We start from the raw sequence: 57,671 nt of genomic DNA, 5'->3' as shown, positions 1-57,671 counted from the left end.
CTCCGTTAGACCACTGGTCATGCGGTTCCATTCCTCCACCTTGTAGTAGCTTGCCCCCTTGTGGCTGGCAGCCTTCTCGTAGCTCTTGCCGTCCCACTGGTAGTGCCCCAGCATCATGGCCTTGGCCTCGGGATTGCGGAAGGCATCGATAGAGCCTTCATCATTCACTGGATAGAGGCTATTTCAGTCCCTTTCCTTAATCATGGGAGGATGAACCAGGAAACGACACCGGGCGTCTTATCTGCACTAGCCGCCGTTTATGTCGGTACGGAAGTGGGATTTACTTTTCGCATTTTCCCTCAGCTGGCGGAATTTTTGGGCGGCTCGCTGGATGTCTTCCCTCAGGTAGTGCATCTCGTCGGTGCTCATGAGGTCTTGCGGGCTGAGCACCGGGGAATCCCTGTCCACATCCGCGGACTCAGAATGCGATCTTCTATCAGCACCGCCACCACTGACCCTGATGGGATTGTCCAGCAGCAGCACGGGGTGCGCCAGAACCTCCCCTTCGGGATCTAACACATAGCGACCATAGCGTGCCGCCGCGGGGCGGTAGCGCAGATCCTCGATAGCCTCCACGCTGAAGCTCACCTCCAGCTCACCCACCGGGCCCTTGCCCATTTCCTCCAGACCCTCGCGGATGAGCTGCTGCACTTCACCTGTTAGACCACTGCGTTCCGCCGCCTCGATATCCTGCGCAAAGTAGTAGAGGCGACCATGGTATCTGTTAGGACAATCTTTCCCGTCTCCCCAGATCCCTTCCAGAATAACTTCCTGCAGCCCCACCTCGCGGAACAAGTCCAGCACATCCACCTCCAGCTGCTCCAGTCCGCCATAGAGGGCCTCGCGTAGAATCTCCATCCTGTACATCACCTGCCTGTCCTCTTCCTCGGCATGAATGCCTGCGGGCGGGGTATACACCTCCCGCACCCGGGCTGGCGGGTTCTCCTGCTGATAGAGAGCCGGATGCTTGTCGCCCTCACCCTCCGCCACGAGGGTGTAGCGGCGGTAGGCGCCCTCGTAGCGCTTGAAGCACATGTGCTCCAGCGGCAGCTCTTCAAAGATCAGCCGGATCTCCTCCCGCTCTCCCTTGCCCAGCTTCTCCAGCCCCCGGTACACGCACTCCTTGATCGTGTAGGTCAGTCCGGAAAGCTCTGCCCTGCCGATGTCCTCCTGGAAATAATAAAGGCTGACCCGGTAGCTGTCCTGACAGGCCTCGCTCTCATCCAGCACCCCGTGAATGATGATCTCCTGCAGCCCGTCTCCAGAGAAACGTTTCAGCAGCTCCAGCTCCAGCTCCCGCGTGGCCCAGCACAGGTCCATGCGGCGGAACTTCTTCTCGTGCAGAGTATGCTTGCGCAGCCGCACGTTTTCCCAGCCCTCCTTCGGCACGAAGCGCTCTTTCACCCGCGGGTTACCGCTGTTGTCATAGACCCGCACCTCCTGGATATCCTCCTCATCGAAGGCCTGGTGATAGGCATGGAAGTCGCTCTTGTAATCGATGATGTACACTTCCTCCTCCAGCGGCTCACGGCCCACCTTGAATTGAAAGTTCAGCGTCTCCCAGGGGATGCCGCTGCACTCCTCCACTTGCTCGCAGTACAGCAGCTTGAGGTAATCGATCAGTCCGGACTTCAGCGCCTTCCGGCCGTCCCCCGGATAAAACATATAGGTCACTTCCGTGTACCAGGCACCATAGTCCGTACTCTCCTGCGTAGCAAGAGCGTCTTGTCCCCCTTCGGCCGCATAAAGGTCGTGGAGGTAACGGAATGCTCCTCTCAGACCTTCGCGCCATTCGTCAAGGAATTCCGACCACGCTTGCTGACGCTGTTTATCTTCCAGGTTATTCAACCTAAAAGAATCACGCCGGAAATAGACCGGCAGCAGATTCTCTTCGCTTCGCTGCCCGCTCCCATCTTGTTTCCCCTCTTCACGCATCACTACCAGATTGAATAGTCTTATCGTTAGTTCAATCTATTTGTGGGTCTCCCATGTCCATTCATTGAGCTTACGGAACTTTTTATACTTATGCTTTTTATCCAAATGCTTCAATTCCCTCGCATAAGCACTGTAATGCTTCGGATCCATCGGATCGTGCGTGAAGAAGATCTGTTTCCCGTTCGCTACACACCAGTCTATCACCGCCTTGTTCACCTCCCACATGTCCGCCTCTGATAGACCACTGGTCATGCGGTTCCAGTAATAGACTGCTCCCCTCTGGCGGGCAGCCTTCTCGTAGCTCTTACCGCCCCACTGGTAGTGCCCCAGCACCACAGCCTTGGCCTCGGGATTATGGATCACCTGCTTGACGAACTTCTTGAAATGCTTCTGCAGATTCTTGGGTAGCTCACGGTACACCAGCTCCAGATCGTCAACCGCACCACTGTCCTCCTGCTTGGTCTTCGGCTTCTCGGAGTGCGAAGCCCGGGGCGGAGTATGGCGCTCCCTCTCCTTGGCAAAGTCCACTTCCTTGATCCCCGTCGCCTTGTCCAGGTGCGTTTCTAACTCCTTGTCCAGCTTCCCGGCCTTTTTCAGCTTGATCAGGTTCTGCGCAGTCTCCCGCACATGGTTGAAGAACTCGCCAAAGTACTCAATGATCCGGCGCACATGCTTGTACTTGGCAAAGAGCGGGTGAGCCCTCTCCCCCTTGTTAGAAAGATGGGCGCGCGCCAGCTTGGCAAAGGCCATGTCCACATCCTGCTCGGAGATGTTTTCCAGATCTTTGAAAAGCACTTCGCCCGTATCCTTCTGGTAGTTCTTCAGCTGCTCCCTGAAATAATCGTAGCCAAGCCCGTTTTTTGCGATGAACTGCAGGTAACTCTTCGACATCATATCGAACATCTCACCTACATCCCCCCCCTTGTAGAGAGTTTGGATGCACCTTCTCCCGTCCTCCTCCCATTGGAGCGTACCATTTACGTACACGTTGTCGTGTGCCGCCGCATCCTTCGCCCCAGGGATGACAGACATCATCTTCGCTATCGCCTTGTCCATGCTGACGAGCCCCTTCTTCACGGCCTCATCCACGGTGAAATAAGCATCATCTAGCACCACCTTGGTACCGCGATGTCTATCCTCGATGTACTTCCCAATCTCTTCCTTGCGGTTTTTCTGTTCGTCACGATCTCCAAGCGGAATGTCGGAATAATTATCACGTATGAACCCGATCCGGTCGCCCCTCCGCTTCACCTTTCTTAACTCTTCCTCCCTCTCCCGCTGGGCTACCTTTTTCTTCCGCTTGGAAGGCTCTTTTCCGGCCTTCTCCTTGGAGCTATCCGCACTCCCCTTGGATTTGCCAGGTCCGATGGAGAAAGACGGATCATCGCTGATGATTCCCCCATCTCCAGTAGAGCTACTGGCATCCAGGCCACTTCCCTCATTACCTATGAAGTTACTGGATCTGTTAGCATCTAGTCCACCGCCCACATTAGAGTAGCTCCCTAAAAGGGCTTCATAGGTAGCCTGGTCTATTTTTCCTTCTTCTTGGGCTTGTCGGAGGATTGCGCGTCCTTGTTCTGCAAGCTCATTTTGCGCATGATATTTTTCTTGAGATTCTCTATGATCGCGTCGCCCGCTGTCGCGGGAGGAATCTTTTTGAATTTCCTTTCCATATATTTTTGTATACCTTTTATCGTTTAGTTCTTCAATACTCATCTTCTTAATCGCTTGAAGATCACCAAAGTCTCCGTCGTTGGATACAATCGTCATGTATCCTCCATTCTCTACTAGATCATCATAGATCTCGAAAAGCGTTTCCTGGGCACCAAGGTGTGCTTCCACGGCAACATCCAGTGGCACCATCCTTCCCTCTTCCAGATAACGTTCGACAATCCCCTCAAAGGCTTTCGCGAACGACCGGTGGACATAGATAACCTCCACCCTTCTCTTGTTATCCGGGTTATTTGCCTGATCCATTATCCTCTTGAAGCTAGTTGGCTTGGAGAGCGTCTCGCCCAACGCAACATCATCAATCTCAACGACCCCGTCTAACTTGTTAGACATGTTAGACGCGATGGAGAAAGACGGATCATCGCTGATGATTTCTCCATTTCCAATAGATCCACTGGAGCTATTCGCATCCAGTCCGATCCCCTCGTTTCCCGTGAAGTTACTGGATCTATTGGCACCACTGCCTCCATCCATCTTCGGTTCCTTCAAGATCTGAAGGTCGATAGGCACGATGTCTCCGTCCTTCGTCTTGATCAGGTTGCCTGTATGGGCATCGGCTACATCGGCACCTGTCTCTGGGTGCTTCCAGCGGTTGTAGCCCGCCTTTTCATAGCCCTGGGACTCAAACCACTCTGCTACCTCCGCCTCGGTAGGGCTGACGCCCTTCACGTAAGGCTGGGAAATGACAATAGAGGTACCGTCTATATCCAGTATGCCTTCCAGACGGATATTATCACCAAACAAGCGGTTAGCCGCCATCTGGTTCCTCACATAATCTAGCACCACGCCTCTCGCTCCGAAGTTCGGAGGGATGGTGGACTTTATAACACGTTCGCCATTAGGTAAAATATAGACTTCATGCTCGCTGGCACCTTCGAGTTCAGTCCATTCCTTGACATTTGCTACCCAGCTGTCTGGTCGGATGAGGAGCCCTTCTCCTCTCGCCCACGCAAGAAGCGATTCGGTCTCGGAATCGATCCGTTGCGCCGCATTTGCGCCACCTTCTCTTCCAGGGTCATCGACAAACCATCTCTCCAGCCTTTCAAGCGCTGTTCGCGCAGCACTTCCGGAGGTATCGGCATTTTCTTCTTCTCGGGTTCGTTCATGTTTTTCATCATATTCTAGATTTGTCGTTTTACCAATAGAGAATGAGGCGAGCTCAGAATCGCTCACTCCCGCATGGGCATCCGGGTTTAGAGCAGTTGCATCGTGATACAGCTTTAGACCTTTTTCGCGCAGCTCCTGACTCTGAGAAAGTGCATCTATCCCAAAATCATTAGTGTTGCTAATAATGTCGCCAAAGATGTGAGCTTCAATTTCATTGAGCCGCTCAGCCTCTGTGTATGGGTTGAGATGCAGAATATACTCCCAGAGTATTCTTCTTTCTCTATCAGAGGTATAGGTTTCAATAAGCTTGCGAAGATCTTCTGCAATAGCTGAATCCTTCTGTGCAACGTGCGTCCACTCGTGACCAATCAAATAAGCTAGGGAAGTGTTTGCCCTAGAGTTTATAAAGATGGTGTCAGGAAGAGATCGGGTGGTGAAGGCTGTGATTAGTTGTCCTTCTTCTGGCTGGAAGAACCTAATAGACGTTCCCGTAGCTGCTTCGAACTGTCTGAGGGAATCCCGTAAAACCTCCGGATAGACGGAGATTGCTCTTTCTTGTCCAAGGATTTCTTGGACTCGTTGGGGGATGTTGGCTTCTGGCTCATAGCTGTATTCTAATGGTGATTTATTTAAGTGTGAAATGTCAACGCTGAACGACGGAACAGCATTATAGTCAAAGGTTTCCTCGGCGAGAGAGCGCTCATTCGCTTCTACATCCAGGCTGTCTGCACGTTCATCCAGTTGGGAGGCGCGACCTATGGATAATGACACATCCTCACTTTGGAGTAGCTCCTTGACTTTCAGTCGTTCACGGATGACAGTAGATATGTCATCACTGGATAGGGGCGTTGGTTTGTTCAACTCTACCTCTGCCTCTTTTGGCGACACCTTTGTTTCCAGCAACTCGATGTCTTGAATGTTGTAAAGATTCCTTCCATTGTGGCTCTTCTGAACAGTAATCCAGGCCACATACGGGCTGCCGTTGATAGTCACAGGATGGGCCAAATGATGGTTAGTGTACTCCTGTAATCTTTGCTCTTCCTTCCGCTGATCTGGATCTGCGGCCACAAGCCACGTGGCCCCCTTGATCACCTGCTCGATCTCACCTAAGATGGCAATCCTGCGGTGACTTCCAGCATGGTCTTTCGTATGCTTGAATGACTTGTTGTTAGCAAACACCTCGATTCCGGCGTGCTCGTTCTTCACGCCTTTGAGAAGCACTTGCTTGGCCTTTTCGGCGGCTTCACTACGTAGCAGCTTTTTATCACCCCCAGTATCGATTGTTAGATGAATTGACGGAGTCTTAGCAGCGCGCTCTATACGATCTGGAAGTGTCTTCAGGTCCAAGGAGAATGTAGCCGCCCCCTCGGCCTTCGCGTCTAGCTGTTCAGCGCCTTTCCGATCCTGAGTTATTGGCCTCTGGATGTCAGCATGGAGGGGGCCTATATCTCCCTCACGCAGGAACTTGCTTAAGGACTGATCAGTCTTGGACACATGACCAAGTGAAAACGATGAGTCAGAAATATCACCATAGAATGAGGCGTCAGGGGCAACCTCACCAATAACAAGGTCAACAAGACGGATATTCCCCTTTGAATCCTTGACGAAATTGTGCGCAGCTAGATCAGAAACAAGATAGATCTGGTCGTCAAACTCTAGGCGATAGATGAGGCCATCCTGAGGAGTGATATTGAAAGGGAGACGTACTCCTTGCAGCTCTTCCTCAGTGACCGGGGTGAGACCTCTATCCTGAAGTATTACCGGCTGGCCGTCTATGTTAATAACTGAGGAGGGCATACCCCCAAGGAGATTGATAGACCGGGCCTTAAGTTCCCATACTTTGGGATCTGCCGAACGAGTTATTTTGCCGTCTCTGGAGTAGGCAAGTGCGCCGGAAGGTCGGGGTATTTTTAGGACGAGGTCTTGTCCGTATGCGAAGACTTTGGATTCAGTCCCTTCTCCAAGATACGTCGGTAGAGGGCGTCCGCCTGCCTCTGCTCTTGTGGCGAGAACTTGCTCTTCCTGGCTTGTGCGAGTTCCCTGTTGTGCTCCTCGCTCTTGAATGATTTGACGGTGTTTTTCATGAATTTGATTGGTATATAAATTATAAAATGGATTGGAGTCAATGGAGAACGGATTGTCTCCATCCACCATATCAGCCTCAGACTGTCCCTGCTCTGTGGTTCCCTGGATGGCTGCACGGAAGGCGTCGATATCAGCTTCACTGATGACACCGTCACGGATGCCTTTGCGAATCACGGCCACCCTTCTTAGAGCCAGCTCGTAGAACTCCCTCATGGCGTCCACAAAGGCTTTGAACTTGGCACCAGCTCCATTCATGCGGGCGATGGCTGAAAGGTTGCGAGAGATGGCAGCAGCAAGCGAATCAGGCTTACCCTTGCGCGTGCGCAAAACATCAACCTCGAAGAACTCCGCCACAGCTTCATCTAGCATCGTGTCAGTGATCTTACCTTCTGCGGGAAGGAATCGAAGTTCACCCCCCTTGTTCACGCCACGCTCGACATTCTTCCCGGCAAGCGCCTTGTCCAACATCTGGAAGAACTCTTTCACCTCATCCTTTGTGATGCGCCCGGTGGCCAATGCCTCACGATACCATCCGTGGGCATCCTCATGGAACACGGTGAGAATCGAAGCCCCGCCATTGATCTTGTTGATTGTCTTGCGCTGCTTGCCTTCAAACTCCGTGACGCTTTGGCCGAGAACCACACTCGTCATGTCAGAGTTGCCCCTTCCAAGCTTCTCCATGTATTGGAGCTGCTTCATCACCTGAGCCGCATCCTTGGCGTTTTCAAGCATCGCCTCCGCCTCAGTCACAAAGTTGTCCAGCCTCACCTGCACACCTGTTTCACGAGCTTCATTATCGTTCTCAAGCGTGTACTCAGCCCCCTCAATCAGGGAGCTATAGTAGTCGATGCGGTCTTTCGAGAGTTCCCCCTTCAAGTCCACATGGTCCAGCGCCATCTCTAGAGCTTCCTCTCTGGTCTTCACCGTTCCCACCACATCCCCAGTCTCCTTGTCAGTGACCGTGAATCCGTCCTTGTTCACCATGATATTAGGCATCACACGAGCTTTCACGGCATCCTCAAACAATCTGCGTGATTCATTGATCTGGTCCCTTAGCTGCTCGCTGGCTTCCTTGGCTTCTTCGCTGTTCGCGTCCCTGTTATCTGTCAGGATGTCCAGAGCGCCCTCTTCACCCAGCGTACCCTTGGCTTTATTGTATCGGTCGATGTCCGCTTGCTTGGCTCCAAAGGCTTTCAGCTCCAAATCCGTAGCCTTGGCAAAGATCTCGCCACGCTGACTCTTTGAGAGCGCACCAGAAGCGCCCATACTCAACGGAGCCACAGACACCGCAGTCTCTAGGATGGTGTAAGCATAGCCATCAACCACGCCACCGGGGCCACTCCATTGAATATCGGGAAATCTCTCATCATAAGCGTGGGCAAGATCAACCGTAAGCTCGTTGATAAGTTGCTGGGTTAGTTCAATCCCCGTCTCTTGTACCGTACCAAACCCGCCACGAACCGCTAGCTTAGTACCAGCATTGGCAGAGATCTTGCTCATTGCTTGCGTGGTCCACTTGTCCAGGAATGGCAGCTTACCCTTCAAGCCTTTGGCTCCAGCCCTTTCGAGCAATGCCGCCGGGACTGTAGCCAATGCCGCCCATCCCTCAGCAGCAGCGGCTGCTTCCTCCAGGTTCACGCCATTCTCAAACAAGCGCCTAGTAAAATCCTTCTTGGTGTCCTCGTACATGATGCCCGCCATTGCATGGACACCGACATAAGGAACCATCGCCACCGCCGATGTGGATATAACACCAGGCATGGCGTGGGTGCCTCGCTCGATAGCCCCCAGCACGGTCTTGTCTTCCAGATAGAAAGATACCGGATCATATTCGTTTTCGTAGGTGGAACGGATAAGCTCGTAGAAATCATTCTTGGCCACTTCGTTAGCTAACCGCTCCTTAAAGTTTTTCTCATCTTCCAGATGCTTGTCAAAACTCTGATAGACTGTCCCAAGCCGGCTTTGTCGAGGCGGCATCGGAGCTAGATCAGCGTGGATACTAGCGCCTCTATCAAGGTAGTTCATCAATCCGCGCCCGGTTCCCTCCACCCCGCGCCATGACTTGGCAACGTAATCAAGGAATCCATCGCGTTCCTCTTTCGGCAGGTTCTTTGCCAGATAGCCGATATACCTTGCCGCCTTGTCGCGTTCTTCCGCTGACATCTTGGCAAAGTTGAGATTAACCGCAGCCATTGCCCCATCATCCTCATCTCCAGCTTCAAACGCCTTGAAGACATCGCGCACCATATTCCGCCCGAAGGTGCCAAGCTCACTCTGCAACTTGTCATTGAATACCTTGCGTGCTTCCCGATACCTCTTGCCATATTCCTCGCTATCCTCCTGGGCGTCCATCCATGCCTGAGTGCTTTCACTCATCCCCACCCCACCCCTAAGCATGTCATTAAAGGCATTGCTGGTGACATACTGCATGTTGTCCTGCTTCTTCTTGCGGCCAGCATAGTAGGTCTTGAGTTCTCCAAAGAAGGCTTCATCACTACCCTTGCCGCGACCATCAAACAGCCTGTCGGCTACAGCGTCACGATTGATATCGTAAGTAAGTGAGTCCTCTGGCTGGTAATCGTGTTCAACATCCAAGTATTTCCTGATAAGGGTTCGCTGTCTCACCTCCGGCTTAAGCTCCGGCCGGAAGCCGTCAAACTCAAGAACACCCCCCTGAATCAAATCATGGTTTTCTCTCTTCCACTCCATGACGCTCTGCTGAAACTGCTGCTTTGCCTCTTGAGCCTTGCGCATCATGTCCTGTTGAAGGTTGTTAGGCACCTCGCCTAAATCCAATTGCACTTCATCTGTTCTGCTAGTGAGTGCCGTGCCGTCGAGTGTCTGGGTAATTGCCATGGCTTATCGGGATACTACTTTAAGTTTCTCAGGGTTCTTCACTCCCATTTCTTTCATGTACTTGATTACACCTTTAGGCCAATAGCCGTTGGTCCCGTTATAGTCGTTGCCAGCTCCAGGAGGGGCGTAGATGCGTGCAATCTGTCCGATGGTGGTTGCTCCCTTGTATGGGCCGTTAGGGTCTGAAAGAACACGTGCCATCCGTTCAACTGAAGCACTCGCATCAGAGAAGGAAATAGGACCCTTTGAGTTAGAAACGCCCATGGCATTGTTCTTGTTCCTGAAGGCGGAACTAGTTCCGTTGGCGGTTTCCAACCTTGCGATAGCCGCCAGAAACACTGGGTTCACACCATACTTCTGGCCATATTCATCAAAGGAAGCTTGCAAACCTTGCATAGGTTTAGGGAGATCCACGCTAGATGTCTTCTGGAAGCCTTCCCCCTCTGCCTCACGGGAAGGCCTGGAGCTGCCAAAGGTTGCTGTTTCGGTGTAGCTCTCAGCATCCACTCTCAGCTCTTTTACTTTAGATATCACATTCTCCGATTTGGCGTCTGGGTTCATCTCAAGCCAAGCAGCCATTTCAGCACGCATGCGCCCATGTGCAATCAATGCCGCCTCTTGCTGGCGGTCATAGTCCTGGCGGGAAGCAGGATCCTCCTTTTCATAGAAAACCGTATAAAGCCCCCTGCCGCTCATCACGTGCTCAGCTAGACTGTCGTACCACTCACCAGCCGTGCTCTCATTCTCGCGTGAATCCCACAGCTTCTTGAACATGTCCAGCTTGGCGTTCAGCGTGCCACGCTCATCACTTCCCCATATAGCACCAGCATCAATTTTGGCATCCATGATGTTATCGATGTCATCCTCAGAAAAGCCAAATGCCTGGAGATTGTCCTCAGAAAAGAAATGTCCGTTGTTGATGGCTTGGTAAGCTGTCGTCTGGTCCATCTTGATCTTGCCACCCCCACCGAAGCCACCGGTCTTGTAATGCTTGTCGATGAGATCAAAGGCAAAGTCAGACACGCTTTTTATCCGGTCCTCTTCATCTCCAATCATCCCATCCAGCCTATCAGCCAATTGCTTTTTCAAGTGCTTGTTCTGCACCAGCTCAAGCTGTGTCTTGATAGCTACATAGTTATCATCATCACCTAGATTACGTGCATCATAGTCAGCAATCATCGATGACACTTGGCCAATGATACGGCTTTGTTGCTCAGGCGAAGATATGTACTGATTGTACAACTCATTCTGGTATTGCTCCAAAGTCCCCTGAAGCTTGACTAGGTCAGAAGGCCGCATCCTCCCACCGGCCGCTTTCTCAATCTCCTCCGTGCTGCTGATCTTACCCGAATAAATATCATCAATGATCGATGCCCCACACTCCCGGGACTCGGAAGCAATCGCCTTATTGGTCAAATCAAGCAGCCTTTCACGCTCAAGATCGTTCATTTCCCAATCACCCTTTAGCAAGCGTTCCTTCAGTTCCCGCGGATTCTTCTCCTGTGCAAGCTTGATCTCGAAATCTCTTTCCCCTCTATCAATCGCATACAGCACTTCGTCTGCAGCCTGCGGGGCGATTGTACCGTTGTCGCGCATCCTTAGGGCGTTCTCCCGAGCAAGCTCGAAATCGCCGCTGGCCATGTACTTTTCATGCCTGAGCTGACCGTCTCTCTTGGCCAGCTGGATCCCGTACACCGTGGCATCCCTGGCGGTCTTCAGCTGGCTGTCGGTCGAATAGTCCACATACCACCTGTCCCACTTGTCACGAGCCTCAGGCGGAAGCTGGTCGACCCCGAGCTTGGCCACAGCATTATTGATGAACTTTTCCCGCCTCTGCACCCAGGTAGACGGGTCATGGTCTGTCGGCAAGGTATTGTCAAAGTCGCCTAACATCGTTCTCAGATCAGCCTGCTTATTTGCCAGGTCATTGTCATTGCGGATGCGCTGGAGCTGTACCTGGTGCCCGAACGCGGACTCACCAATCTGGGAGATCTGCTCGCCCACCTGGGCTGCAGCCTGATGGACTGCGCCCGCGTTGGCCGGGTTAGTAAGTGGCGTACCGCCCGCCGGGTTGAGTAGTTTGGTTTTGGGTATGATGATCATGTTAGTAAGTCGTTTGCTTGCTGGTTTTCCCAGCGGGCTTCTGGCTGGTGCCGAAGAGGCCGATCTGCTTGCCAGTCGCGTACTGGTTGGCCGCAGAGCCAGCGGTGGAAATAAGCGTGCCTAACAGCGCTGTCTTGCCAGCGTTCTTGGCCAGCTCGCCCTGGTATCTGGAATTGCTGGCCTCCTGAAGCAGGTTGTTCCGGCGGCGGTTTGCCTCCCGGTAGTTATCCAGCACGGAGAGCTCCAGCTCAGAGGCCACGTCATTCATGATAGAGAGTGGCGCGCCGGCATCCAGGGCGGCTCCCTGGCCGGCCAAGCGGGCACGAACTGCCGCCAACTCGCGCTCGTTGTTCTTGCGCTCGCGCTTGGCATTTTCCCGCGCCTCCTGCTCCACGAGTTTCGCATCCTGCTCGAGGATGTGGGCATTGTGCTTGGCCATGCTTTCCTGGGCCTTGCCCGACTGATATTGATTCCACGCGGAGTAGATGCCCCCGGCCGCGGTCATGATTAATGATGCTGTTGCCATGGTTAGATTTCTTTGATCAGATGAGTTGTTTGTTCGTCACCCACGCTGAATCCGTGGGTCTGCATAAAGGTCGTCATGGAGGCCCGGGCGGAGCTGAAGAAGATCCGCGCCCTGCCCTGGCTGCGGGCGATCCCGCACAGAGCCTCGATCAGCTCGTCTAGTGCGCTGCGTGCCTGGCGGCCGCTGATTTCCGGCTTGGTCACCAGCCAGGCGATCCAGGCCACGGGCGTGGAATTATCCAGATACAGCCAGCCAGCGGCCCGCTCCTCGCCCTCCTGCGAGACAATGACCCCGCATGCGGGCAGGCACTCAGGCGGGCAGGGCCAGCCACGCTCCAGCCACCAGCCCCCTACCAGCGCACGGTCACGTTCTGGCTGGTATTCCCTAATCATCCGTGATCAGGAAATGGGGCTGAAGGGAGAGGATATTAAGCGGGTAAGGCTCGGTAATGCGGATAGCACAGCGCGCATCCGTATCGTGCCCGCTGGAAAGGATCACCTGCGCATCCTCCAGCACGCCGATCTCATGGCTGAGCGGGATGTGATCCAGATCCACCCACCTGCGGTGAGCCTGATCCAGCTGGTTCCAGGCGAACTTGCCGCGTGCCACTGGCGCCGCTGAGAAGGTGACTGAGCGCATCATGCGCACATTGACCGCATGGACTTTTTTCAGCCGTCCTTTGGTCGATCCTTCCGCCATATTGAAGTCCAGCGGCAGCGTTTCTAACAAAGACTGATAGGATAAGCCCATCTTCACCTCGCTCGCCGCCTGATCCAGGGTAATGGCTCCGGAGCTCACGGTGAACTCGCCGGCATAGCTGCCATCCGCCACAGCCTGCACGCTGCGCCCCTCCAGGTGGTCCAGCCCGCTGATGGTCAGGGTAGCGGGACCGCTGTAGAGCACAGTGGAATCCGTAAAAAGCATTTCATCCAGCGTACCCTGCTCGATCTGCCTGACCTGCTCTACCTGAAAACGCTCGATGTAGTACTGGCTCCCGCGCTGCACACAGACGTAGACACTCTCTTCTTCTCCGGACTCGTAGGAGACGGCTACGGAGATGAAGTCATCTCCAGCTCCCGTGTCGTGGCTGTGCCAGGCGTAGATATTCTGCGCCTTGTCATAGGTGCAGCCGATCAGCTTGCCCGTGCCCGTGGTGGCCCAGTAGATGGAGTCCCGCTGGCTCTGGTAGGCACAGTCGGTGATCTTACCCAGGGTGACGTGTACCGCCAGCATGGTGAGATCATTCGAGCCGTAGCCGTCCTCCTGCAGCGAGTAGCTGATCTCCCGGATCTTGCGTGCTTCGTTCTCCACAAAGAGCAGACCAGACCCTGTTAGAATAGCCGGCAGACTCTCGGAACCGAAGCTGGAAAACTTCCTCAGGATAAACGAAGAGGGGGTAATCACCCCGCCCTCGGAATTGCTAAAGCCCTGCCATTCGCTGCCTGAGGTGCCGATGAAGAGATTCTGCTTGGAGGCGAGCCACTTGATGGCGGACTGGCGGGAGGCGGACATGATGCGCGAGAAGGACCCGTCATCATTACTGCTGCTCTCAAAGTTGTAGTAGTCCTCCGTAGCGGAGGCCCAGAGGCTGGCCGGCTCACGCACCGTACCGCCGAACCACAGGCGGGACTCATGCCAGCACACCGCCGCCGGATAGCCTTCGTAGTCACTCCAGCTGCCGTGCCTCCAGGTGTCTGTAAGATCAGAAGACAGGATAGAGGAGATCACGGTGCCGTGTGCATTCCGAGCATCAGTCACGGAGGTGATAAGTACACGCCCGCGCACCTCCGGATTGATCGCTTCCAGCGTACCGTGAGGATCATTCGCATTACCGTCAGCAGCTTTTTCAAACTTCATGCGCAGCAGCACCTTTTCGCGAGTTTCGCCCTGATAGGAAACATTGCGGTCTGCCCAAGCCTTGCGTGTAAGAATGGTTTTCCATGTGCTGCCGCTGTCCTGGCTTTCCTGTACCTTGATAGTGCCGCGCCAATTTCCGGTGGTACTGACAAGCCAATCCCCCTGCACAGGGATGCTCTCACTGATACCGGAGGATCGGAATGAGAGGCGCACCTCGTTCTCCTCCAGAGGGTGAGTCACCTCTACCTCACCGCCAACGTGCAAAGACTCAAAAGAATCCAGCGAGCACTGGAGATTCACCGTGTCACCCGGCGCCAGGTCCTCGCGTACCACATCCGTAGTAAGGGTAGCCGTGAGCAGTGCGTTTGCCTCTGCCACCAGTCGCATCAGGCCCGGTGCAGCTACCGTACCGCTATCGCTACCAGCCGCGGTGTAGCTGCCCATAGCCGTCCAAGAGCCTCCACCGTTTTCGGTATACTCCAGCCGCATGGTGCCAGCGGACAAGGAGCTGATATCCAGAGACCAGGCAGAGGTGACAGGTATCGAGGGAGACTCGGCTTCCTCGCCTGAGGCCACTGCCACACTAAGGTTCAAGCTGGAACTCAGCTGCTCCGTGCTTGAGCTGATAGGCGTGACACCGAGCTGATTGCCATATTGGAATGTTTTGAACGGCGGGTAATCGAAAGCCATTTCCCCGAGGGTCCAGGAGGTGGGCCCGAAGTGACTGAGCTGACGCGGGGCGTATGCACGGTGCGCTATAAACATCACGTCATTGATCTGCTCCGTCTGTAGCTCAAAGATCTCGTCCCCGCTCCAGGGGGTACTGAGCTCCACGCTGCCCACACGCTGGCCATCCTGATAGACGCGCATCTTATAGTCACTGAATGCCAGTATGTAGCCCTGCTGGGTAGTCGGCTGGAAGGTGATCAGCCGGCACTTGCCCAGCGCCTCCTCCACCAGCGTGGTGCCCATCCTCCGCCTCACCCCGCCATAGGGGGTGCAGATGAAATTCCGAATGATGCGCGCGCCCGAGCGGTACTTGTCCAGATCGATACGCGAGTCCAGCCAGGGAGCCATTTCCCCTGAGTTGAATGATGCCTGATTACCCTTGATTACTGCCATGTTTGTCTCTCCTTACTTCTCTCATCAGCGCCGATACGCGCTTGCGATCGCGGTGTACGTGGAAACACACCGCCTCTGCTCCTCTCACCTGCTCCACCCCGCTCTGCCCGATGATGAAGAAGGACAGGGAGCTGCCCCCCTGATTGTCATTTCTGTTAGCCCCACGCACGAGCCAGCGGCTGCCGCAGAGACGCTTGCTCGCCATGCCTATCATGATGTCCTCCGGCCCTAGCGGGAACTGGTAGTACTCGCCCACCTCCGCCGCCAGAGCCGGGAGCAGACTCACCCGCAGCGCGTAGACCGCCCCGTACCAAGCGCGCCTGCGCGGGCCGGAGCTCTGGAACCCGACCGCATCCACGGCCCCGCTGAGCAGGGGGTCTAGCCACTCCCTACCTAACAGCAGCGTGTCACTGTCCACCTTAACCACGCATTCACCGGGAACATCCGCCAGATACTGCATTTGCGTGAGCGCCCAGTCGCAGCCGTTGAGATTGCCATTGCGGGCGGTGCTGCTCTGCTTCACCCGCACCCCCATAGTCTCCAGCTCAGTCACCTGATCGCCAGTGAAGGGATTGGTCGAGTCACTCACTACATGCAGTGTAGCTTCTGGAAAGGTACTGGCTGCACACCTAACAGATTCTACAAGAAATTCGAAATGCGGCCGATAACTGAACCACACGATAGATAGCTTCGTCATTCGCTTAGGCTGGGCCTGTGGTTATATCGAGTTCGACCACGAGATCACCTTCGGTAGTCACGAGCCCATCTACCCAGTTCACTGTAGCCACAGGGCTTCCATCCCGGTTGAAGGTGATGGACCCGGTTCCTCCGTTCGCGGCGTTATAGGCCACGATGATAGGATTCACACTTTCTTCATCGACTACGGCATCTTCACCTGGATCGCCTTGCGGCCCCTGAGGACCCATCGGGCCTGCCGGACCCGTGGCTCCGGTAAACCCCTGTGGCCCCATCGGACCCTCTTCCCCCTGGATGCCCTGAACCCCCTGCGGTCCCTGCGGGCCAGCCGGCCCGGTCTCTCCCTGGATTCCTTGAATGCCCTGCGGCCCCTCAGGCCCCGGCTCGCCCTGTGGCCCCGCAGGACCGACCGCCAATTCCGGGTCAGGGTCTTGAAAATAACATGGATCGTCTTCTGCCATTGTCTTAGTCGATTATCTGGTTTTGTTGGATGTAGAGAGACTCACGCAGCCTCTCTAGGGTCGGGTTGTTTTCATTGGAACGGTCGTCCTGGGAATCCGCCGTGATGGCATCTGGCAGGACGGTGCGCAGGTATTCCTGCTGCAGCTCCATGCCGAGCCTGCGACTGCCCGTGATGCCGGGAGCTATCTTGGCCGCCAGCAAGGTAGCCACACATTCCACGAAGCCCACGTCCCAGAGGTTCGGGTCACAGGCGTCCTCAATGTATTCCTCATAGAGATGCTCATACTCGGAGTGCACCACCTGCCCGGCTATATTGAAGCGCTCCGCCTTCGCCCCCCGCTCCTCGTCCGCCCACATGCGGATGTGGCGGATCCACTTGGCCGGCAGGTCATGGGCGTAGGGATACTTCACCGCATGGCTGTCGTTGTTAGGAAGCAGCTGGGCAAAGCGCGTGGCGAAATTCCAGTTGTGCGCCCTGAGCACCTGGCGGCGGGCAAGCGGGAGTGCCATGCGGCACAGGCGCGCCTGCTCGCTATTGTCATAGATATAGTTGATCGAGTACTGCCCCAGCTTCGCCAGCGCCAGGTTGCAGATTTCTTCAATAGTCGGGTGATTGGCCATACTTGCTTAGTCGTGTTTTTGATGGCGCAGTGAATAGGCGGAGGTGGACTTCAGCAGCTCCTTCTTCGGGCAGTCCTTTGCCGGACATTTTTCCCCCGCCAGACCTAACAGAGCCTCCAGCCGCGCCGTGCGCTGGATGTGGCCGATCTGGGTTTCCTTTGCCTGCTCCAGCTCGTGGCGCAGCTCCTTGCGGTCGGCATCGCATTCCTTAATGTGTTTCTCCGTGCGGGCGATGTCCCGCTTGAACATCCAGATCAAGCCAGCCACCACCGAGCCAAAGGCGGAGATCACCACCGGGTCACTGAGTGTCATTTCCCGCCTCCCTCCTGTATCCCAGCACCCGGCTTCGCGGATACTTGGCGATCGAGACGCGGTTTGCCTGGTTGCCGCCCAGACAGTAAATGTGCTCGCTGCCTGCCTCACCCCAGTAAAGACCCACATGCCCCTGCCAGCCCTGGCGTGAGCCGCGCCAGAAGACGACGATGTCTCCCTTGCGCGGCTTCTCCACCGGCTCTCCCCACTGCAGGAACGAGCGCGCCGCCGCGCTGCCCGTGCCGCGAATGCCGGACTTCGCCAGCATGGTATTGATAAAAATGGCACACCAGGCCAGCTCGCCATCGTCCTTTGCCCAGGAGAAAAAGGAACGGATCCAGCCCAGGATCGTCCGGTTGCTCTCCGCACCAGGCACCTCACTCAGCCCCAGGTATTCCTGCGCTCGCTCGGCGTAGGCAGGAACCTTTGTTAGACCTGCGGCATCCAGATGCTGCTGGCAGGCATCCGCCAGCGCGGCACGGGTGCGCACACCCTCTATGCCATCGAGCGGCCCCGGATCAAAGCCATGCTCGCGTAGCGCGTACTGCTGCAAGTAAACGGCAAGCTCCGCGCGGGTATCGATTGTCTTCGGTATCTTCATCGCTCCTCCTACTTGTCCGCCTCTACCGGCGTGTACGTCCCGCCAATCTTCGCCTCGCCGCCCGTCTGCGGGATCGGCAGGCTGAAATCGAAACCGATGGACAAGCCATTCGGCGTACAAGAACTCAGCCCCATCCAGGCCACCGCCATCATCATGATTCTCATCATCTTCTTCCCTCCTTTTCTCGATTACTGAGCCCCGACAGTCTCGGAGCTCTTGTTGTTATCCCGTGCACTTGCACCGAGGAAGAACACCGCCGCGATCACGACGACCTTCCCCACCAGCGGCAGCCACTCGGGCTCCGTCTGTGTCTGCAGGAACTCACCGAGTGCTACGGCGGCCCCTGATACTGTTGTCTTCCAGCTTTTCATTCCTCTACTTCTGTTCGTTTCTTCCCACTTCAAAAAAAATCACACACACGCCTCACCGCGCCACTACACCTCAGGGTCCAGCGTCACCGTACCATCGGGATGGATCGTGTAGGCAGGCAGTGCCGCTACCTTGGCCAGCAGCCTGTCCAGCTCCGGCTGGAGCGGTGTGCCGCCCATGAAGCCAGCCAGGAAGGTCACGTACTTCGAGGACAGGTCAAACATCTCCGCCGCATCCGTGCCCAGCTCCACCAGCGTGGCCGCCACATCCGGCGAGCCCCACAGGGTATCAAAGTTTTCCTCCCAGTATGCCACCAGCACCTTGGCCGTCTGCGGCATGGATTCCCTCAGCCTCGCCGCACGTTTTTCGGCGGGAGTCGGCGGGGTCGTCGTCGTTGTTTCTAATACACTCATCTCGTTATTCTCTCGTTTTGTTAGGAATGCATGCGCTGCCACTGCGCGTCATCCACCCGGTATAGTTTCTTGATAAAGTCCACCTGCTCGGCAGATGGCCTGAGCTTGTCCTCGCTGGCATTCACCCGGGGCAGCTCCAGCCCGGTAAGCTTTTCAAATTCCTCCACACCCTCAGGCGTGAGTGGCAGCAGGCGCGTATCCTCATGAACTCCCATCAGCTGCGGCCGCAAATGAATGTCCGTGCTGAATGGATCCTCTCGGCTGATGTACACCAGGAAGCGGTTGAAGCTCATCCCCCGCGGGATCACCCCCAGCGGCACCTTCCGGTAAAAGCTGTAAGCAGACACCACACGCGCCACCGGATCACGGAAGAGCGCCACCCGCTGCACCTCATCGGCCACCGGAGCCTTCAGCAGCAGATCCGCCGCATGCAGCAGGCGCATGCCATGCTCGAACTCCGCACTACTGTTAGACCCTAGTAGCCCACGCACCTGCTCCGCTTTCACCGCATCCCTCTTGGCCAGCAGCGCCAGCTTCAGGCTGGTGCAGGCCACCTTCGGCGTGGACTTCGCGTACCAGCCGGAGGGCGTCTGGTGGTAGGTATAGAGGTACTCAGCATTCATGCACTGGAATTCCTCCCACTCCAGCCGCTCCCAATATCCCAGCCCCAGTCTCGGGCGTATCTCTCTCGTATCCATGCTCATGACAATTGAAAGGACTGATGGGTTAGTGTGATCGCCTGATCGATGTTCTGGTGCAGATTCCCGATGGTCGTGTCATTGCCCGTCTGAAAGGCGATCGGCGTATTCAGCGCGTAGAAGCCCGCCTGGCGGGACAGCCACAGGTCCTGCCCCAGCCCCGCCAGATGGAAGTCATCCGGAGCCTCCAGCACCTCTTCATAGGACGGCACCCACAGCTGGAAAAGATCCTGGCAGCGACCGATGTGATACACCATCGCGTGCGTGGTCGTCATGTTCCTCACCCGACTGGTATAGCCGCCCACCTGCTGCTGATAGAAACGAAAGCCCGGTACCCATTGGTCAAAGCGGCAGCCTCCCAGATTCAGGCAGCGCCACTCCGGATCATGCGCATTCAGCTCCAGGATCGCTCCCTCGATCACCGCATCGCAATCCATCTGACTGGCAAACACACAATCATCCTCCAGCACCACCGCGTACTCGTGCCCCAGCTCATGCAGGTTCTCGATCGCCCGGCGGTGCGCCGCAAAGCAGCCCACATTCCCCAGCTCGGTAGCCTGCTGCGGTCTGTCCGGAAACTGCTCCGCCAGCCGCGGGTAGCAGGTGATCATCAGCCGCTCCAGATAGCCCAGCCGCTCCGCCTGCTCAAAGGCCGCACGCAGACGTGACGACCCCTGAGTCGTTATCAAATTATACCTCAGCATCCTTACACCAGATTCCCGAGTGGCAATGAACCCACTCCATCCTTCTCGATAGAAACCGCCGTACCATTCACCACTAGCCTCACCAGGCCGTTGCCCCCGCCATCGCGGAAGGCCAGCTGCGTGTGCGTACCACTGTAGCCAAAGACTCCCAGCGCCGGTGTACCATCGCCTCCTCCGGAAAAGCTGTTGCCTATCACGATGGAGGCCGTGCTCGTCCCCAAATCGCGGTTGCTGCTGATGCAGACATCATAGCTATGGTGCGTGCGCGTGTTAGAGCCGATCGCCACACCTTGCGTGTCATTGGAGTAGGAACGGTAGCCGATCACCGTGGCACTTACACCACTCGCTAAAGTCTCCATCCCTACGGCCGTGCCACCATTTCCAGAGTAAGAATTAAATCCCGTGGAAACACAACCCGTACCACCAAAGCTACCGTAGCCGACCGCTACCGTTCCAAAGCCCTGGCTCAAGGCGTTACAGCCCATCGCCACACCACCTGCCTGACTGGCGTAGGCACGACTACCAGCGGCCAGAGTTTCAGCGTTTTGAGCGTGGGCTCCATAGCCCAGCGCAGTGGCACTCCTCCCACCGACCCCAGAGCTGTCACCCACCGCCATACTATGAAAGTTCCCAAAGCGCGCATCCACATCAGCACCGATGAAAACCCCATTATCGCCACTGATCGGCTCGCTCACGTCACGGCCGACCACCACCATCTTGCCCTTGGCTCGGCTGGCTCGCCCGATCGCCACACCGGCCGGAGTCAAACCACTCGTCATCGCCCCGTAGCCAACCGCCACACTATTCAGGCTCTGCGCATTCGACCAATAGCCGATGGCTATATTCCGCATGTTAGTCGCCTGGGACTGGTAGCCTACCGCCACACACCCTCGCGCCTGACCTACGCTACCCGTACCGATCGCTACCGATCCAAAGGCATTGGAGGTCACCTTCGTCCGGCTACCAATCGCCACCGAGTCCCTGCCACTCACGTAGGCATTGATCGTATTCGCCTGATCCGGGAAAATCCCCACGGACTTCTCCGAGGTCTGGATCCCTGGCTCAGCCACGATCAGCCCGCCCTGCTCCTGCCGGGCATAAAAGAAATTCCGCGCCGAGAGCACCCAACCCTCGCTCGCTGAGTAGAACTCGCACATCAGCGCATCGTCCTCCTTCAGCACATTCTCCAGCACGCCCGTCGCGCCCCTCGTCGTGAGAGTGCCCGGCCCGCGCACCGCTATCTTGTCTCCTCGCTGCGGGGTCCCGGTACTCACCTGAGACAAGTCATAGCGGTAGCCCGCCAGACTCACCACCCGGTTTTGATGGCCCTCCACAGAGCCTACCAGGATATCTTCACTCAGCGCGATCTGGTCCGTCCAGTCGATCGCGCCACCCGTCTGCCCGAGGTCTCCATCATTGTCCCATGCCTTGATGATCTTACCCATGTCTTTAAAAAAATTGGTTTGGGGGAATTGTTTGTTAGAAAAATATAAAATTGGGAGGGAGCACGCAGCCCCCTCCCGGGCCCTTATGCTAACGCGATGTAAGGGATGTAGAACGACACCTTGCCTGAGGCAGGTACCGTCGCCTTGATCTGGAAGACGATCCAGGTGGACTCCTCCAGTTCCGGCTCATGCGCCGCAGGCACCGTGGCAGACCCCACCGGGTTCGCCGCGCCCATCGTCGCCTTGCTGGTGAACGTGCCCTCGGCATCCACCAGGCCGATCTCTCCATTGAAACCGGCGGCATCCGTATCCGCCAGGATCTCGATATTGTGCCACTCGATCTGGGCACCCGCCTTCAGGCGGATCACGCCGATCATCTGGTCCGCCACCTCAGAGCCATCGATGGTATAGTCCACCTTGACCTTCAGCTGGGTACGCGGATCACGCGGGATAAGCGCTGCGGAATTGTGGAAAGCATCATGCTGCTGCTTGCCTTTGTCGGTGAAGAAATTCACCACATCATCTATCTTTGCCATAATCTCTCTATCTCCTTTCTTCGTTGAGTTCTAGAACCTGTTAGGCAGTCACGAGACACGGCAGCTTCCACACGCCCTTCTCCTCCAGGCGTGTCGCACCCGCGGCGAACTTCGCACGGATCTGGATCGCCTCGCTCAAGTCATCACGCACGCTCATCTTCACCGAGTAGTTGTTACGCGGGCAGTAGCACACGCGGGACTTCACCCAGGCAACACAGTCCGTCACCAGATCACTGGAGACCGTACGCTGCGGCAGCTGCTCGGTACGCAGGATCTGCACCCCGAGGAAGCTATCGATATCCCCGTTGCGCACCGCCTCCACAGCCGTCACGTACTCCTTGTGGTGCACGTAGACATCCTGATAGAGATCCTCGATCCCCGCCGCATTCGTGGCCAGCACGAGTCGGTCGGAGCCATTCTTGATCCCCTTGCCAAAGGCCTCGTTCTCCATCGCCAGGCGGCGGAGACGCGCAAACTTGTCAAAGCTCAAGCCAATGTTAGAGGTGGTTCCATCATAGTGGAAATCCAGCGGGATCGTCTGCTCCGTAGGGAGCTCAATCGCTGTCACGCCCTGCTCGCCCTCGTAGTTCGTCCCCAGCACACCATCGATGATGATCTCCTCGGACTTACGCTCGTAGGCAGACTGCAGCTCCTTCATCGTCTCAGGAACCGGCAAGGTCTGGTTGTTCAGCTTGATCTCGTCGAACTCGTCAAAGCCAATCGCCTTGTGGAATTCCTTCGCATACACGGCGCGCTTCGCCATATCCATTTCATCCAGCTCGGTCTTCTCCATTCGGCCTGTCTTCTCGACAAACTCCGTCGGCTGGATCTGATCGATGAGCTTTACTTTGCCGCTCATCGGAACGATGGTCACACCCTCCTTCAGACGGTTATGCGTCTGCTGTAGAAGGCTGTTCCACATCGTTGGTAACTGTGGCTGGTAATGCTGCACCAGCTCTGTCGCAGTTGAAAATGTGAACATTTTTTCTGAATCGGTTTGGTTGAATTCTTGCTCACTTCCGATCCCCTGATCAGAAGCTATTCAAAACAGCTTTCCGATTGTCTGCCATGTTCCATCGGCAGGTCGTAGCCTAACGGGACACCCCGCTGGTCGTCACTAAATCCCTCGCAGGTCCAGCCAAGTGCCGGATTGTCTGCCTCCCTCAGTCGACATCCCTATCATCCCCCAAATCACCTCCCACAGTCAACCTAAAAAACACAACCTCCACACCCATCTAACAACGTATAAACACCTACCTATATAGCCTCCCACCTCCCCCCCCACACCAAAAACCACACCTCCTCCACCAGACAACCACCCAGCGTGTCACATCTTAAGCTTTACGTCTCAAGCCCACAAAACACACCCCATCTAGCCAGGCTCCATCAAGCAGGGCTTCATCCCCCCCATTCGTGAGATTCGTTCCATTCGTGGTAAAAAAGCTCCATCTACCCCAGCGAACCCCAACGGGGTTCCGGCTCCCAGCCCGGGGTTGCGATCCACAAGATCGCTACCCTAGGACCCCCACACAAAAAAACACGACCCCAACGGGGTCGCGCAAAAACTTCATCAAACAGGGCTTCATTCCCCCCATTCGTGAGATTCGTACGATTCGTGGTAAAAACGCTCCATCTACCCCGGCGAACCCCAACGGGGTTCCGGCTCCCAGCCCGGGGTTGCGATCCACAAGATCGCTACCCCGGGAAACACACACATAATAAAAGACACGACCCCAACGGGGTCGCGCAAAAGCTTCACCTAGCAGGGTTCCATCCTCCCCATTCGTGAGATTCGTTTCATTCGTGGTAAAAAACCCTCATCTAGCAGGGTTTAATCATCCCCGCTTTCTGTCCCATCCGTCTATTCCGTAGTTAAACCCGCTCCATCTAGCCAGCAATCTAACCCAATCTGCGTAATCTGTGGCTAAAAATGCTTCATCAGTCAGGGTATCAGTCATCAGTAATTCCCCGCGGGGCCAGGTTCCATCAAGCAGACCTTTATCCTCTATCCTTTTTCCTGATCACTCCCCGCAGGGACCTCATTCAGGCCCAATGACTAGTGCCCCTTGACCGATGACGAGGCCGCAGGCCTCCTATCACTCCCCGCAGGGGCTTCCATCTGCCTCATTGATGTAGTCTGTGGCTATGCCTGCTTTCTTCAGCTTCTTTTCCAGCCACGTGGCTAACTGCTGTGCCACGCTTTCGAGTTGTGCAATATGTTCTCCCTTGAAGAAGAGATAAGTATGAAAATCTCCCAGGCATAATTCGATTTTCAGATGAACCACTTCTTCCTCCCCGAGATCCATGTAGGTAATAAAAAGATCATTATACTCTCCAGCGAACTCCTTACTCCACACACAATTATTTCCCTTTTTTTCTTCAGACGCCAGAAACTGTAATATCGAGAGTACCTGCACCCAATTATCCATAGGCAAAATTAATGTCGTACCAGGCTCGAAAATGATGTGAATTCGTGGAACCGAGTCATGCTCATAAATACTAATAAAAACATCGCCCTCTTTAGCGTTCCGCTTCAATTTTTTTAGAGATTTACTGCTCATACACGTTGCCTTCTACACTCACGTTTCTTCCCCTCAAAGAAGAGGCCATTCCCAGGCAAAAGACAAGCCACTTCCCCCCACCTTCTGTCCCTTCCGCCTATTCCGTGGTTAAACCCGCTCCATCATGCCAGCAATCTAACCCAATCTGCGTAATCTGTGGCCAAACACGTTTCAGCTAGTCAGGTTTCATCAAGCAGGGCTGTATACTTTCTACTTGATACTGATCACTCCCCGCAGGGGCCCCAAGCAGGCCTTTATCCTCTATCCTTTTTCCTGATCACTCCCCGCAGGGACCTCATTCAGGCCCAATGACTAGTGACCCTTGACCAATGACGAGGCCACAGACCTCCTATCAGTAATACCCCGCAGGGGCCACCCCGGAGGGGTGACAGAGGGTAGCGCGGCGGTAAGCTTGCCACGGCAAGCGCCACCCCGGGAACCTCCCCCCAAAAAAAACAACCACCCCGGAGGGGTGGCAGAACACGCTTCAGCTAGTCAGGCTCCATCAAGTAGGAATCAGTCATCAGTAATCACCAATCAGTAATGCCCCGTAGGGGCCAGGTTCCATCCACCCCCATTCGTTCCATTCGTGGTAAAAAATTCCTCCATCTAGCAGGGCTCCATCATGCCAGCAATCTAACCCAATCTGCGTAATCTGTGGCTAAACACGTTTCAGCTAGTCAGGTTTCATCAAGCAGGGCTGTATACTTTCTACTTGATACTGATCACTCCCCGCAGGGGCCCCAAGCAGGCCTTTATCCTCTATCCTTATTCCTGATCACTCCCACCCCCTCCTCACTCAGATGCATCTCCGCTCTCCCCAGCAGAGAACTCACGCTGCGCTTCAGCAACGAACCATCCACCTTCTTCAGGCAATACCCGGCAACTCCCCGCAGCTCAGCCGGATAAAGAATCTGGCTCTGAAACTCCAACGCACCATCATAAAAATCGCAGCTCAGATCACAGCCCAGTACCGACTGCAGCGCCGGAATCACCTGCTCACACAGAAAGTCATCCACCAGCAGGTGATACTCATTCATCTCCCCGTCCACCAAAGCAAAGCAATGATCCACCCCGATCCCCAGCGAAGGTGACACATACTCGATCACCACCCGGACATCCGCCAACGCCAGCGACCAAAGCTCCTCCCCCTCACGCACACAACAAACCCTCTCCCCCTCACAACGATATGTCAGCTCACTCTCCATAGATCAAATAACCCCTAACACCCCCACAACCACATCACAAGCCCGCTGATCCCTCAGTCCAGCAACCTGCGGCCAATTCGCGTCACCTAGCCAGCATTCGTAAGATTCGTACGATTCGTGGTACAAAACGTTCCATCTACCCCGGCGAACCCCAACGGGGTTCCGGCTCCCAGCCCGGGGTTGCGCGCCGTAGGATCGCTACCCCGGGAAACCCACACATAAAAAACACGACCCCAACGGGGTCGCGCAAAAGCTCCATCAAGCAGGATTCAGTCAGCAGTAATCACCAATCAGTAATGCCCCGTAGGGGCCAGGTTCCATCAAGCCAGCAATCTAACCCAATCTGCATAATCTGTGGCTAGAAATGCTTCATCAAGCAAGCCCAATGACTCCTGACCATTGGCTAATGACTAGCCCGCAGGGCTTCCAAAAACTCCCGCGCCTGTACTTCCCTCTCCTCCTCGCTCACTTCATTCATCTCCCATTTCATCTCCAGCAGCCGCATCCGATTCGGCAGGTCGCCCCAGTGATATTGCGGGAAACCCCGCCACTATATAAACGAAAACTGAGCGCAATCTCCCACGCTGACTCCTCATGCGCGCAAGTCCCGTCCCCGACCATCTCGGACACCGCCGTAGCCTCCTCCTCCCGCTGAATCGTTACCCCGCAGAGCCGGTACTCATTCACCAGCATGCCATCCTCCAGGCACACGTACACCCTCCTCTCATAACCCAGGACCACCAGCAACAGCAGTCCACCCACCAGCAGCAGAATCTTGGTCTTCGTCATCTTCAGGCCCCAGCGCTTATGACACCAGCCCCATACGGTGATGAGGACATCGACACACAGCGCCAAGAGACAACTATAGATCACGACAACGACCAGAAGATGGCGCCAGGATGCCAGCCAATCCACCTTACAAGCTCCAGTCTGCTGATTCACACAGATAAAGTGCGTCGGCCCCGTATCGAGACCTATCGCCACCATGCCCACCAGGGCATAAAGCAAGATTCTTACAAAGACATTTATCCTCATCACATCACACACCCAATCCCCCACGAACACGCCGGGAGATCACGATCTCACTAATCGTACCAGAGGACATCTGCCTTAGTCACGAAATACGTTTTCAAAAAATGCATGCAAATCATCCAATCCTCTTTCTGGGCCATCACCAGAGACTGCACATCGGCGATCAGCTTTGGATCCTCATGGCGTTCATTTTCAAATGACACATCGATGAAACGACCATCCACGACTTGCTCATAGATGGCATAATCTCCCGTATCCTCATCATAGTCGTACCAGGAGAGATCATTCTTTTGTAGAACATCTCTCAGGGCATCGATCACTCCATCGAACTCCTCCCCAAATTCATTCGAGAGATAATCATCCGGCTTATTATAGTCCCTTTCATTGAACCATCTCTGATACGTTTCTGTATCACATTCTGTATATTTCATCTCTTACCTATACATCCTATTCTACCAATCTGTCTGCCCATTTCTGACCAATTCGTTCCATCCACCCCCATTCGTGAAATTCGTTCCATTCGTGGCAAAAAACGCTCCATCTAGCAGGGTTTCATCTAGCCAAAAATCTAACCCAATCTGCGTAATCTGTGGCTAAAACTGTTTCATCAAGCAGGACTGTATACTTTCTACTTGATACCGATCACTCCCCGCAGGGGCTCCAATCAGTCATCAGTAATCACCAATCAGTAATGCCCCGCAGGGGCCAGGTTCCATCAAGCAGGCCTTTTTCCTCTATCCTTTTTCCTTATCACTCCCGCAGGGGCTCCTCACTCCTTTTTCCTTCCCACTCCGCATAGAAAAAGCACGAGCGCACCCACCAGCAAAAGCAAGCCTCCAGCTACATACATCCAGGCTGGGCGTCCTTTGTCGGGCTTCATCGCCAGATCCTGGCTGCCGTCAGGATGAGCCCGCCCACTAGCAGGAGCTGCCACACTGTCCGGTCCGAAATCATCCCCCGCCTCCATGTCCACATGCTCAAAGCCCGCAGGCGGCGGGATCGGCCCCCGATACAGCTGCTTCTCCTGATGGCTGCGCAGCTTCCTCCAGGAGAACTCCCACTTCAGCTGCAGTGGCATAGTCTGGCTCCGGTGATACTCCAGCCAACAGCGCGAGATGAAATGCTCTCGACCCCCCTGATAGAAAAGACTGAACACCGCCTCCCTTCCCTCCAGCTCTGCTCCCGAAACGTGCGCACCATGCACCCTGTCCAGATGGTTCTGAAGATCCTCCTCCTTGAAAGTCCCCAGACTCTGGTAACCTAGGGCAAGCTCACGCGCCTCCGCCAAAGTCAGCTGTGACGAGATCAGCTCTATCCTCTCCAGCTTCCCACCGCTGTACACATTCGCATGCAGCAGCTCCACTGGCACCGCGATCTCACGTCCATCCACCACGCCGGCTATCTCCAGCCGCACATGCTTCGCCTCCAGCAGGTTCGTCTCTAACGACGGGGACCGGTAGACCCTCATGCCTGACTCGAACAGGCAGCGATAGTCACCCTCGTCATCCAGCTTCAGAGAATGGCTCTTCCACTCCGCCGACCGGCCTACCTCTGCCCCGCCATATCCACACAGCAGCAGCGACAGCACCAATGTAAACAACAGATCCTTCATGGCAGCTTGATACTTCATTTTACTCACTAGGAATGCTCCATCGGAGCAGCTACCACCTCCCACTCGCTATTCCCTGCCTTCTTATAAATCACCATCCTCTTGCTCTGGGCGTCACCATTCTCAGTCACGACCAAAACATGGGTGGCCTCCCCATCCACAAAAACCGAAATCGTCCGCTTCTGCATTTTAAAGGGGTTCACTTTATCACTCCAATGAATCGATCCATCCGTTATCAGACTCTTATCCGCATAAAACACGCCCATCTCACTCTTCAGAAAGCCAGGATCCACTCCAGCAGCTATCTCTACATCCGTATTATTCGAGATATAGATGACCTTGGCTATGACCGCCATCACAACCACGGCACACACGATCACTATGCATCGTTTCACCTTCACTACATCACAGCACAGAGCATTTCCTCTCTAAAGGCAAGCCACTTCCCCCCCACCTTCTGTCCCCTCCGCCTATTCCGTGGTGCCCCCCGCTCCATCAAGCAGGGCTCCATCTTGCCAGTAATCTAACCCAATCTGAGAAATCTGTGGCTAAACACGTTTCAGCTAGTCAGGTTTCATCAAGCAGGGCTGTATACTTTCTACTTGATACTGATCACTCCCCGCAGGGGCCCCAAGCAGGCCTTTATCCTCTACCCTTTTTCCTGATCACTCCCCGCAGGGACCTCATACAGGCCCAATGACTAGTGACCCTTGACCAATGACGAGGCCACAGGCCTCCTATCAATAATGCCCCACAGGGGCCACCCCGGAGGGGTGACAGAGGGTAGCGCGGCGGTAAGCTTGCCCCGGCAAGCGCCACCCCGGGAACCTCACCCAAAAAACAAAAACCACCCCGGAGGGGTGGAAGAACAGGCTCCATCACGCAGGCCTAAAATCAACAAGCATCAAACTCAATCAGCCCTATTCAACTGCTCTATGAACAGTGCATCTAAGTTATGATCTAGACAAAACATGGGTGATGTATCATGTGGCTTTCTTGCCGATACTATAAAAATTCTCGTCTCAATGTGTCTTTCACTAATGGCTAACCTTCCCTAGTAGCCAAATCACAAACATCCCAATAATCACACTAAGCGGAACACCAATAATACTAGATATAAGCATCGGGAATTCAAGAATGCTTCTAAGCAAGACAATTACTATTGCTGTTAGAATTACAAATCCAAATGCTATTACGGTAGAAGAAACATCCATGATATTCTATTATAAGGTCAAAACATCTCCCCACCATTTTACACCAGCAACATTCACCCTGCTAGACTTAACTTTTTCGCTTTCTCACGATTACCCTCATGTAAAGCGCATACACGGGAAGAGCCACGACCAGCAGCCAGGCCAGCCCCTGCAGCAGCAGGCACCCCAGCGCGAGCCCCATGGAAACCAGGCTGGCGTGATCCACCAGGCCAGCATGCCCACAGGCGATGAACAAGCGATCAGGCACATCCAGCAACAACACCACCACTGCCGCAAACCAGACCACAATCATTGCTCTGCTTCTATACATCGGTCATTCTGATGCAAACGATTCACTTGTTACGAGACGCTCTATGATTTTGTAGGCCAACACGGAGTAGATATCCTCTGGCGGTGTATCATCCCCTGCGTATTGGATCGTCATTGCGAAATAATTGGCTCCATAATCCCTATTAGCATCAGACACCCCCTGATTCACATGCCGAATCAACTCATCCTGATTGATAACGCTCTGGCCATCATTGCGCAGATCAACGGCAGTTTGCACACAGTCTTCCCCATCATCCCCAAACTCCAAGCCAAGTAGATTGTGAGTAGGCCCAGTGATTCTAACCACTCGGTAAGCATTATCTATGAACGTATATCTCATCGTGATGATTGTTTCTGGTTATGCATACACTATTAAAAGACAGGCAACGCGGACCTCCTAAAGCATCCACACCACCCTACCGCTTAGGTTGGACCGCTCTACGCTTGATGAAAAATTTCACCACATCGAGAGCCACCAACAACAGCAAGAGCGATAACAGACAGTAGTATTCGAAATTATACGCCAGCATCACAAGCATGGAATCCGACGACATCCACGGATGCAGACTCACCACCCCAATGACCAAAACGGTATACACAAACTTGTTCATACGCTGCAGTCACCAGTCATAGCCACCTAAGCCAGCAATGCACAGACAAAACCAGGGCGACAGGCAGACTTCTCTACCCTTTATCCTGATCACTCCCCGCAGGGACCTCATTCAGGCCCAATGACTAGTGACCCTTGGCCGATGACGAGGCCACAGGCCTCCTATCAATAATGCCCCGCAGGGGCCACCCCGGAGGGGTGACAGAGGGTAGCGCGGCGGTAAGCTTGCCCCGGCAAGCGCCACCCCGGGAACCTCCCCACCAAAAAAAACAACCACCCCGGAGGGGTGGCAGAACAGGTTTCATCCGATCAGGTCTGTAATCCATACCATCGCCTTGAAAGGCTCCTTCCACATTTTCATTTCGTTAGAGCGATTACCTCACTCTACACAAACCCGCTACATAGCATTCCATGTTTCATAGTATATCATTCTGGTTAGAGATTCATCCTTTGGGGCACGCATGGCGGAAGCACAGCAAGACGACTACCCTGATGATCAACGGCATCTATAGCTAAAAACATCCAGTTTTGAAACATCTCATTTCGAGGAAAGCTTACACTCCCAGCTTCGCAGGCAACTACATGACTTCCACACCGAAGACCACCTAACAAACAATAAATGAAATATCTACTCTACTGATGAATTTCAAAACTAGTCAGTAATAGGATAAAACCGAAGCTCCATAGTTTTTTCGTCAACATTGTAGCTGTAATGTGCTTGTGCGCATAGAATATCCAGCACGTAGCCAAGGTCCAAATTCTTCACCACTAAGGTCAATTTTGTATCAGAGTGTCCAGTGACTACAAATTTAAGTTTAAGTCTGCTGTCAAAGCCCCCAATTTGATCATTGTACATTCTCTCCAGGGGCTTTACGGCATCAACTAAACTGACATCGACAGCCGAATAGCTGTCAACAGGGAGGGTCTTGAGATGAATATCTCTGATAGCAGCTGCGCGTTGACCTTCAGCTGTGGGTTGAGCTTCAGCACCCTCAGCCTTCTTTTCATGACTAGCAGACTCTTCACAACAGGAAGTTTCCTCTACTGAAGAATCACCTTGCTTGCAGGATGCACAGATCAAGACAAGCGCAAACCCGCTACATAGCATTCCATGTTTCATAGTATATCATTCTGGTTAGAGATTTATCCATTGGGGCACGACTGATGGAAGCACAGCAACACGATTACCCTGATGATCAACCGCATCTATACCGAATAACGTCTAGTTTTGAAACATCTCATTTCGAGGGCGGCTTTCATGGGAGCCTGTCCCCGGGGTGGCTCCTGCCTGCTATGGTTGTAGCTTGGTAGCCTTCTTCTCGAGGAAGGATACTTCTACTTTTATCCTACACCTATGTAGACTGATTTTCTCAAGATAAGTTTCTACCCTGTATTCCCTATTACTTATCCCATCATCATAGGACACATCCCCTAGACGCAGTTTGTATCCGTCTACCCTATTTAACTGATCCCAGGTCTCTTTATCAAAATCAGTTAACGTCATGTGTTGGAAGTTACCACCATCTCCCCATTTATATAACCAAGACGTAGCAGCTTCCCGCTGGCACTCCATTTCAAACTCCGCATACCCATCAGAGATCTCTTTACAAATCAATGGAACTTCAGGTGGAAGCCCTATGATTGAGCGAAACCTCCACTCCTGCTTACCTTCCTCGGAGTCCGAGGAAGAGCATGACACCATGCACACACAACAAAATAAGATCCTGATCATTTTCATCACCTTCAGCCTTTTAACCAACAATAAAAGAACAGTCGATTCCCAAGCAAAAGACAAGCTACATCCTGATGGCACACAAGCTACACTGCTTGGCCGCGCCTGTTCATTTGCTGAAGTGATCTCTAATCAGAGAAAATGCTTTCTCGTAAGAACTACGTAGTTTCTTAGACCGCTCAAGTCGGTCGGCTTCAGTTAAACCATCATTTACGAAAGGATTTGGATTCAGGTAATCATTAGATTCAATGTACTCTATATCACGAAGTATATCAGTTTTCAAAGATAGAGGTATCAAATGCACAACATCGTCAATATTCACTCTATTTTCCAGGACAGCACTAACTAATTCCCACGAAAACTCCTGATCTATAATAACTCCCTGATCCAGAAGGCTACGCATTCTCTCAACATCATCTATGGTCATCATTTTAATAAATAGCTAAATACTTCATCACCTCTTGATGGCACACAAGGTACATTGCATGGCCGCGCCTGTGCATTCATGGGCAGCCTTCGTGCCACCATTTCAACTCGGGATTTGATAAGATTTTTTGGGTACAGTCGTGAATGATTTCCGCTTGAAGCTGGGTATATGAATGCTCTTCCTTGGACAGCTTATAGTGACCTCCAAGATAATAGGAAAAAAGCTCACTGACTCCAGAGACTCTGCCTGCATCAATTTCTGCATAGAGTTTTAGCATATAGGCCGGCATGAAATATTTGACCGTTTCCACATCACTAACTTGAAACATATAAGTCCCTTTTTCTAAATCGTTATAATCCAGATCTAACCACGTCTCCCATTTCTCATCGTAATCATCAAAAGCGTCATGGCCCCAATGATCAGCAATCAAACCATCTTTGATTCGATATTCTGGTCTGGGAAGAAGTGGAAAGGCCTCTATTAGCTTTACGGTTTCGAGCTTCACAACAATTCAGAAATCACGATTAAAAGGACAAACAATTCCCGACGACAAGACAAGCTGCATCCTCAGTCATTCTTCTATCCTCACCTCTTCTATTCCTTCCAGCACCTCTAACACATGAGACGTGAATACAGATTCCGCCCCATATAGGTTCCGAATTAGTATGCCTAGTCGAGGTCTTCAAAAAAGCCCGACCTCCACTCCATTTTAGCCTCAAACAGCACATTATCCTGTAAATGTTTCAAAATGGCCTGTGGGAAACCATACGCTCCGTCGACATTCTCGAGATACGCAGTGACTGCCAGTTTTAACCTTTCATCATCGTCAATATGGATGGGGTCTAGATCATCATAAACTTTGATAGGTCTGGCTGATTCAGCATGGTCTATGATATATTGATCTGCGAAATATGTTCTTGTGCAAAACTTCCCTGGGAACAGTTTTTCAAGAGATTTATTAGGTCCACTCAAAGTCACAGTAACCCTAATCTGCCCGTTATGGATGTCTAAGAACTCTGAGACCTGGGCATCCAAATTATGATCGATACTAAATCGCGGACGAATAATCATTTCCCTTTTTTGTTATAGAATTTCTTCAAACTACGGAAGAGCAAAGAAGGCTGACGCTGGTCACAGGGCGCTTACAATGATACTTTATTCTTGCTCTTGCCGCCATCACCGCCGTCATGCGAAAGCTCCTCACCCACCTGAACTCCCAGATCCGGAGGCATCTCGATGCCTCCGAAACAGAAAACAACCTAACAAGAAATAAATACAGTTGCTGTCCTTATATTGCGTTAAAGCCCAGATACATATTTGAGGAACTTCATCGGCACGATTAAGGACTCTGACATGGATGAGTTTACCGTTTGAGCGGGAGATACCGTAACACTACGAAGACCTTCCGAATCACTAGGTAGTCTATTCAATAGAGTTTCAGAAGCTTGTATAATTTTTTTAATCTCCTCAGTTTTACATATACTCGCAAGTTCTCGGTACCATTCTGCCCAAGAGGTGCAACCTTCAGCCATTAAATACGCTAAACTAACCAACTCGGCATCTGTATAAATAACTCCGTGATAATTACAAACGCGTCTAAATTTTCGTATATCCATGACTACCACATTGCTTCTGTCTCACAAATTCTGCATAACATTTAACCCCTAGTCTGACGCCTTAGGCTGTTCCTTGGACTTCAGCTGCTCGAAATTGATGATCTCATTAATGTCATCAATCGCATCTAAAGCACTCACTCGGACCTGACTGTTCGGACTGTCCCCGAACTTTTCAATATACGGCATTGTAGCAGGATTCGCCCACATACCCAAGAGCTCATTAGCGACTACTACTTCATCATCAGTCATGGTATCAAATCGACGACAGATTCTCATCAAATCTAGACCAGATATAAGTTCATAATGATTTCCACACCCATACTTTAGCGTATCCAGAGACTCCACCCTAATTTTACAATTCACATGGTGTAACGCCATGTCTAGTAAGTGCTCTGCTAATGATTTCAAATTTCCATGCTCACCGTGCATATCAAAGCGAAACCCCATACCATTGACCCACTCCGACGCGTAGTCGTAATCCGACTCTAAACTTGGCAAGTCTTTCTTAATACCCATAAATAAGTGATAGCAGGACAAACAATTTCTGAGGAAAAGACAAGCAACATCTCTATTTACGCTGTTAGCCTACTCCTTCCACCACCCCTCCGGGGTGGCTTGTGTGGGGGGATCCTGTTCCCGGGGTGGCGCTTGCACTGGCAAGCTTACCGCCGCGCTACTTTCCATCACCCCTCCGGGCTGTAGTTCATGCACTCCCAGCTCCAGAGGCAACTCCATGCCTCCGAAACAGAAAATATTCTAACAGCACATGAATATAGTTGCTGTCTTTTTATAACGGAGAAGCCATCTTTTGTTCATTTTGTTGATCTCTCAGGCTTTGGCGTGTTAGCAGCCATTCTAAAATCACCGTTCGCAGACAAGACCACAATACCTCCGCCAGACGTCACCACCATGACATCTCCGCTTTTTAGCTGGCCAGAGCTGCGCGGCGCTCCGGGCAACGCTCGCCATCGTTCCGCTCGCCACTTCCCGTCCACAAACTTCAGTTCATAGATGATCCCGTCGTTAAGCGTGAGATGCGAGAGACCGGTCACGGCGATATAACGCTCTCCCAATTTGTAGATGCCGTCTATATTCTCTTCCAGGATCTTGTAGTGTTCGGAGTCATCACCTTTGAACACTAGCTCACCACCCCATTCGCCGCGATCCGATCCTAACAGCCACCCTTTGGGAACACGAATTCCCACATCTGGCGTCACGGATATCTTCCGTCGGTGCTCAACCATGTTCCCTTCATTCACGGCGATGATGACGTCGTCTCCCTGCTCCGCCTTCTGCTCCTCCTCATCAGAGGCTCCGTAGCTCACAATCTCGCTCGGATAAGTCAGTTTCCCGATCAGTTCGGGATGCGCTTCTTGCCGGGCGCTGAGGCTGGAGGGATCTACGACTGCCGGTATGTGGTAGTCTGCAGGCAACTCGATGCCCATATACTCATAGTCATAATACTCAAAAGGGAAATTCTCCTTGTGATGCTTGAGCTCGTAATTGGAGTTGGATTCGATCTTGCTGACGGCAGTTTTCGCAGTGTTGCGCACAGCTGGATGCCAGTGTTTCTTCGCCGCATCATTGAGCGCCTTCAGAGCATCTTTAGATTTGAGGCGGCCAAGTGTTTCTGCGGCTACCCAGTTCAAACGGACATCGGATGGCTCGTTCACCAGCTCGACGAGTCTCGCGTCGGCACCATGATAGCCGATGAAGCCAATCGTACGCGCTGCACCCAGTCGGAGCTCCCAGTCCGAATGATCCAATAGCTCCGCGACCTGGGTGCCGGCACTCTCGGCAGCGGGTCCCACTTCAGCAATGTCCCGAAGCAGTAGCAAATCGGGCTTACTTTTGAGCTGGTCCGCGAGTATGACGCCTGTTTTCTTCGAACGAATACCGACCAAGGCCGACTCAGCCTCACTCCTGAAGTCCTGCTGGTTCTCCCAAATCGTTAGGATTCTGTCTTCGACCACCAGAGCCGGGGGACCCAGGTTGCCGATCATCGTTAAAACCGCTCGTTTCGTTTGAATCTTGGTATTCCGGTCTTCCACTAGCTTCATTAGCTGCTGTGCCGCAGCTTTGCCGTCTTTTTCAGGAAAGTTCCTCAGGGCAGCGCCCAGAAGGTAGGCATCGCTGCTACTTAGTCCGCTATCTGAGCGAATGGTCTCAACGATGCTCGGTAGGAATTCTGCGCCATACCAGCTGAAGCCATTTTGATACTGATTACCCGGCGACGTACGATCACTCAAGTAACGGCTAAGGTATTCGACTCTGGCCTTCTTTGTCCGTATCTTTGCCAGGACATTCGGAAGCCCGGAATGGTCGTTGTCGAGCCCGTGTAGTATCGCTGGCAGAAACTTCGCATCTATGGAGTCGACACCTCTAGCAATCTCCTCGATCGCCTCTGCAGCGACAACGGTGACTGCCCTCTTGTCGTGCTTCAGCAATTCTGCCAAGTGCGGTAGCGCATCGGGGCCAATTTCGGAGATCTCCTTGATCAGCGCCTTCTCTTTCTCGGAGAGATCATAGTATTTCTTTGCGCTGGCTACTTCATGAATACGAGCGATCGACTCTTTGAGCGAGGCTGGCTCGTCCGCATGGGTGGCGCCGGTTGCAGTAAGAAGGACAAAAATAACGATCAGAGGACTCTTGGAGAAGCTCATTGCATGATGGGTAGAGGCTGCTTATTCATTTTCTTAGCCTAACGTCCTAGCACACCAGCCGCCTGACGGCAACCACGCATTGACTGTGGGTTGAGGTTCTCATCATGGGAAGATTCGACTCGCGGCGAGTCATCAGCCGGGCGCCGCATCTTGTTAGACTTGTCGTTTTTGGTAGCCTTCATCGCGTTTAGCAGCCACGGTTACCTCCATCATAATCTCTTGGAGCTATGCCATGTCGAGCTTGTTTGCGATCCATATGATCGCTGCTAAAATAGCCAACACTGCGACTGATAGAAAGCCCAGCCCAACGGTGAATTGCAGAGCCAGCACGAGTGAGCCTACAGCAAAAATGCTTATCGGTAGTTTTCTGTTGTGGTTGATCCAGCTGACGACGACGCCAGCCAACCAAGCTCCTAATGCGATATAGAACATAGATGGGAATAGTTTCAGCCTAACGGTCAAGTAATGGCGCACCCACTAGCGGGAGCCAAGGCTGATCGATTTATTAGGGTTGAAATCAGGTGTGAGCATAAAAAGCAAAGGGGCTAGTGGGTGTTATCATGCACGTCTTGTTAGCCTGCTTGCTTCCATGGGCAATCAATCGGCGTTCAGAAGGCAGGCATCGTAAAGATCCCAACAGAATCAAGCCAGGAAAACTCCAGTAACGCTTGCTGCTCATCCGGGAAAAGACTGATTATCCTCATATGGGTGTTGTTCCCCAAAGAGTGGGAATGATTCATGTGTTTGCGCCCGCCGGTGGAGGAGAAGAAAGTCGATCCGTATGGAGGCCTGGCTAAGTGAACTCCCAGCTCGGTCACTTTAGTCAGTTTGCGGCCCTTAAACATTTCACCGCGACTCAGCCGAACTTCTTGCGTCTCGTACTGGTATCCACAGGAACTGAGTGCGACCGTACACAAGAGAAGAATGGGTAAACGCATGCGTTTCAAGATCATGGTATTTTCTAAGGCAAACGTCAAAGCCATCCCTACACCTGACCGGGCGCGGACTTCGACTCCTGGGTTGATGGTTGAATGGTCATGGCAGATGGAACTGGAGGCGGGTCAGGCATTAGGAGGGTCGGCTTGTTAGGCCCCGTTTCGGTAGAAATCACGCTCGCAGGGGGGAAGATCATCAAAATCCTTCCATGGATGCGCCATCAGTGCCTTTTGATCCACGCGAATCACGGCCTGCCAGATCTCGATCAATTCTGAATCCGAAATATCGCGGAGATACATCGTCTCCGGCAACTCGGACGGCTCGCCCTCCAGAAGATCCATATTGTCGAATGTGATCAAACCGCTGACTTGCGCAGTTACTGACCAGTGCTCGTTCGAGACCGAAACTTGGGTGTGTTCATCGTCTGGCGTCTCGAATTGCTCAGTCCGGAGTTCGGCAAGCAACTTGCGGGTCACCCATTCGTTGTTTGGATCGTCAGTCGACTCAGAGTGTCCGTATCGTGTAAGGATCTCAGGCATGATTTCTTGGCATAACGTCGCAGTCCACACATCCGCTACCGGAGGTGCACTTTGACTTCGGGGTTGAGGTTGATATTCATCTGAAAAAGTTCAACGCGCGGCGGGTCATCAGTTAGGTGCCGCGCCTTGTTGGCTCAGTTCATGTCTACAGTTCTATAATACCCTTACCTAGAAGCACTATGCCGATACAAAAGGCAATACCTGAAATGAACCATCTATTCGAAATTGAATAGTGCTCTTCTGATTCTCCGTCAGGTGATACCATTACCACTACAGCATCTCCGATCTTAGGGTGAGTGTTACCGCCATATTTAGACGTGAATTGCCGATCACCTTTTTCAGATGAGTAAGTAATGACAGGGTGGTATGAAGTTTTGTTTCGCCTTGTCTGCTTGATGACATCGACGACTCTACCTGGTAACCGCTTCCAGTGTCTGCGCTTCCACCATGAGGCTTCATGACAAACAGCAACTATCAGCGCTAGCGCCCCAATGATGATAGGTGGATTCATGATTTTTTAGCGAACGTTGAAGCGCACCCGCCGCTGCCTGTTCAGGCAGCTCCGAAGCAAGTGCTTACTCACAAAATACAAAGTCGTGTCTAAATCTCAAGCGCGGGAAGCGGTTATCCTGCCGCGGCTTGTTAGGCAAGGTCCATCTACTCTACGTGGACGGAGGAGGGTAGGAATCAGATAGCGTACGAGATAATTCTTTAAAATCAACGAGCTCATTAGACCTGATCACCATTTTTTCGCCATGCCTGGAGATGATAGTCCCCTTGCATGGGCGTTTTGTGAAAGCCATGCACTCTTCTTTATACGAGACAACATCGGCTAAGTAAATCACCTGTGGGGTCTTAGATGGGAGAACAGGGTCTAATTTTATGGTTTCCTCAGAAAGTGTCACTTCATAGGCGCCACTCCATGTAGAAGCAAAAATCACAATGAATATAATGAGGTAGAAAGTATCCTCGAATCTACCAGATAAATAAAAAAGCATACACAGACCTAGGAGCGTGGCCGCAAGTAGCAGTTTCCAATTATATTTGTATATGCGTGTCATTTTATTCAGCCGAGCGTTTGAGTGGTGGCACCTGCTACCGGGAGCGCCGCGCCGATTCAGGGTCTAGGATTTTCATCAGGGTTCAATCTCCGACTCGCGGCTGGTAGCGGGTTGCCCAGCACCGGCTTGTTCTGCTCCTGCTTTTTGATAGAGGACGACTTTATTGGGCAGTGTGAAGGTGTGCTCCAAGACAGCAAATATAGTAAACCCTGATCCTTTGAGGTAGCCTTCCATGCGTGGGACATCTTCTATTGCACACAGGTAGTATCCATAGTCATCCTTGTTTAGATTGCATGAATTGAAGAGATGCCAAGTCTGAGTAAACCACTTCCCAAGCTCCTCTTCGCTCCATCGACCGTCTCGCCAGTTGACGTCATAGAAACGGTCTACAAACCGAACTTCGGTGAACTTGGCAGGCTTTACTAGCAGGTCTTGTGATATTATCGCTGATGGGAGATGGGATCCAATCTCCTGCCAGTAAAAATATGATCCTACGTGAACCTCACCATCGTAAAACTTGACGATACGCTGCTGTAAAATAAGCCCCTTCCGTACTCCCAACTTTGCGGGGTGTTCCGATTCGTAATCGATACGATAGGCAAACTGATCACTCTCACCATCAACTCTCGATGCAGTTGCTTTCAGTTTGGTTGGCTCCAGCCCAAGAGCGCTTGTACACAGAGCGAGGAGAAGCATGGTAGCGATTTTCATTTCTTAGCATAACGTCATAGCGCACTCACCCCTGACCGGGCGGCGTGCTTTGACTGTGGGTTGTAGGTTGAATGGTCATGTCGGCTAGAACTCGCGGCGGGCAGATGTTAGGATCGCCGCCTTGTCAGTTTTCTATTATAATTAGCTTTTGGCCGCACTTGTGGCGAAGTCCAGTGAATACGTTCCTGTCGTAATCTTTAAATGCTTTGCCACAAAACGTGCATTTGATCCACCCTGCGGAGTTGCGGCGAACTTCCTTCGCGGTATTACCCTTCGTGAAGTAAGGTTCTGGAGTGCCGCCAACAACGAATCCCTTTCCATTGCACTCTGCGCATTCCATAAGAGACCATACGGAACCTCCCCCTGAGGAGACATCCTGCTTACCGTATCCTTTGCATACGGGGCAATCAGGAAGAACCAATGGGTTGTGGTCATTCGCTGCGTTGAAGTGATCCGGGTTCCCGAGCTTCACTTGGTTCTTGGGGAGTAGCTTCTTCATTGGGCTGATTCTTAGGCTAACGTCGAAGTCCTCTCACACCTTCTCGATATCGAGGCTTCGACTGTGGGTTGAGGTGGATATTCATCTGAAAAAATGTCGACACTGGACGAGTAGCGAGTTGGTGTGCTCTGCCTTGTTCGCCGTTGTCATGCTTTAGTAGCCAGCGGTGTAGAACACTGATACTGCGGTGCCATCCTTAAAATCAATGTAAGCACTTGCCAACCACGGGTAGTGCCAACGCATTATGCCGTTGTTCATCGGCGTCCTGCTCTTCGGTTGGCCGTATGTCGCCAAGACCTCTTGCACCTTCATTCCTTTGGCGTTCTGGAACCAATGCAAATCATCTGAGTTAGGCAATGGCTTCCTGAACCGCTGCTCGTGTGATGCTTGCTGTGGATATACAGGCTCTGAGCGTGGTGATGCCGCTTGGGGGGGGGCTGGTTCTGCAGTGCACGCGCATTGCACTAGTAGGCATGCTGTGATCGCTATGTGAAGTGTGTTCATTTTTGGGCGAACGTCATAGCGCACTACCCCCTGACCGAGGGGCGAGCGTAGACTGTGGGTTGAGGTTTATATTCTTCTGAAAAAGTTCGACTCGGAGCGGGTCAGGAGTTGGGGGCCGCTTCTTGTTATGCAACGCTACTTCTTGTTAAGCGGCACTAGAACATTATTAGGTTTAACTTCTACAGATCTCATCTTCACACCATTGTACGAATAGCTCCAACGACCGGATTCAGAGTGAAAATAAATCTGCTGAGCATTCATAAAATCCTTTTTCCGACCTTCGGGATATCTCACAAACCTATCGTGACCTTCTTTGTATCGCTGAAATGGTCCGAATATGATGTCTTTATGCCACGATGCTTTCAGATAAATTCCATCCTCCTTTTTGATCGCAACGTAATAGACTGTTTTACTCTTCTCCGTATGGGTTGCATCCTCAGCAGGAGACATTCCAATGGATAGCAGCAAAAAAAGAAGGTAGGAAGCGAGGCGCATTTTCTTTAGCATACGTCATAGCGCACTCACCCCTGACGGGGCGGCGTGCTTTGACTGTGGGTTGAGATTGATATTCATCTGAAATATTTCGACTCGCGGCGGGTCAGTGGTTGGGTGCCGCGCCTTGTTCGCCTTTGATTTGTGTTGGGATCGTATCGCCGAGCGTAGCGTCTACTTTTCTCATTCCGATCCATCCTTGTGGATTGAACGCGGCAAAAACCGCGCCAAGAAATTTGAAGCCACGCACTTTACTAAAGACCTCGAATGCAATTGGTTCGTGATCGGCCACGAATTCTTCAGGCGGTGAAGAACACCAATCGATCTTTGCCTGAATCGTATGCTTCCCGGGATCAACGTGATACGATCTCGATTCCCCACCTTTGATCGTTCCGATCTCGGCTCCATCGAGAATTAGCTTATAGGCCCTGAGCGAGTCAGCATATCCCGAGTCGCGTTGGATAATCAGATCAGGCATTTTCTTGAGGCGAACGTCATAAGCCACCCACTAAATAGGGCGAGCGTAGACTGTGGGTTGAGATTGATGTTCATCTGAAAGATTTCGACTCGCGGCGGGTCAGTGGGTTAGGTTCCGAGCCTTGTTAGAATCAGCCTATTCTTTGCTGACAATCTTCTTCGCAGCAATAAATTCAGAGAGTCGGAGGCCTGTCGAACGGAACCATTCAGGATCACGTCCAACATCGTAATAATGGAGATACACCTCAGGGTCGTCCTTCGTCGGATCCACTATATATCGTCCACCGAATGGATCATAAGCTATTTGAATATACTTCTCAAGATCTTCGAAAAAATCAACAGATTCCTTATTAATCGGCTCATATGCGGCGACATGCAAGCCCTCTGGTATCTTGATCTTTTTAGAGACGATTTCAAAACTTGTCATCAAAATCTTCTTAGGATCTTTGTAGAGCTTCTTAAGCATCGCAGAAGATGGCTTCTTAAAATGATCTTCGACGGGTTTCCAATCAGCTGCTAGAAGAGCTTTAGCTTCCTTGCTGTCTTCAGCAAAAAATTCGACAGCTGAAATATTCATAGGAAAAATAGAAATGAGTGTGATTAATAGACGTTTGATGTTCATGTTATGTGGCTAACGTCGACGTCCTCTCACACCTTCTCGATATCGAGGCTTCGACTGTGGGTTAAGGTTTCTAATCACGGGGAAAATTCGACTCGGCGCGGGTCAGGGCTTGGGGGCCGCGTCTTGTTCTGCTTGTTTTGGTCTCTGTGTATTACTTTTCCGATACTTTTCAAGTTGCTCAGCAGTGAACACAGGCATTTCAATGCGAGATTCTGTGATAACTATGCCCTCAGGGATATCCAGGTCTTCGTTTGATTGGGTATCTATAGGTATCCCATAGTTAATGAACCCATCAAATTCCACAAGTTCTGGTTCGGGATCATTAGAGGAAAGATTGGTAGCGCTTTCGATTGGGTCAGATTCCTTTTTCGCCTTGATGTCCACATCTCTTGATTTCTGTTGCTCACACGACACGAGTAGAAAGGAGCAAAAGAACAGCAGGAAACCACATATAGACTTTGAAACAGGGCTCATATTTTTTGCATAACAGTATTAGATCACTTACCCGTTATTGATAGACACTCACAGTTATCGGCGGATTTGAAGTGATCGTTTTCGTGATATTTCTTCTGCAGGGTAAGGGATTGCGCGACATGGTGTCGAGTGTGGAATGGTTATTCAGATTTCGACTCGCGACGGATCAGGGCTTGGGTGCCGCGCCCTGTTCTCCCAGTTTTTGTTTTCGTCGGTCTTCCAGTTCGAGAAACTCATATCGAAGCAGATCGAAGAAACTACCGTCATAGGGTTCGAAAGTGTCTTCTTCGTGAAACCACCGCTGAATGTGCCCGCTCTTATCGAAACAGTAGACGTCCGCATCTCCAATGACCTTAAGAAACGGGATTACTCGATGACCCATCTCTTTGAATTCATCTGCTGCAGGGCGCATCTGCATCCATTCCGGTGCTTCAGAGCTGTAGGCATGGACGAACACGCCATAGAGGAAACTCCAGAACGGCCCGACATCACCTGCCTTGTGCCGAGGCCAGAACTCCTCTCGAACCTCTAGGTAGAGGCCGCCCCATGAATTCGACGCGTGTGCGAGATACTCACTCGGCAATTTCACGCCATACCCAGAAGCAAACTCCTTGAGCTCTTTCTTAGACGGGGCTGAATCCCCAGCCGCGACGAGGCAGTATTGCTCCCGATCCCAGATAAGGTTAATAATCTCCTCAGTCTGATCTTTGGTGACGAACATTTTTCAAGCAGAACGTCATAGCGCACTACCCCCTGACCAGGGAGCGGGCTTCGACCGTGGGTTGAGGTTGATATTCATCTGAACAAATTCGATTCGCGGCGGGTCAGGGGGTGGGTGCCACGCCTTATTCGCCTTGGTCAATCTGCCGAATGCTAACAATACGACCATCCTGCTCAGAGAGCGAGATTGTGTGACTAACGTTCACTGCAGTTCCATCCGAGGGTTCGTGAATGATAAGTTCCCATTTCAAAGGAAGACTCCAGCGAAAAACTGACCCATCAAATGAACTCCCCTCAGTTCTTGGAGGGTCTATTCTTACTAGCTCTAAAGACCCCAATCCACCCTCAAGAACATCGTCTAAATAATCCTTCTCGACCTTCATCCACCAGTCATCAACACCTTCTTTGTGGACTCGCTTCATCATCACTGAAACATCGCTCTGTTGAAACATCTTCCGAACATCGTTCAACAGAGCCACTTCTTCGGGTGTCGCATCTGCGGGGACGACATCTTCGCGGCTTGCGAGGCTGGCTGATTCGGTCTGACTCTCTTTACAGCCCACGAGAATAGTGCTCAATATTATGGTGGTGAGTAGGCGTCTCATTTTTAGGCGAACAGTATGAGATCACTTACCCGTCTTTGATAGGCACTCGCAGGGACCGGCGGATATGAGGTGATCGTTTTGGTTAAATTACCTATGCAGGGTAAGGGATTGCGCAAGATGGTGTCGAGTGTGGAATGCTCATTCAGATTTCGACTCGGATCGGGTAGCGGGTTGTCCAGCGCCCTGTCCGCTCTACTTGGGTTGCTGGCCATCCGCGAATTGGATATCGGTGAAAATCATGAAGGTGAAGCCGTCGTTAGCTGGTGAGCGATATGCCCCCTTTGCTTTAAGGATCTTTGCTGCGATAGCGGTCATCTCCCAGCCATCTACTTCCTCCGCAGGCCACTTTTCGTTAGTCAGCTTTTCAAGTCCGTGTGTACGCCCGAAATCGCGAACCGTCACCATATCCTTCGACAATTGGTCTAAAACCGTGGGGTTCGCCCACGACCAAAGCCACGTATTCGACTTTGTAGAAATGGATCCAACGAACTGGATGTCGGCGACAACTTTTGGAACTCCCGCATCCGACCAAACGAGCTGCATCTTCTCTTGATTCCAATCATAGCGTTCGTAGGCACCTAAATCGAACCGCTCTTGGGCTTCAGTCTGCTTGGCCTGCAAATACTCGTAGGACTCTTTCGACAGTTCATCAAAGTCGATGACTCTAACTGCCTCGACCTCTTCTTTGGAGTCGCAAGCCGATAAGGCAACAACGAGAGTCATAGCTAGAAATGCGCGGATCATTTTCTTGTAGTACATCAAGGGTGGGCCACAGGCTAACAGCAGCGCCCCTTCGACTTCAAGGTTAAGGTTCTAGTTGTCATCGCGCTTCCGACTCGGGGCGGGTAGCTTGTTGGCAGCACCCGCTTGTTCTCCCTTGGTGATATCAAGATGTGAGATGTCCTCCAGTCCTACCTCATCAAGGGGAAGACTAGCCAATCTCGAAATGTAATCGTCTGCACCTGAGTCCCTGCCGCTTGTCTTCCACAACTTGAGAACGGTCGCGGCAGCCTCCTTCCGCGCATCGTGGGAATACTGCTGAAGCTCCCACATCATTGCCAATGTTTGTGTCTGCGATAGTGCGCTGTGATAGATGTAGTGCGGTGAGTACCGGACGCCTGGCGAAAACGTGTTCACCCGCTGCCAATCACCCGCCCGTGACTTCAGGTCAGTGACTCCCAGTGCCTCGCTGATTGGGGTGTGATAGATCTCGGTGCGTACGGGAATCCAGTAAAGCATACGGGTATATCGTACTCTGCCAGTATCCAAATCGATCTCCTCATGGCGGCAATTAACCGGGCTCCACGTGGGAGCTAAAAACGGAGCTGCCACTAGAATGATCACGAGAATCAGAGTGACCCGGAACCACCGGCGTTTGGTCAGGGGGAGTATCATAGCTTCGGAGCACGTCAGAGCATGGCCGCGCCTACGGCGTTACCGTCTGGTTCTGTGTTTTGTTAAAAGTCGAATGTGGAAGATATAATACCATTGAGGCCTTTCGACGGTTCATCCTTCCAATCTTTCTCTTCAATGAGTGACTCCTTGAAATTCTCAAAGCTGTCCCACTCGTAGGTTACTTCACGGTGGTCATTCAATTCAACTACCTTTCCTTCTTTAGTTATCGCAATAAGATCATGCCAGTCGCCGTAGAAGGGGATCATAGAATCTTCCACATCCCATTCCTCCCTTAAGTCTAAGGATTCCATGATCTGATCAAGTACCCAAAATGGGTGGTAGAGACATTCTTTTGAATCACCTTTTAGTATTCCAGCGTAGAGGCTACCCCGGTCTGAGATTTCTTTTAAGTAGGGTAAAATATGGTCTGGTATTTTCATTCTTTCACAAAACGTTAGAGCGATGGCACGGCGGTGTCGAGCATCCAGATCGAAGCGAACTAGCGGCGTTGCCCGCCGTTGTCACCCACGACTTGTTAGGCCCATTGAAATTTAGTCTCTCCATTGCGAAAGTCGGTGATCGTCCAGAAGGATTTTGTAAGGTTGCAGAAAGTCGTGAATACACTGCCAATGGGGTTTATACCACGTGATCAGTCGTTCAGTTTCGATCTTCGTATCCAAAGCTGCTAGACGGTCGAGGTAAAGATTCTTCTCGGCGCAGAAATAGTAGAAGTGACGATGAACATTCACTTCGGCAATGTAAGACGGAATGTTGTGGAGGTGGTCGATCTCTGATTCCAAGTATAGGAAATTCTCGGGTAATGAGTATCTTCGAAGATTTTCCATCCCGATGCGCAGAATTTCCAAGTAGGCTTGTCGGAGGATTTCGGGATTTATTTCGTCGGCATCCATTTTCTTCACATAACGTCATAGCGCACCAACCTCTGACCTGAGGGCGAGCGAAGACTGTGGGTTGAGGTGGATATTCATCTGAAAGATTTCGACTCGCGGCGGGTCAGGCGGTTGGGTGCTGCGGCTTGTTCGCTTGGTTGTTTTGGTGCTTTGGGTGGTCTCGAAGAATCCTCATATGAGCCTCCTGCTTCCTGGCGCCCCATTCTGGATTGAGATTCGCTAGAAGCCGCTCTTGGTAGGGAAACCAGATCTCACGCCCGTCTCGGGACTCGTTTCGATGCTTCAGCTCGTAGTCTGTCGCCATCCCCTGAGTGAATCCCTCGAACAACCAGTAAAGGATCTCGTCGGCATCCCTAGTGCGCCGTCTCTCGAACTCGGAACCACGCTCTGTGACGACAAAATGGAATTCGTCGCCTACCAGCTCGATGTGCGGAGTCCCATCGTGTTGAGGGGTAGTGCTGAAGCCACCGCTAGTGTCCTTCATGCCAAGTCGAGTGGCCAATTCGTGAAAACGCCTCTCTATTCCCTCGACTGTCGATATTGCGGCCATTTTTTGAAGCGAACGTTTGAAGTGTGGCACGGCGGTGACTAGGCGTCCAGAGCGAAGCGAACTAACGTCGTTGTCCGCCGTTGCCACCACTAACTTGTTCTCTCCGTTTTTGTTTCGGTGTGGATGAGTGAATGCGGAACTATTCGAATCATTACAGCAGTCCTTCAATCGTGGTGGTTCCAATCTGCTTCACTCCTGAATTCCGAATCCTGCGCAACATAGTGCGTGTCATCTCCGACGGATACCTTTGAAAGTATGCGAGCAGCTTCTCTTCGTATCCTCCAACGGCTTCCATACCGTGCAATGCTGACCAGAATACTCCGGCTCCATCATCGTCAGGAAACCGTTCGAACAAGTTGAAAATCGCATCGTAATACTCGCTCGGATCTGCAGAAGAGAATGCTTCTTCGAAATACCCCTCCAAAGGGAGGAACGAGCCGTCAACCGGGCTGAATTCTCTGATCTGCTCGTCGAGTGCGGATTTCATTTCTTGAAAGAACGTCGAAGGCCTGGCACCCGCTACCGGGGGCGAGGCTTCGACTGTGGGTTGAGGTTGATATTCATCTGAAAAAATCGACGCGCGGCGGGTCAGGGCTTGGGAGCGCCGTCTTGTTCTGCTTTTTTAAGTTTAAGTATCCTCTTTTCTTCAGAATTAATTGTAAATTCAAGGATCCCTCCTTTCAAGGTATAGCGATAATGCTCAGAATATCTCCAACCTCGCTTATTATCGCGCCCATAAATAGTGATAAAATTCCTACTTACTGCATACTCCCCCCTTAAGATTCGATCTTCACGTTGTTCTCTGACACCTTCTTGTTGATGCTTCATTACCACAGTGCCATCCCTGAAAAATTCTATCCGAAGTGATAGGGGATTCTTGATAACTTCTCCTGTATCTTGATCTCGAGATTCAAACAGTTCCCAAACGCCTATAATTTGTGAAACTCTATTCACTATGGAATCTATATTAGATTTCCCCTCAGAAACTTCAGAGTAAGCGCTTAATGGCAAAAATAAGGATACACTAGATATAATAATGGCTAGTTTCATTTTTTGCAGAACGTCATAGCGCACCAACCTCTGACCAGGGGACGAGGCTTCGACTGTGGGTTAAGGTTGATATTCATCTGAAAGATTTCGACTCACGGCGGGTCAGGGCTTGGGTGCGGCGCCTTGTTCGCCTTGTTTTGTTTTTGTTCGACGCTTCTCGATCACGTCAACAGTGAAGCCTCCTTGCTTGCTCCCGTCAGAAGACAGAATTACCCAGTCTGAAATATCCGATGGCAGTGGGGCAATCACATCTCCTTTCTTATGTTTCTTGATAGCCACGGGATCTACCGAAAGAATACCCAATAGTCCTGGATCGTTCCATTTGACTGGCTCTAGCCAGACGTGCTCCGTCTCACCATCTTCTTCCAGAATGACTTTGAGTAAATAGCGTTTGCTTTTGTCACGTTTCTGGAGGGATTGGACGAAGGTCATCAGTGATTTACGAGCCTTCTCTTGCGCAGCTAGCATCTCTTTGTCTTCACCGTCGACACCGGTGACATCTTCTCTATCAGGATGTTTCTCCAGTTTCTCTTGGGCGTATGAGAATTCCGGAAGAACAACTGCGACAACTATTAGTGTTAGTATTGCGTGTTTCATTTCTAGCATAACAGCATTAGATCACTTACTCGTTTTTGATAGGCACTCGCAGGGACCGGCGGATTTGAGGCGATCGTTTAGGTAACATTCTTTTGCAGGGTAAGGGAGTCTACAACACGGTGTCGAGTGTGGAATGCTCGTTACTTGAGTTAGTATTCTGATCATCCGTGAAGCCGCAATAACCTTGAAAGAACAGACAACTTTCCGTGGATGAGACAAGCTACATCTTCACTCCCTCTGTTAGCCCATTCCTTCCACCACCCTCCAGGGTGTTTTCAGGATACACGAAACGCACCGCGCAAACTCCACGAATCACTAAACAGGGCTAGCGAGCGCGTTTCTGATGGTGGTTAGCCACTCCCTGGCCTCTTCTTGATGATCGAATGTTCTCCATGCTCGATCGTCGATGAGCTCCAGTGGCAATGTATCCTTGCTGAGCATATCGTCCAGCTCATCCAGGGATTTCTGGACTTCCTCGGCTGGGGTGACCTCCCTGTAGCGTTTGACCACCACCTCATCAGTCTCAAAGCCCATCAAATCAGCATCGGGAAACCACGCTGCAATAAAGTCCATTAAATGGGGATACTCCATCATACATCATAAAAGAACAGACAACTTTCCGGGATAAGACAAGCTACAGTTGCTGTCTCAATCATTATACATCCCTTCATCTCCCTCATCGGCGACAGCTTAGACGCCTCTAAATATAGAATTATACTTTCCACATTCACATTTAGATCTTTTAAGCTGCTGATTTTCGTCACGTTCGATAACTATAGGCTGGTTACAAACATCACACCTAACAAGATCTCTACCTTTGAAAGAATTTTCAATAGCTTGCATCAGTAATTTTCTATCTGGTGACTCATTCATAGAACGTTTCTTCATAGTTTCAGTTTTATGGTAAAGGATCTAGCCAAATTAGCTTGCTAACATCAGACCATCTAGCTCCTGCTGCTCTGAGTAAAAGAATGAGTATATAAAGTCCTATGAAGGAGGATGCCTCTTATGACACCCGTTGTGCGAATGTCAGCGTTTGCACGCAGCATGACAGTCCCCTTAGGGTGTGGAGTGTGGGGCGAAGCATCAATTGGATAGTTCGCCTATTTTTCCAGCCAACCATTGACCCTCTAAATACTCGATGAGATTATGCCTTCTCTCTTCCTGAACAACTTTTTCATTATCTAGACGTTGCAACTTGTCTGCTTCATGAACAGTGATCCCCGATGTATGATTCCATCTCATACATGACGAACACCAAACCCATAGAGTCCCCCCTCTGTTGACAGGCTTCACCTTAACAGGAAACTCATGATAATAGAATTTAAGTTGGCCTTCATTACACAATGGGCAACACTCTGATTTTGATGACTTAGCAATTCTAACTAGGGCATTAAGCATTGCATAAAAAGGATCTTCTTCAGTGCTACAAGGAATCCACATTTTCATATTATTGTCTCCCTGCTGTCTTTGTTGAAAATCTAGCATTTAAATTTATCATAGCTTTTAAATTGTCTGTCCCTTTAAGGCTCAATGACTCCTTCGACATAGCATTGAGGTAAATGGGCTTCCGAGATACCTTCTGTTTCTGAGAGAACTTTCGTAATAGCTTGTACTCTCTTCAAAGGCATTGGAGTGCTTGGTGCCCCAACAAAAACTTCACTTCCGGCTGGTATATGTAGAAGATCAACCATTTTTACTTTCAACGTAAAGCTTCTCAGCCAATTTACTTATCGAGGAATCAAGTGGGGCAATATCATTTACGCAACGCGAAAAATCAGCCACTGCGACTTGATTCAATGATGCCGCTTTAGCAAAAAGCTTAGCAAAAAGCTTAGTCAAATGTTTCATCTGTTTTGGGGTAGCCCAAATGCCTTGTTGGCTTCTGTGTTCTTCCAAATTTAAGCGATTTAATTCTGCTCTAACTTCATCAACTAAGCCCATAATAAAAGGACAGACAATTCCCGAGGAAAAGACAAGCCGCATCTTCACGTATTCTGTTAGCCTTTTAACTTCACTCCTTCCACCCCCCCTCCGGGGTGTAGTTCATAGACGAGTAGCTGGTCGAACTTAACCAGACGAATGCAGTTGGCATACAACGTGAATTGGTTGGTCGTGTTTGTTTACTCATAAACGACATCATAGCCAGACTTCACTAACTCACTTGTTGTCATACACTTGACACTCAAAGACCTACCTTCAGTGCAGGCAATACACTTATATACGTACACAGGTTTAGCATTATTGGCTCTTCGTAAATAAGCTTGAAAATCCTCCCCCTTTCTGGGTTTTGCTTTATCAACTCGTATCAACCTTACTTGGGTCCCTTTTGATAGCTTTTCCGGCATACTATACAAAAATAGCTTCTTGGATTCTATCGATGTGTAGGCACGATAACCTGAAGTAGCCATATCTGTATCACCTGAAAAGATAAAAGTTGGATACTCGGCAAGGCAATCTTTGCATTTCAACCAAACAATAGTTCCGTTAATTTTATCGTTCAACATTCTAAAAACCACTAAAGAAAATTAAATTCAGACCGACATCCGCTTGGGCCGATGGATCAATAATACCACCTCTAGCATCTAACACGAAATCGCCCCGCGGCCAAGCATTCCCTCTCATGAATTATCTGTCCTTTTATTATGAGATCCACACAGCTTACCGAGTGAAGTGAAATATTCGTTTCTTTCCTCTCAAAACCTTGTGACCACTGGTCTGGGCGACATATGCCGGGATTGCCTCAACAGCTTTTATCTCCCACCCTTGCCTCAGGAGCCACTGGATGAGCTTGAACTCGGTTAGCGACTTTCGTTCCTCCTGCGGGATTTCTAGAGCTGCAGCGAGTTTCTGAAGATCCCCCAAGTGTCTACCAGACTCGGATTGCCACCCATAAGTGACAAGGTCATCAATGGCATGTTGCTGGACTAATTTGGTTTCATAGTTGACCGTCAAGGTGGCATAGGACGTTCCAGCAAAAGAGACGCTAATGGATACCGTCAGTAAGAGGAGAGTTGCTATCAATTTATTCATCATTTTTCAGTGGCTGTAATTAAAAGCACGTACCCAAAACACAGGTAACGTAACAAAAGAACAGACAACTTTCCGGGATAAGACAAGCCGCATCTTCACGTACTCTGTTAGCCTTTGACCTCCACTCGTTCCATCACCCCTCCGGGGTGGGTTGTGTGGGGGGATCCTGTTCCCGGGGTGGCGCTTGCACCAGCAAGCTTACCGCCGCGCTACTTTCCATCACCCCTCCGGGGTGGAGTTCATGCCTGGTGCTGGATCAAGCATCCGGAGATGAATACAAATGACGACTTGTTAGAATTAAACTCCGTTCTCTGCCAGCTTGCGTAGGCTCCAGAGGTTGCTGGATTTCATCCGTCCACCGAGACGGCCGCCGTTTCCTTTTCTGTTAGTCGGGAGATAGCTTCCTTTCAGGCTGGTCACTACGTCCTCGACAAACTGTTTGCTGCCGAGCACGGCACCGTCGATGAAGTAGCGCGTCTTGCAGCGTGCGATCTCGGCCACGCTGAGCTGGCCGCTGCGTTTTTCCTCGCGCTTCACGGCCGCGCTGGTGAAGCCCCTGCGCTTGTGGCCGCTTAGTTCGCCGGAGCTCTCCACCCCGTCGTCAAAGAGTATCAGGCGGTACCTGCCTGCCACGCTGCGCCAGTCGTACCTGGTGATGTCCCTGGCGCCGCTCCAGCCGTCATTGGAGAGGTCGCTTTCCAGCTCGCTAATCACGCGCAGCACGCCGTTGCGTGCCAGGGTGTTTCCGGCAATGGCTTCACCGTAGCCGCACCAGCGGTAGTCCTTGGGGTCCTTGACCATGCCGGCGCGCACCGGGTTGAGATCGATGTAGGCGGCCATGGTGCGGGCGGCCAGGCCGTTCTCTACCAGCACGCTCTTGTAGCGCGCTTCCCAAAGGGTGCCGCGCCTGCCGTGCTTCTTGTTGTACCAGGAGGTGAAGCGCTGCTTCAGCGTCTTCATGAAGAGCCCCATGTCCCACATGCGCGAGGTGTAGGTCTTCCTCAGGTTCTGGTAGGCCTCCCTGCCCTCCGGTGTGCGGGAACGCGAGAGGACGGCCAGCTGTTCACGCACCAGCTCGACGTGCTGGGATGAATAGAGCCCCTCCAGCTTTTCCAGCAGGGCTGCGTCGCTCAGCTCCCGCTCGCTGGCGGGTGGCACCTCCAGCAGGATGTTGAAATGGTTGCTCATGATGCAGTAGGTCAGCACGCGCACCCCGCAGAAGGCCTCGTAGAGGCGCATGTACTTGACGAACTGCTCCTTCTCCGCCCGGCCCAGCAGGAATTCCCTGCCCACCACGCGCGAAACCACGTGATAGATCGCCGAACGATCCTCAACACCCGTCCACGGAGCCAGCAGTCGCGCCTTTGCCATCCCTAGCATCTAACACGAAACTGCCCCCCAGCCAAGCATTCTCTTCTCTTAAATTGTCTGTCTCTTTAATACGTGTCAGCATCTAACACGAAACTGCCCCCCAGCCAAGCATTCTCTTCTCTTAAATTGTCTGTCTCTTTAATATGTCCCGTCTCTTTAATATGTCCCTTCTCTTAAATTGTCTGTCTCTTTAATATGTCCCTTCTCTTAAATTGTCTGTCTCTTTAATACGTGTTCTTAAATTGTCTGTCTCTTTAATACGTGTTTGTCTCTTTAATACGTGTTTAATACGTGTCCTTTAATACGCTTTAATACGTGTGTGTCTCTTTAATACGTGTGGCAGCGGTGGTGGCGAGCCGTTGCAACGAACACTTGTCGGGCTTCTACCAGAATTTGAGAAGTAAAGGAAAAGCCGCTAAGGTGGCCATCATCGCAGTGGCCAGAAAGCTGGTGATCTATCTCAACTCATTACTCAAAAACATTCCTGCACAAATATAGTTGCTAACATGCGGAACCCCTTTGGGGTTCGACACTGGATCAAGCTGGTAATCTGAAGGAAAAAGTTTTCGCGTACGTTATTACGTGCGTGTCCTTTTATTACGTGCGCCGCAAGTTACGAACTATTCCTCATCTTGCATCTGGCTTTGATGATAAAACATTAATTCACCACTCAGCTTCTCTCCTTCAGAGTTAAACAAAGTTACAGTATCCTCAAAACCCGGAGAACTTGATTCGCCATCTAAAATACTAAATAACTCGGATAAAACTTCGTTAATAACAAATTTAATAGAGGACATCAGACGACTTTGATTCACTTCGTCAAGGCTACTATACAATTGAAATAAATTCATCCAGTCTGGATCCTTAACTTTAGATAGATCCATTTTCGAAAATTTAGTTTTATACATCTTGATTTCACGATGTACTAAATTCTCTCTAACTTTACTTACAAATTCTTCGTCATTCATTATTTAGCAAATTCTTTATACATTCTTTTATTCTCGTAATAAAAGGACAGTCAATTCCCGAGGGAAAGACAAGCCGCATTTCACGTATTCTGTTAGCCTCACCTCTTCTGATCCTTCCACCACCCCTCCGGGGTGGGTTGTGTGGGGGGGGGATCCTGCTCCCGGGGTGGCGCTTGCTAGAGCAAGCTTACCACCGCGCTACTTTCCATCACCCCTCCGGGGTGTAGTTCTTGGACTCCCAGCTCCGGAGGCAACTCCATGCCACCGAAACAGAAATATTCTAACAGAACTCAAACACAGTTGCTGTCCTTCTATTATTAACACCTCACGTCACCTGTATCAAGATCCATGAATACGCCACCTTGATAAATGACACGTAACTTGCCTAAACGAATACGTTCATCCCTAGAGCTAAAATCGACGACTTGGCCATCTTCAGAAACAAAATACAAACAGAAATGCACTTTATCAGTTATATTATAGAACTTGACTAGTACCCAGTAACCTCCAAGTCTTTTGTCATAATTACACTCTGTTATACTTTGCATTCCAAAAGCATCAATAGACTCGAAAAGTGAGCAAACCAACTCACCTTTGAGATTATACATTCTCAGATCGCAATGTGTACGCTCCTTTTTAGGAGCGGTGTCCGGGAACCCCTGGGAGTTAAATAATTTAAGGGAAACTGTATCCTGTCCGACAATGGGAGTTCCTATAATTGTATAAGGTCTATCGTAGCAAAGAGCTACCGATTCTTTGCTCGCATCCAACCAAGTTACTTTGCTTGATTCCTGCCTAAAGCAGTAAGAACCCAACTGCAAGCTAGCAGATTCATCACATGTATAATTTTCTAGATCAAATTGATAGCTACCATGACTCCCGTGAATCTGAACTTTCTTCTCGTGTGGCGATGCATGTAAAGAACTTGCATCGCCCGGTAATAGATAAACAGACTGCTTATCATTCTTTGTCAGATGAAGCGCATTTCTTCTATTAGTCACATGCTTGATCGATACCAGAAATTCATTCGTATAGAGTATCTTCAGAGGCACATCTACGACATGAAAGTCTGTGCAATACTCATTCAAAACCCTTACTCTTTTCGCTGCTGGATCGTAAGCTAGTACTTTGCCATCAAATACTACATTGCCAGTATCTAAGTCAGATTTAAAAATTTTCATCTAAGTTAAAATAAACATTTAATCATCTGTAAACATGTAACCATAATCTTTTTGAGTTCTCAAACGCTTCTCTCTCTCTTGCTCTTGAAAGACAGTATCAACTCCTCTGTTATATATGTCATTTTTCTTGCTGATATTTTTCTCTATATTCCCTTGTTCTAACAACCAATTAACGCCTCCTTCGACTACGTCTGCATTTGTACGAGACATTATTTCATCATAAAATGCTTGATCTAATCCATTTGCATTGGCGTTAGAGACAAAGCTAACCGCTCCAAATACGGCCAAAGCTTTTCCAAAACCCTTCATCAAAGCACTACCCTTACCACTTTTATCTCGTACATAGTCAAGTTGCCTACCTTATACCTTTTCGTTTTCACAAACTGAAGCAATAATTTTTTTCTTTTCTTTGCCAGACAACTCGCCTTCTTCAAAATGCCAATCTTCCATATAGTGAAGCCCCCGTGGCACTCTCATTCGCTTGCTTAAAAGCCCTTTATACCCAAACCCTTCATTGCTCTCTAGCATTCTTAGATATTTAATAGCCGCATATTTTACTTGTCTTGCGCTCATATTGTCTACGTCTACATGTGTAGTGAAAAATTCCCAATTAGAATTATATTTTGCTATTCCTTCAGCTTTATTACCAGCATGTAACGCCCTATGATCACTTGCATCCAGAAATATTCCATACTTCGCATCGTGAATATCCATATCAGCATGCTCCAAGAACCAATTCGCGTATTGTTGCGGGAATCTATGATGCCAGTGCTTGCTCTCTAAGCCCAACGGATCAAAAGCACTCCACGGATTCTGCCTCACATAGGTATACACGTTTGGCCCATCAACAAAACCTGCTGGGTCGCGGGTGATGAACACGCCAGCCTCCAGGTCGCGGTAGCGCATGCCTTCGTTGAGGAGGCCTGTCGGGTCTTCGTCCTTAGTGTTCGCCTTCTGGCGGTCGTCGGTGCTGCCGTCCTCCTCGGTTCTGGTACCGAAGGCTTCGTAGCTGGCCTGCCAGGTGATGGCCTCCGAGTCGTCGGTCTTGCTCACCACGTCTCCGCGTGAGTTGTAGGCATTGTAGGACGGTACTCCTGCACGCAGGGTATAGAGCACGCCGCCCATACCACCACCGTAGTCCGAGCCACGGACGTACTCCACGGCTGGGGAGGTGAGATTGTAGCTGCCCGCATTCTGCTCGTGCTCCTGCACGCTGAGGCCGCCAGAGAAGACCACGCGAGTGGTCTTGCCACTGGTGAGATCCGACTCATCCCTGAGCACGCGGCGGGTGCGGTGGTCATAGCCATACTCGTACAGCCCGTTCTTCGCGCTGTCCGCGCTACTATTCAGGTCTAGCGAGACGAGGCGGTTGTTCAGATCGTAGCTGTAAGTGTCTGTATTCGCCTGGTGGGTGCGTGTGGCGCGGTTGCCATTCGCATCATAGGTGAAGGAGACGACTGTTGTGTCAGGCTTGGTGTAGCTGACGAGCTGATTCGAGTTGAAGCCATTGGACTGAGTCCCGAAGGTGTAGTTCCAGCTCTCGGTCGTGGTAGTGCCACTGACGGTGGTGTCCACGGACTTGAGCGTGCGGTTGTTCGCCTTGTCGTACTGGTACTCGGTGTCCACCAGCTTGACTCCTTCCTCGGAGGACTCGTAGCGCAGACGGTAGACATTGTCGTAGAGGTTGGTGATGAGGCGCGGCTGCAGGTTGCCAGCCGGGTAGGATTCCTCGATCACAGTGACATTGCCCAGGGCATCATAGCCGTAGTCATAGCGGCCGATGACATCCCCATTGCTCTTGCGGTTCTCGATCCA

62 protein-coding genes (2 of these 62 cut by a window edge) are annotated in these 57,671 nt (G+C 51.6%); all 62 read right to left on the bottom strand.

Annotated features, from left to right (window positions below; all coding sequences use genetic code 11):
- Nucleotides 1-168 carry the start of a hypothetical protein gene (locus BUB27_RS02435; protein WP_143157954.1) on the bottom strand. The gene continues 189 nt to the left of window position 1, outside the view, so the window shows 168 of its 357 coding nt (coding positions 1-168); its start codon is at nt 166-168; its stop codon lies beyond the left edge, outside the window.
- 78 nt (nt 169-246) lie between these two features.
- On the bottom strand, nt 247-1,935 hold the full coding sequence (locus BUB27_RS02430; RefSeq protein WP_159434750.1) for a hypothetical protein: 1,689 nt from the start codon (nt 1,933-1,935) through the stop codon (nt 247-249).
- Between the two features lie 36 nt (nt 1,936-1,971).
- Nucleotides 1,972-9,714: an LPD3 domain-containing protein gene (locus BUB27_RS02425; RefSeq protein ID WP_143157952.1), complete on the bottom strand. Its 7,743-nt coding sequence runs from the start codon at nt 9,712-9,714 to the stop codon at nt 1,972-1,974.
- A gap of 3 nt (nt 9,715-9,717) precedes the next feature.
- On the bottom strand, nt 9,718-11,817 hold the full coding sequence (locus tag BUB27_RS02420; protein WP_143157951.1) for a glucosaminidase domain-containing protein: 2,100 nt from the start codon (nt 11,815-11,817) through the stop codon (nt 9,718-9,720).
- 1 nt (nt 11,818) lies between these two features.
- A complete protein-coding gene (locus BUB27_RS02415) occupies nt 11,819-12,343 on the bottom strand; it encodes a virion core protein, T7 gp14 family (RefSeq protein WP_143157950.1) in 525 nt (174 codons plus the stop codon).
- Nucleotides 12,344-12,345: 2 nt separating this feature from the next.
- A complete protein-coding gene (locus tag BUB27_RS02410; RefSeq protein WP_143157949.1) occupies nt 12,346-12,735 on the bottom strand; it encodes a GNAT family N-acetyltransferase in 390 nt (129 codons plus the stop codon).
- The gene (locus BUB27_RS02405) at nt 12,728-15,322 is read right to left on the bottom strand and encodes a phage tail protein (protein WP_143157948.1); all 2,595 of its coding nucleotides are present in this window, start codon (nt 15,320-15,322) and stop codon (nt 12,728-12,730) included. Before BUB27_RS02405 ends, BUB27_RS02410 begins: the two co-directional genes overlap by 8 nt.
- Nucleotides 15,303-16,019, bottom strand: coding sequence for a hypothetical protein (locus BUB27_RS02400; protein ID WP_143157947.1), 717 nt, complete (start codon nt 16,017-16,019; stop codon nt 15,303-15,305). Before BUB27_RS02400 ends, BUB27_RS02405 begins: the two co-directional genes overlap by 20 nt.
- A 4-nt stretch (nt 16,020-16,023) precedes the next feature.
- Nucleotides 16,024-16,479: a collagen-like protein gene (locus tag BUB27_RS19165; RefSeq protein ID WP_143157946.1), complete on the bottom strand. Its 456-nt coding sequence runs from the start codon at nt 16,477-16,479 to the stop codon at nt 16,024-16,026.
- A gap of 4 nt (nt 16,480-16,483) precedes the next feature.
- Nucleotides 16,484-17,101 (bottom strand): phage connector family protein, encoded by a 618-nt coding sequence (locus BUB27_RS02390; protein WP_143157945.1) that lies wholly within the window; start codon nt 17,099-17,101, stop codon nt 16,484-16,486.
- Between the two features lie 6 nt (nt 17,102-17,107).
- Nucleotides 17,108-17,413, bottom strand: a complete 306-nt coding sequence (locus tag BUB27_RS02385) for a hypothetical protein (RefSeq protein WP_143157944.1) — start codon at nt 17,411-17,413, stop codon at nt 17,108-17,110.
- On the bottom strand, nt 17,400-18,014 hold the full coding sequence (locus BUB27_RS02380) for an NlpC/P60 family protein (protein WP_143157943.1): 615 nt from the start codon (nt 18,012-18,014) through the stop codon (nt 17,400-17,402). The genes BUB27_RS02385 and BUB27_RS02380 overlap by 14 nt, the downstream gene beginning before the upstream one ends.
- Before the next feature lie 8 nt (nt 18,015-18,022).
- The gene (locus tag BUB27_RS18835; protein ID WP_159434749.1) at nt 18,023-18,181 is read right to left on the bottom strand and encodes a hypothetical protein; all 159 of its coding nucleotides are present in this window, start codon (nt 18,179-18,181) and stop codon (nt 18,023-18,025) included.
- 21 nt (nt 18,182-18,202) lie between these two features.
- Nucleotides 18,203-18,385: a hypothetical protein gene (locus BUB27_RS02375; protein ID WP_143157942.1), complete on the bottom strand. Its 183-nt coding sequence runs from the start codon at nt 18,383-18,385 to the stop codon at nt 18,203-18,205.
- Between the two features lie 63 nt (nt 18,386-18,448).
- Nucleotides 18,449-18,796 (bottom strand): hypothetical protein, encoded by a 348-nt coding sequence (locus BUB27_RS02370; protein ID WP_143157941.1) that lies wholly within the window; start codon nt 18,794-18,796, stop codon nt 18,449-18,451.
- Nucleotides 18,797-18,816: 20 nt separating this feature from the next.
- Nucleotides 18,817-19,494 carry a sulfotransferase family 2 domain-containing protein gene (locus tag BUB27_RS02365; protein ID WP_159434748.1) on the bottom strand — a complete coding sequence of 226 codons (678 nt, stop codon included), beginning with the start codon at nt 19,492-19,494 and terminating at the stop codon, nt 18,817-18,819.
- 2 nt (nt 19,495-19,496) lie between these two features.
- Nucleotides 19,497-20,183, bottom strand: coding sequence for a glycosyltransferase family 25 protein (locus BUB27_RS02360; RefSeq protein ID WP_143157939.1), 687 nt, complete (start codon nt 20,181-20,183; stop codon nt 19,497-19,499).
- A 17-nt stretch (nt 20,184-20,200) separates the two neighbouring features.
- Nucleotides 20,201-21,643, bottom strand: coding sequence for a hypothetical protein (locus BUB27_RS02355; RefSeq protein ID WP_143157938.1), 1,443 nt, complete (start codon nt 21,641-21,643; stop codon nt 20,201-20,203).
- Between the two features lie 83 nt (nt 21,644-21,726).
- Nucleotides 21,727-22,179, bottom strand: coding sequence for a hypothetical protein (locus tag BUB27_RS02350; RefSeq protein ID WP_143157937.1), 453 nt, complete (start codon nt 22,177-22,179; stop codon nt 21,727-21,729).
- A 40-nt stretch (nt 22,180-22,219) separates the two neighbouring features.
- The gene (locus tag BUB27_RS02345; RefSeq protein WP_143157936.1) at nt 22,220-23,161 is read right to left on the bottom strand and encodes a phage capsid protein; all 942 of its coding nucleotides are present in this window, start codon (nt 23,159-23,161) and stop codon (nt 22,220-22,222) included.
- Between the two features lie 1,114 nt (nt 23,162-24,275).
- Entirely contained in the window at nt 24,276-24,740 is a 465-nt protein-coding gene (locus BUB27_RS02340; protein ID WP_143157935.1) for a hypothetical protein, read from the bottom strand.
- 755 nt (nt 24,741-25,495) lie between these two features.
- A complete protein-coding gene (locus BUB27_RS02335) occupies nt 25,496-25,948 on the bottom strand; it encodes a hypothetical protein (protein ID WP_143157934.1) in 453 nt (150 codons plus the stop codon).
- 486 nt (nt 25,949-26,434) lie between these two features.
- Nucleotides 26,435-26,956, bottom strand: coding sequence for a hypothetical protein (locus BUB27_RS02330; protein ID WP_143157933.1), 522 nt, complete (start codon nt 26,954-26,956; stop codon nt 26,435-26,437).
- 77 nt (nt 26,957-27,033) lie between these two features.
- Entirely contained in the window at nt 27,034-27,411 is a 378-nt protein-coding gene (locus BUB27_RS02325) for a hypothetical protein (RefSeq protein WP_143157932.1), read from the bottom strand.
- Nucleotides 27,412-27,749: 338 nt separating this feature from the next.
- The gene (locus tag BUB27_RS02320; RefSeq protein WP_159434747.1) at nt 27,750-28,610 is read right to left on the bottom strand and encodes a hypothetical protein; all 861 of its coding nucleotides are present in this window, start codon (nt 28,608-28,610) and stop codon (nt 27,750-27,752) included.
- Between the two features lie 8 nt (nt 28,611-28,618).
- Entirely contained in the window at nt 28,619-28,984 is a 366-nt protein-coding gene (locus tag BUB27_RS02315; RefSeq protein ID WP_143157930.1) for a hypothetical protein, read from the bottom strand.
- Nucleotides 28,985-29,870: 886 nt separating this feature from the next.
- Nucleotides 29,871-30,113, bottom strand: coding sequence for a hypothetical protein (locus BUB27_RS02310; protein ID WP_143157929.1), 243 nt, complete (start codon nt 30,111-30,113; stop codon nt 29,871-29,873).
- A gap of 1,261 nt (nt 30,114-31,374) precedes the next feature.
- Nucleotides 31,375-31,842, bottom strand: coding sequence for a hypothetical protein (locus BUB27_RS02305; protein WP_143157928.1), 468 nt, complete (start codon nt 31,840-31,842; stop codon nt 31,375-31,377).
- 171 nt (nt 31,843-32,013) lie between these two features.
- On the bottom strand, nt 32,014-32,460 hold the full coding sequence (locus BUB27_RS02300; RefSeq protein ID WP_143157927.1) for a hypothetical protein: 447 nt from the start codon (nt 32,458-32,460) through the stop codon (nt 32,014-32,016).
- A 497-nt stretch (nt 32,461-32,957) separates the two neighbouring features.
- On the bottom strand, nt 32,958-33,386 hold the full coding sequence (locus BUB27_RS02295) for a hypothetical protein (RefSeq protein ID WP_143157926.1): 429 nt from the start codon (nt 33,384-33,386) through the stop codon (nt 32,958-32,960).
- Between the two features lie 164 nt (nt 33,387-33,550).
- On the bottom strand, nt 33,551-33,952 hold the full coding sequence (locus BUB27_RS02290) for a hypothetical protein (RefSeq protein ID WP_159434746.1): 402 nt from the start codon (nt 33,950-33,952) through the stop codon (nt 33,551-33,553).
- 593 nt (nt 33,953-34,545) lie between these two features.
- Nucleotides 34,546-35,013, bottom strand: a complete 468-nt coding sequence (locus tag BUB27_RS02285; protein WP_143157924.1) for a hypothetical protein — start codon at nt 35,011-35,013, stop codon at nt 34,546-34,548.
- A gap of 296 nt (nt 35,014-35,309) precedes the next feature.
- Nucleotides 35,310-37,160, bottom strand: a complete 1,851-nt coding sequence (locus BUB27_RS02280; protein ID WP_143157923.1) for a HEAT repeat domain-containing protein — start codon at nt 37,158-37,160, stop codon at nt 35,310-35,312.
- 38 nt (nt 37,161-37,198) lie between these two features.
- A complete protein-coding gene (locus BUB27_RS18830; protein WP_159434745.1) occupies nt 37,199-37,342 on the bottom strand; it encodes a hypothetical protein in 144 nt (47 codons plus the stop codon).
- A gap of 43 nt (nt 37,343-37,385) precedes the next feature.
- Nucleotides 37,386-37,592 carry a hypothetical protein gene (locus tag BUB27_RS02275; protein WP_143157922.1) on the bottom strand — a complete coding sequence of 69 codons (207 nt, stop codon included), beginning with the start codon at nt 37,590-37,592 and terminating at the stop codon, nt 37,386-37,388.
- Nucleotides 37,593-38,245: 653 nt separating this feature from the next.
- Complete coding sequence (locus tag BUB27_RS02270) at nt 38,246-38,635, bottom strand: hypothetical protein (RefSeq protein ID WP_143157921.1); 390 nt, start codon at nt 38,633-38,635, stop codon at nt 38,246-38,248.
- A 145-nt stretch (nt 38,636-38,780) separates the two neighbouring features.
- Nucleotides 38,781-39,146: a DUF3592 domain-containing protein gene (locus tag BUB27_RS02265; protein ID WP_143157920.1), complete on the bottom strand. Its 366-nt coding sequence runs from the start codon at nt 39,144-39,146 to the stop codon at nt 38,781-38,783.
- Nucleotides 39,147-39,771: 625 nt separating this feature from the next.
- The gene (locus BUB27_RS02260) at nt 39,772-40,407 is read right to left on the bottom strand and encodes a hypothetical protein (RefSeq protein WP_143157919.1); all 636 of its coding nucleotides are present in this window, start codon (nt 40,405-40,407) and stop codon (nt 39,772-39,774) included.
- A gap of 124 nt (nt 40,408-40,531) precedes the next feature.
- Nucleotides 40,532-40,906 carry a hypothetical protein gene (locus BUB27_RS02255; RefSeq protein WP_143157918.1) on the bottom strand — a complete coding sequence of 125 codons (375 nt, stop codon included), beginning with the start codon at nt 40,904-40,906 and terminating at the stop codon, nt 40,532-40,534.
- 153 nt (nt 40,907-41,059) lie between these two features.
- Complete coding sequence (locus BUB27_RS02250; protein ID WP_143157917.1) at nt 41,060-41,263, bottom strand: hypothetical protein; 204 nt, start codon at nt 41,261-41,263, stop codon at nt 41,060-41,062.
- A 745-nt stretch (nt 41,264-42,008) separates the two neighbouring features.
- Entirely contained in the window at nt 42,009-42,380 is a 372-nt protein-coding gene (locus BUB27_RS02245) for a hypothetical protein (RefSeq protein ID WP_143157916.1), read from the bottom strand.
- A 135-nt stretch (nt 42,381-42,515) separates the two neighbouring features.
- Nucleotides 42,516-43,001: a hypothetical protein gene (locus BUB27_RS02240; RefSeq protein ID WP_143157915.1), complete on the bottom strand. Its 486-nt coding sequence runs from the start codon at nt 42,999-43,001 to the stop codon at nt 42,516-42,518.
- Between the two features lie 102 nt (nt 43,002-43,103).
- The gene (locus tag BUB27_RS02235; protein ID WP_143157914.1) at nt 43,104-43,475 is read right to left on the bottom strand and encodes a hypothetical protein; all 372 of its coding nucleotides are present in this window, start codon (nt 43,473-43,475) and stop codon (nt 43,104-43,106) included.
- Nucleotides 43,476-43,641: 166 nt separating this feature from the next.
- Entirely contained in the window at nt 43,642-44,196 is a 555-nt protein-coding gene (locus BUB27_RS02230) for an SMI1/KNR4 family protein (protein ID WP_143157913.1), read from the bottom strand.
- Between the two features lie 124 nt (nt 44,197-44,320).
- Entirely contained in the window at nt 44,321-44,800 is a 480-nt protein-coding gene (locus BUB27_RS02225; protein WP_143157912.1) for a hypothetical protein, read from the bottom strand.
- Nucleotides 44,801-44,992: 192 nt separating this feature from the next.
- Nucleotides 44,993-45,559 (bottom strand): DUF6882 domain-containing protein, encoded by a 567-nt coding sequence (locus BUB27_RS02220; protein ID WP_200797042.1) that lies wholly within the window; start codon nt 45,557-45,559, stop codon nt 44,993-44,995.
- Between the two features lie 54 nt (nt 45,560-45,613).
- A complete protein-coding gene (locus tag BUB27_RS02215) occupies nt 45,614-46,195 on the bottom strand; it encodes a hypothetical protein (protein WP_143157911.1) in 582 nt (193 codons plus the stop codon).
- Between the two features lie 62 nt (nt 46,196-46,257).
- On the bottom strand, nt 46,258-46,635 hold the full coding sequence (locus BUB27_RS02210) for a cell wall assembly protein (RefSeq protein WP_143157910.1): 378 nt from the start codon (nt 46,633-46,635) through the stop codon (nt 46,258-46,260).
- A gap of 111 nt (nt 46,636-46,746) precedes the next feature.
- Complete coding sequence (locus BUB27_RS02205) at nt 46,747-47,106, bottom strand: hypothetical protein (RefSeq protein ID WP_143157909.1); 360 nt, start codon at nt 47,104-47,106, stop codon at nt 46,747-46,749.
- 103 nt (nt 47,107-47,209) lie between these two features.
- On the bottom strand, nt 47,210-47,590 hold the full coding sequence (locus BUB27_RS02200) for an Imm63 family immunity protein (RefSeq protein ID WP_159434744.1): 381 nt from the start codon (nt 47,588-47,590) through the stop codon (nt 47,210-47,212).
- 217 nt (nt 47,591-47,807) lie between these two features.
- A complete protein-coding gene (locus BUB27_RS02195; RefSeq protein ID WP_143157907.1) occupies nt 47,808-48,143 on the bottom strand; it encodes a hypothetical protein in 336 nt (111 codons plus the stop codon).
- Nucleotides 48,144-48,244: 101 nt separating this feature from the next.
- Entirely contained in the window at nt 48,245-48,706 is a 462-nt protein-coding gene (locus tag BUB27_RS02190) for a hypothetical protein (protein ID WP_143157906.1), read from the bottom strand.
- Between the two features lie 102 nt (nt 48,707-48,808).
- Nucleotides 48,809-49,303 carry a DUF2314 domain-containing protein gene (locus BUB27_RS02185; RefSeq protein WP_159434743.1) on the bottom strand — a complete coding sequence of 165 codons (495 nt, stop codon included), beginning with the start codon at nt 49,301-49,303 and terminating at the stop codon, nt 48,809-48,811.
- Nucleotides 49,304-49,618: 315 nt separating this feature from the next.
- Nucleotides 49,619-49,894 carry a contact-dependent growth inhibition system immunity protein gene (locus BUB27_RS02180; protein ID WP_268793964.1) on the bottom strand — a complete coding sequence of 92 codons (276 nt, stop codon included), beginning with the start codon at nt 49,892-49,894 and terminating at the stop codon, nt 49,619-49,621.
- A 99-nt stretch (nt 49,895-49,993) separates the two neighbouring features.
- Complete coding sequence (locus BUB27_RS02175; RefSeq protein WP_143157903.1) at nt 49,994-50,191, bottom strand: hypothetical protein; 198 nt, start codon at nt 50,189-50,191, stop codon at nt 49,994-49,996.
- A gap of 798 nt (nt 50,192-50,989) precedes the next feature.
- Nucleotides 50,990-51,295, bottom strand: coding sequence for a hypothetical protein (locus BUB27_RS02170; RefSeq protein WP_143157902.1), 306 nt, complete (start codon nt 51,293-51,295; stop codon nt 50,990-50,992).
- Nucleotides 51,296-51,964: 669 nt separating this feature from the next.
- Nucleotides 51,965-52,339, bottom strand: a complete 375-nt coding sequence (locus tag BUB27_RS02165) for a hypothetical protein (protein WP_143157901.1) — start codon at nt 52,337-52,339, stop codon at nt 51,965-51,967.
- A 294-nt stretch (nt 52,340-52,633) separates the two neighbouring features.
- Nucleotides 52,634-53,707 (bottom strand): transposase, encoded by a 1,074-nt coding sequence (locus tag BUB27_RS02160; protein WP_159434742.1) that lies wholly within the window; start codon nt 53,705-53,707, stop codon nt 52,634-52,636.
- 620 nt (nt 53,708-54,327) lie between these two features.
- The gene (locus BUB27_RS02155) at nt 54,328-54,675 is read right to left on the bottom strand and encodes a hypothetical protein (protein WP_143157899.1); all 348 of its coding nucleotides are present in this window, start codon (nt 54,673-54,675) and stop codon (nt 54,328-54,330) included.
- Between the two features lie 317 nt (nt 54,676-54,992).
- Complete coding sequence (locus BUB27_RS02150) at nt 54,993-55,856, bottom strand: hypothetical protein (protein WP_143157898.1); 864 nt, start codon at nt 55,854-55,856, stop codon at nt 54,993-54,995.
- An 18-nt stretch (nt 55,857-55,874) separates the two neighbouring features.
- A complete protein-coding gene (locus tag BUB27_RS02145) occupies nt 55,875-56,165 on the bottom strand; it encodes a hypothetical protein (protein WP_159434741.1) in 291 nt (96 codons plus the stop codon).
- Between the two features lie 51 nt (nt 56,166-56,216).
- On the bottom strand, nt 56,217-57,671 hold the 3' portion of the coding sequence (locus BUB27_RS02140) for an RHS repeat-associated core domain-containing protein (RefSeq protein ID WP_143157896.1). 4,278 nt of this gene lie beyond the right edge of the window; the window shows 1,455 of its 5,733 coding nt (coding positions 4,279-5,733); its start codon lies beyond the right edge, outside the window — the gene reads right to left on this strand; its stop codon occupies nt 56,217-56,219.

It is taken from the genome of Rubritalea squalenifaciens DSM 18772 (assembly GCF_900141815.1).
Taxonomy (GTDB): domain Bacteria; phylum Verrucomicrobiota; class Verrucomicrobiia; order Verrucomicrobiales; family Akkermansiaceae; genus Rubritalea; species Rubritalea squalenifaciens.
Note: the sequence above shows the minus strand (reverse complement) of the source record. Positions and strands in the feature narration are given on the sequence as shown.

Bases quoted from the DNA above. Each gene is read 5' to 3' on its own strand.
- BUB27_RS02175 (WP_143157903.1), bottom strand. From the start codon at position 50,191: ATGAAGAAACGTTCTATGAATGAGTCACCAGATAGAAAATTACTGATG.
- BUB27_RS18830 (WP_159434745.1), bottom strand. From the start codon at position 37,342: ATGAAGGCTACCAAAAACGACAAGTCTAACAAGATGCGGCGCCCGGCT.
- BUB27_RS02235 (WP_143157914.1), bottom strand. From the start codon at position 43,475: ATGAGCCCTGTTTCAAAGTCTATATGTGGTTTCCTGCTGTTCTTTTGC.
- BUB27_RS02265 (WP_143157920.1), bottom strand. From the start codon at position 39,146: ATGAATCCACCTATCATCATTGGGGCGCTAGCGCTGATAGTTGCTGTT.
- BUB27_RS02380 (WP_143157943.1), bottom strand. From the start codon at position 18,014: ATGAAGATACCGAAGACAATCGATACCCGCGCGGAGCTTGCCGTTTAC.
- BUB27_RS02185 (WP_159434743.1), bottom strand. From the start codon at position 49,303: ATGAAACACGCAATACTAACACTAATAGTTGTCGCAGTTGTTCTTCCG.
- BUB27_RS02225 (WP_143157912.1), bottom strand. From the start codon at position 44,800: ATGAGACGCCTACTCACCACCATAATATTGAGCACTATTCTCGTGGGC.
- BUB27_RS02155 (WP_143157899.1), bottom strand. From the start codon at position 54,675: ATGAATGACGAAGAATTTGTAAGTAAAGTTAGAGAGAATTTAGTACAT.
- BUB27_RS02410 (WP_143157949.1), bottom strand. From the start codon at position 12,735: ATGATTAGGGAATACCAGCCAGAACGTGACCGTGCGCTGGTAGGGGGC.
- BUB27_RS02245 (WP_143157916.1), bottom strand. From the start codon at position 42,380: ATGCCTGATCTGATTATCCAACGCGACTCGGGATATGCTGACTCGCTC.
- BUB27_RS19165 (WP_143157946.1), bottom strand. From the start codon at position 16,479: ATGGCAGAAGACGATCCATGTTATTTTCAAGACCCTGACCCGGAATTG.
- BUB27_RS02150 (WP_143157898.1), bottom strand. From the start codon at position 55,856: ATGAAAATTTTTAAATCTGACTTAGATACTGGCAATGTAGTATTTGAT.
- BUB27_RS02200 (WP_159434744.1), bottom strand. From the start codon at position 47,590: ATGAAGGACACTAGCGGTGGCTTCAGCACTACCCCTCAACACGATGGG.
- BUB27_RS02390 (WP_143157945.1), bottom strand. From the start codon at position 17,101: ATGGCCAATCACCCGACTATTGAAGAAATCTGCAACCTGGCGCTGGCG.
- BUB27_RS02345 (WP_143157936.1), bottom strand. From the start codon at position 23,161: ATGTTCACATTTTCAACTGCGACAGAGCTGGTGCAGCATTACCAGCCA.
- BUB27_RS18835 (WP_159434749.1), bottom strand. From the start codon at position 18,181: ATGATGAGAATCATGATGATGGCGGTGGCCTGGATGGGGCTGAGTTCT.
- BUB27_RS02305 (WP_143157928.1), bottom strand. From the start codon at position 31,842: ATGAAACATGGAATGCTATGTAGCGGGTTTGCGCTTGTCTTGATCTGT.
- BUB27_RS02350 (WP_143157937.1), bottom strand. From the start codon at position 22,179: ATGGCAAAGATAGATGATGTGGTGAATTTCTTCACCGACAAAGGCAAG.
- BUB27_RS02205 (WP_143157909.1), bottom strand. From the start codon at position 47,106: ATGGATGCCGACGAAATAAATCCCGAAATCCTCCGACAAGCCTACTTG.
- BUB27_RS02230 (WP_143157913.1), bottom strand. From the start codon at position 44,196: ATGTTCGTCACCAAAGATCAGACTGAGGAGATTATTAACCTTATCTGG.
- BUB27_RS02325 (WP_143157932.1), bottom strand. From the start codon at position 27,411: ATGAAATATACAGAATGTGATACAGAAACGTATCAGAGATGGTTCAAT.
- BUB27_RS02320 (WP_159434747.1), bottom strand. From the start codon at position 28,610: ATGAAGTATCAAGCTGCCATGAAGGATCTGTTGTTTACATTGGTGCTG.
- BUB27_RS02370 (WP_143157941.1), bottom strand. From the start codon at position 18,796: ATGAGTGTATTAGAAACAACGACGACGACCCCGCCGACTCCCGCCGAA.
- BUB27_RS02190 (WP_143157906.1), bottom strand. From the start codon at position 48,706: ATGAAACTAGCCATTATTATATCTAGTGTATCCTTATTTTTGCCATTA.
- BUB27_RS02255 (WP_143157918.1), bottom strand. From the start codon at position 40,906: ATGAAGAAGCTACTCCCCAAGAACCAAGTGAAGCTCGGGAACCCGGAT.
- BUB27_RS02335 (WP_143157934.1), bottom strand. From the start codon at position 25,948: ATGGAGAGTGAGCTGACATATCGTTGTGAGGGGGAGAGGGTTTGTTGT.
- BUB27_RS02280 (WP_143157923.1), bottom strand. From the start codon at position 37,160: ATGAGCTTCTCCAAGAGTCCTCTGATCGTTATTTTTGTCCTTCTTACT.
- BUB27_RS02195 (WP_143157907.1), bottom strand. From the start codon at position 48,143: ATGAAATCCGCACTCGACGAGCAGATCAGAGAATTCAGCCCGGTTGAC.
- BUB27_RS02160 (WP_159434742.1), bottom strand. From the start codon at position 53,707: ATGGCAAAGGCGCGACTGCTGGCTCCGTGGACGGGTGTTGAGGATCGT.
- BUB27_RS02240 (WP_143157915.1), bottom strand. From the start codon at position 43,001: ATGAACATCAAACGTCTATTAATCACACTCATTTCTATTTTTCCTATG.
- BUB27_RS02420 (WP_143157951.1), bottom strand. From the start codon at position 11,817: ATGATCATCATACCCAAAACCAAACTACTCAACCCGGCGGGCGGTACG.
- BUB27_RS02215 (WP_143157911.1), bottom strand. From the start codon at position 46,195: ATGATACTCCCCCTGACCAAACGCCGGTGGTTCCGGGTCACTCTGATT.
- BUB27_RS02145 (WP_159434741.1), bottom strand. From the start codon at position 56,165: ATGAAGGGTTTTGGAAAAGCTTTGGCCGTATTTGGAGCGGTTAGCTTT.
- BUB27_RS02375 (WP_143157942.1), bottom strand. From the start codon at position 18,385: ATGAAAAGCTGGAAGACAACAGTATCAGGGGCCGCCGTAGCACTCGGT.
- BUB27_RS02405 (WP_143157948.1), bottom strand. From the start codon at position 15,322: ATGGCAGTAATCAAGGGTAATCAGGCATCATTCAACTCAGGGGAAATG.
- BUB27_RS02290 (WP_159434746.1), bottom strand. From the start codon at position 33,952: ATGATTATTCGTCCGCGATTTAGTATCGATCATAATTTGGATGCCCAG.
- BUB27_RS02415 (WP_143157950.1), bottom strand. From the start codon at position 12,343: ATGGCAACAGCATCATTAATCATGACCGCGGCCGGGGGCATCTACTCC.
- BUB27_RS02180 (WP_268793964.1), bottom strand. From the start codon at position 49,894: ATGGAGTATCCCCATTTAATGGACTTTATTGCAGCGTGGTTTCCCGAT.
- BUB27_RS02340 (WP_143157935.1), bottom strand. From the start codon at position 24,740: ATGAGCAGTAAATCTCTAAAAAAATTGAAGCGGAACGCTAAAGAGGGC.
- BUB27_RS02165 (WP_143157901.1), bottom strand. From the start codon at position 52,339: ATGATGAATAAATTGATAGCAACTCTCCTCTTACTGACGGTATCCATT.
- BUB27_RS02260 (WP_143157919.1), bottom strand. From the start codon at position 40,407: ATGAAAATCGCTACCATGCTTCTCCTCGCTCTGTGTACAAGCGCTCTT.
- BUB27_RS02285 (WP_143157924.1), bottom strand. From the start codon at position 35,013: ATGGGTATTAAGAAAGACTTGCCAAGTTTAGAGTCGGATTACGACTAC.
- BUB27_RS02430 (WP_159434750.1), bottom strand. From the start codon at position 1,935: ATGCGTGAAGAGGGGAAACAAGATGGGAGCGGGCAGCGAAGCGAAGAG.
- BUB27_RS02400 (WP_143157947.1), bottom strand. From the start codon at position 16,019: ATGACGAAGCTATCTATCGTGTGGTTCAGTTATCGGCCGCATTTCGAA.
- BUB27_RS02300 (WP_143157927.1), bottom strand. From the start codon at position 32,460: ATGAAAATGATCAGGATCTTATTTTGTTGTGTGTGCATGGTGTCATGC.
- BUB27_RS02365 (WP_159434748.1), bottom strand. From the start codon at position 19,494: ATGGATACGAGAGAGATACGCCCGAGACTGGGGCTGGGATATTGGGAG.
- BUB27_RS02275 (WP_143157922.1), bottom strand. From the start codon at position 37,592: ATGTTCTATATCGCATTAGGAGCTTGGTTGGCTGGCGTCGTCGTCAGC.
- BUB27_RS02425 (WP_143157952.1), bottom strand. From the start codon at position 9,714: ATGGCAATTACCCAGACACTCGACGGCACGGCACTCACTAGCAGAACA.
- BUB27_RS02220 (WP_200797042.1), bottom strand. From the start codon at position 45,559: ATGTACTACAAGAAAATGATCCGCGCATTTCTAGCTATGACTCTCGTT.
- BUB27_RS02210 (WP_143157910.1), bottom strand. From the start codon at position 46,635: ATGAAAATACCAGACCATATTTTACCCTACTTAAAAGAAATCTCAGAC.
- BUB27_RS02355 (WP_143157938.1), bottom strand. From the start codon at position 21,643: ATGGGTAAGATCATCAAGGCATGGGACAATGATGGAGACCTCGGGCAG.
- BUB27_RS02385 (WP_143157944.1), bottom strand. From the start codon at position 17,413: ATGACACTCAGTGACCCGGTGGTGATCTCCGCCTTTGGCTCGGTGGTG.
- BUB27_RS02310 (WP_143157929.1), bottom strand. From the start codon at position 30,113: ATGTATAGAAGCAGAGCAATGATTGTGGTCTGGTTTGCGGCAGTGGTG.
- BUB27_RS02270 (WP_143157921.1), bottom strand. From the start codon at position 38,635: ATGCCTGAGATCCTTACACGATACGGACACTCTGAGTCGACTGACGAT.